This is a genomic window from Shewanella oncorhynchi (genome assembly GCF_030848765.1).
Taxonomy (GTDB): Bacteria; Pseudomonadota; Gammaproteobacteria; order Enterobacterales; family Shewanellaceae; genus Shewanella; species Shewanella oncorhynchi.
The window spans coordinates 57672-115342 of sequence record NZ_CP132914.1 but is presented as its reverse complement, the minus strand read 5'-3'; the positions used below and the strand labels follow the sequence as shown (position 1 = coordinate 115342).

Annotated in this window: 52 protein-coding genes (1 of these 52 only partly in view); 20 read left to right on the top strand and 32 right to left on the bottom strand. The window is 46.9% G+C overall.

Annotated elements, in window-relative coordinates:
- Window positions 1-498: 498 nt before the first annotated feature.
- From hutH to hutC, 3 genes are all read right to left on the bottom strand, one after another.
- Window positions 499-2040: a histidine ammonia-lyase gene (gene hutH / locus RA178_RS00530; protein WP_173242519.1), complete on the bottom strand. Its 1542-nt coding sequence runs from the start codon at window positions 2038-2040 to the stop codon at window positions 499-501.
- 52 nt (window positions 2041-2092) lie between these two features.
- Complete coding sequence (gene hutU, locus RA178_RS00525; RefSeq protein ID WP_306684086.1) at window positions 2093-3760, bottom strand: urocanate hydratase; 1668 nt, start codon at window positions 3758-3760, stop codon at window positions 2093-2095.
- Window positions 3761-3914: 154 nt separating this feature from the next.
- Entirely contained in the window at window positions 3915-4622 is a 708-nt protein-coding gene (hutC, locus tag RA178_RS00520; protein ID WP_306684085.1) for a histidine utilization transcriptional repressor HutC, read from the bottom strand.
- A gap of 233 nt (window positions 4623-4855) precedes the next feature.
- Here hutC and hutI point away from each other — a divergent pair, with 233 nt between their 5' ends.
- The gene (gene hutI / locus RA178_RS00515; protein ID WP_306684084.1) at window positions 4856-6082 is read left to right on the top strand and encodes an imidazolonepropionase; all 1227 of its coding nucleotides are present in this window, start codon (window positions 4856-4858) and stop codon (window positions 6080-6082) included.
- 112 nt (window positions 6083-6194) lie between these two features.
- On the opposite strand, the gene RA178_RS00510 is transcribed toward hutI, so the two are convergent.
- Both RA178_RS00510 and RA178_RS00505 read right to left on the bottom strand, forming a co-directional pair.
- Window positions 6195-6947: a siderophore-interacting protein gene (locus RA178_RS00510; protein ID WP_306684082.1), complete on the bottom strand. Its 753-nt coding sequence runs from the start codon at window positions 6945-6947 to the stop codon at window positions 6195-6197.
- Entirely contained in the window at window positions 6940-7500 is a 561-nt protein-coding gene (locus RA178_RS00505) for a MarR family winged helix-turn-helix transcriptional regulator (RefSeq protein ID WP_105250938.1), read from the bottom strand. The genes RA178_RS00510 and RA178_RS00505 overlap by 8 nt, the downstream gene beginning before the upstream one ends.
- A 262-nt stretch (window positions 7501-7762) precedes the next feature.
- On the opposite strand from RA178_RS00505, the gene RA178_RS00500 reads away from it, so the two are divergent.
- From RA178_RS00500 to RA178_RS00480, 5 genes are all read left to right on the top strand, one after another.
- Window positions 7763-8983 carry a NupC/NupG family nucleoside CNT transporter gene (locus RA178_RS00500; RefSeq protein WP_263169363.1) on the top strand — a complete coding sequence of 407 codons (1221 nt, stop codon included), beginning with the start codon at window positions 7763-7765 and terminating at the stop codon, window positions 8981-8983.
- A 15-nt stretch (window positions 8984-8998) separates the two neighbouring features.
- A complete protein-coding gene (deoD, locus tag RA178_RS00495) occupies window positions 8999-9709 on the top strand; it encodes a purine-nucleoside phosphorylase (RefSeq protein ID WP_263169364.1) in 711 nt (236 codons plus the stop codon).
- A 254-nt stretch (window positions 9710-9963) separates the two neighbouring features.
- Complete coding sequence (locus RA178_RS00490) at window positions 9964-10566, top strand: Crp/Fnr family transcriptional regulator (protein ID WP_306684079.1); 603 nt, start codon at window positions 9964-9966, stop codon at window positions 10564-10566.
- A gap of 130 nt (window positions 10567-10696) precedes the next feature.
- Window positions 10697-11314, top strand: coding sequence for an FMN-binding negative transcriptional regulator (locus RA178_RS00485; protein WP_306684078.1), 618 nt, complete (start codon window positions 10697-10699; stop codon window positions 11312-11314).
- 219 nt (window positions 11315-11533) lie between these two features.
- Window positions 11534-13357, top strand: a complete 1824-nt coding sequence (locus RA178_RS00480) for a glycerophosphodiester phosphodiesterase (protein WP_306684077.1) — start codon at window positions 11534-11536, stop codon at window positions 13355-13357.
- Between the two features lie 7 nt (window positions 13358-13364).
- Here the strand turns inward: RA178_RS00480 and RA178_RS00475 are convergent, their stop codons facing one another.
- Window positions 13365-13796 (bottom strand): hypothetical protein, encoded by a 432-nt coding sequence (locus RA178_RS00475; RefSeq protein ID WP_263173717.1) that lies wholly within the window; start codon window positions 13794-13796, stop codon window positions 13365-13367.
- Window positions 13797-14177: 381 nt separating this feature from the next.
- On the opposite strand from RA178_RS00475, the gene mtnC reads away from it, so the two are divergent.
- Entirely contained in the window at window positions 14178-14858 is a 681-nt protein-coding gene (gene mtnC, locus RA178_RS00470; protein ID WP_105253037.1) for an acireductone synthase, read from the top strand.
- A 105-nt stretch (window positions 14859-14963) separates the two neighbouring features.
- Here the strand turns inward: mtnC and RA178_RS00465 are convergent, their stop codons facing one another.
- The 6 genes from RA178_RS00465 to RA178_RS00440 all read right to left on the bottom strand — a co-directional run bounded on the left by RA178_RS00465 (window position 14964) and on the right by RA178_RS00440 (window position 18707).
- Window positions 14964-16055 carry a hypothetical protein gene (locus RA178_RS00465; protein WP_306684074.1) on the bottom strand — a complete coding sequence of 364 codons (1092 nt, stop codon included), beginning with the start codon at window positions 16053-16055 and terminating at the stop codon, window positions 14964-14966.
- A gap of 269 nt (window positions 16056-16324) precedes the next feature.
- Complete coding sequence (locus RA178_RS00460; protein WP_306684072.1) at window positions 16325-16711, bottom strand: carboxymuconolactone decarboxylase family protein; 387 nt, start codon at window positions 16709-16711, stop codon at window positions 16325-16327.
- 209 nt (window positions 16712-16920) lie between these two features.
- The gene (locus tag RA178_RS00455) at window positions 16921-17277 is read right to left on the bottom strand and encodes a MerR family transcriptional regulator (protein WP_306684071.1); all 357 of its coding nucleotides are present in this window, start codon (window positions 17275-17277) and stop codon (window positions 16921-16923) included.
- A gap of 3 nt (window positions 17278-17280) precedes the next feature.
- Window positions 17281-17676 carry a GFA family protein gene (locus RA178_RS00450; protein WP_105250932.1) on the bottom strand — a complete coding sequence of 132 codons (396 nt, stop codon included), beginning with the start codon at window positions 17674-17676 and terminating at the stop codon, window positions 17281-17283.
- Between the two features lie 25 nt (window positions 17677-17701).
- Entirely contained in the window at window positions 17702-18280 is a 579-nt protein-coding gene (locus RA178_RS00445; protein WP_263202565.1) for an NAD(P)H-dependent oxidoreductase, read from the bottom strand.
- A gap of 67 nt (window positions 18281-18347) precedes the next feature.
- On the bottom strand, window positions 18348-18707 hold the full coding sequence (locus RA178_RS00440; RefSeq protein ID WP_263192160.1) for a MerR family transcriptional regulator: 360 nt from the start codon (window positions 18705-18707) through the stop codon (window positions 18348-18350).
- 194 nt (window positions 18708-18901) lie between these two features.
- Here RA178_RS00440 and RA178_RS00435 point away from each other — a divergent pair, with 194 nt between their 5' ends.
- A complete protein-coding gene (locus tag RA178_RS00435) occupies window positions 18902-19330 on the top strand; it encodes an acyl-CoA thioesterase (RefSeq protein WP_106651727.1) in 429 nt (142 codons plus the stop codon).
- A 61-nt stretch (window positions 19331-19391) separates the two neighbouring features.
- Window positions 19392-19655, top strand: a complete 264-nt coding sequence (locus RA178_RS00430) for a GNAT family N-acetyltransferase (RefSeq protein WP_306684068.1) — start codon at window positions 19392-19394, stop codon at window positions 19653-19655.
- 21 nt (window positions 19656-19676) lie between these two features.
- Here RA178_RS00430 and RA178_RS00425 read toward each other — a convergent pair whose 3' ends face one another.
- The 7 genes from RA178_RS00425 to RA178_RS00395 all read right to left on the bottom strand — a co-directional run bounded on the left by RA178_RS00425 (window position 19677) and on the right by RA178_RS00395 (window position 28075).
- Entirely contained in the window at window positions 19677-20225 is a 549-nt protein-coding gene (locus RA178_RS00425; RefSeq protein ID WP_131524567.1) for an HPP family protein, read from the bottom strand.
- Between the two features lie 123 nt (window positions 20226-20348).
- Window positions 20349-20759 (bottom strand): acyl-CoA thioesterase, encoded by a 411-nt coding sequence (locus RA178_RS00420; RefSeq protein ID WP_263183921.1) that lies wholly within the window; start codon window positions 20757-20759, stop codon window positions 20349-20351.
- Window positions 20760-20884: 125 nt separating this feature from the next.
- On the bottom strand, window positions 20885-23341 hold the full coding sequence (locus RA178_RS00415) for a toxin-antitoxin system YwqK family antitoxin (RefSeq protein ID WP_306684066.1): 2457 nt from the start codon (window positions 23339-23341) through the stop codon (window positions 20885-20887).
- Window positions 23342-23483: 142 nt separating this feature from the next.
- Window positions 23484-25292, bottom strand: coding sequence for an AMP-dependent synthetase/ligase (locus tag RA178_RS00410; protein ID WP_198573882.1), 1809 nt, complete (start codon window positions 25290-25292; stop codon window positions 23484-23486).
- A 192-nt stretch (window positions 25293-25484) separates the two neighbouring features.
- Entirely contained in the window at window positions 25485-26801 is a 1317-nt protein-coding gene (locus tag RA178_RS00405) for an ABC transporter permease (RefSeq protein ID WP_306684063.1), read from the bottom strand.
- Window positions 26798-27661 (bottom strand): ABC transporter ATP-binding protein, encoded by an 864-nt coding sequence (locus tag RA178_RS00400; protein WP_306684062.1) that lies wholly within the window; start codon window positions 27659-27661, stop codon window positions 26798-26800. The genes RA178_RS00405 and RA178_RS00400 overlap by 4 nt, the downstream gene beginning before the upstream one ends.
- Before the next feature lie 42 nt (window positions 27662-27703).
- A complete protein-coding gene (locus tag RA178_RS00395; protein WP_168826852.1) occupies window positions 27704-28075 on the bottom strand; it encodes a GntR family transcriptional regulator in 372 nt (123 codons plus the stop codon).
- A 93-nt stretch (window positions 28076-28168) separates the two neighbouring features.
- Between RA178_RS00395 and RA178_RS00390 the strand changes: the two genes are divergently transcribed.
- The 4 genes from RA178_RS00390 (at window position 28169) to RA178_RS00375 (ending at window position 32147) form a co-directional block, all read left to right on the top strand.
- Window positions 28169-29809, top strand: a complete 1641-nt coding sequence (locus RA178_RS00390; RefSeq protein WP_306684059.1) for an alpha/beta hydrolase — start codon at window positions 28169-28171, stop codon at window positions 29807-29809.
- Window positions 29810-29812: 3 nt separating this feature from the next.
- Entirely contained in the window at window positions 29813-30547 is a 735-nt protein-coding gene (locus tag RA178_RS00385; RefSeq protein WP_063881864.1) for an ABC transporter ATP-binding protein, read from the top strand.
- A 94-nt stretch (window positions 30548-30641) separates the two neighbouring features.
- On the top strand, window positions 30642-31790 hold the full coding sequence (locus tag RA178_RS00380; protein ID WP_306684056.1) for an ABC transporter permease: 1149 nt from the start codon (window positions 30642-30644) through the stop codon (window positions 31788-31790).
- A 108-nt stretch (window positions 31791-31898) separates the two neighbouring features.
- Entirely contained in the window at window positions 31899-32147 is a 249-nt protein-coding gene (locus RA178_RS00375) for a hypothetical protein (protein WP_306684054.1), read from the top strand.
- Window positions 32148-32219: 72 nt separating this feature from the next.
- Here the strand turns inward: RA178_RS00375 and mog are convergent, their stop codons facing one another.
- The 4 genes from mog to RA178_RS00355 all read right to left on the bottom strand — a co-directional run bounded on the left by mog (window position 32220) and on the right by RA178_RS00355 (window position 37964).
- Window positions 32220-32753 (bottom strand): molybdopterin adenylyltransferase, encoded by a 534-nt coding sequence (gene mog, locus RA178_RS00370; RefSeq protein WP_105250920.1) that lies wholly within the window; start codon window positions 32751-32753, stop codon window positions 32220-32222.
- A gap of 252 nt (window positions 32754-33005) precedes the next feature.
- Window positions 33006-33965: a carbohydrate kinase family protein gene (locus tag RA178_RS00365; RefSeq protein WP_306684053.1), complete on the bottom strand. Its 960-nt coding sequence runs from the start codon at window positions 33963-33965 to the stop codon at window positions 33006-33008.
- Between the two features lie 104 nt (window positions 33966-34069).
- Window positions 34070-36466 (bottom strand): TonB-dependent receptor domain-containing protein, encoded by a 2397-nt coding sequence (locus RA178_RS00360; RefSeq protein ID WP_306684051.1) that lies wholly within the window; start codon window positions 36464-36466, stop codon window positions 34070-34072.
- Window positions 36467-36743: 277 nt separating this feature from the next.
- Entirely contained in the window at window positions 36744-37964 is a 1221-nt protein-coding gene (locus tag RA178_RS00355; RefSeq protein WP_212601157.1) for an MFS transporter, read from the bottom strand.
- Between the two features lie 261 nt (window positions 37965-38225).
- Between RA178_RS00355 and gtfA the strand changes: the two genes are divergently transcribed.
- Window positions 38226-39704: a sucrose phosphorylase gene (gtfA, locus tag RA178_RS00350; RefSeq protein WP_212601158.1), complete on the top strand. Its 1479-nt coding sequence runs from the start codon at window positions 38226-38228 to the stop codon at window positions 39702-39704.
- Window positions 39705-39818: 114 nt separating this feature from the next.
- Here gtfA and RA178_RS00345 read toward each other — a convergent pair whose 3' ends face one another.
- From RA178_RS00345 to RA178_RS00315, 7 genes are all read right to left on the bottom strand, one after another.
- Window positions 39819-40850, bottom strand: coding sequence for a LacI family DNA-binding transcriptional regulator (locus RA178_RS00345; RefSeq protein WP_131524537.1), 1032 nt, complete (start codon window positions 40848-40850; stop codon window positions 39819-39821).
- Window positions 40851-40942: 92 nt separating this feature from the next.
- Window positions 40943-42406: an MFS transporter gene (locus RA178_RS00340; protein WP_306684048.1), complete on the bottom strand. Its 1464-nt coding sequence runs from the start codon at window positions 42404-42406 to the stop codon at window positions 40943-40945.
- Window positions 42407-42451: 45 nt separating this feature from the next.
- The gene (locus RA178_RS00335; protein WP_105250911.1) at window positions 42452-42916 is read right to left on the bottom strand and encodes an NlpC/P60 family protein; all 465 of its coding nucleotides are present in this window, start codon (window positions 42914-42916) and stop codon (window positions 42452-42454) included.
- 136 nt (window positions 42917-43052) lie between these two features.
- Complete coding sequence (locus tag RA178_RS00330; RefSeq protein WP_306684045.1) at window positions 43053-43790, bottom strand: sulfite exporter TauE/SafE family protein; 738 nt, start codon at window positions 43788-43790, stop codon at window positions 43053-43055.
- A gap of 235 nt (window positions 43791-44025) precedes the next feature.
- The gene (locus tag RA178_RS00325) at window positions 44026-45270 is read right to left on the bottom strand and encodes an L-lactate MFS transporter (protein ID WP_306684043.1); all 1245 of its coding nucleotides are present in this window, start codon (window positions 45268-45270) and stop codon (window positions 44026-44028) included.
- A gap of 107 nt (window positions 45271-45377) precedes the next feature.
- Window positions 45378-46109, bottom strand: a complete 732-nt coding sequence (locus RA178_RS00320) for a LytR/AlgR family response regulator transcription factor (protein WP_105250908.1) — start codon at window positions 46107-46109, stop codon at window positions 45378-45380.
- Window positions 46103-47776, bottom strand: coding sequence for a sensor histidine kinase (locus RA178_RS00315; RefSeq protein ID WP_287478759.1), 1674 nt, complete (start codon window positions 47774-47776; stop codon window positions 46103-46105). Before RA178_RS00315 ends, RA178_RS00320 begins: the two co-directional genes overlap by 7 nt.
- Window positions 47777-48360: 584 nt before the next feature.
- On the opposite strand from RA178_RS00315, the gene RA178_RS00310 reads away from it, so the two are divergent.
- The 6 genes from RA178_RS00310 to RA178_RS00285 all read left to right on the top strand — a co-directional run bounded on the left by RA178_RS00310 (window position 48361) and on the right by RA178_RS00285 (window position 55988).
- Entirely contained in the window at window positions 48361-49284 is a 924-nt protein-coding gene (locus RA178_RS00310) for a pirin family protein (RefSeq protein ID WP_306684041.1), read from the top strand.
- Window positions 49285-49566: 282 nt separating this feature from the next.
- Window positions 49567-50613 carry a sensor histidine kinase gene (locus RA178_RS00305; RefSeq protein ID WP_306684039.1) on the top strand — a complete coding sequence of 349 codons (1047 nt, stop codon included), beginning with the start codon at window positions 49567-49569 and terminating at the stop codon, window positions 50611-50613.
- Window positions 50614-51297, top strand: coding sequence for a response regulator transcription factor (locus tag RA178_RS00300; RefSeq protein WP_306684037.1), 684 nt, complete (start codon window positions 50614-50616; stop codon window positions 51295-51297). It abuts the gene before it with no gap.
- 32 nt (window positions 51298-51329) lie between these two features.
- The gene (locus RA178_RS00295) at window positions 51330-52031 is read left to right on the top strand and encodes a potassium channel family protein (RefSeq protein ID WP_113941209.1); all 702 of its coding nucleotides are present in this window, start codon (window positions 51330-51332) and stop codon (window positions 52029-52031) included.
- Between the two features lies 1 nt (window position 52032).
- Window positions 52033-53397, top strand: coding sequence for a TrkH family potassium uptake protein (locus RA178_RS00290; RefSeq protein WP_306684034.1), 1365 nt, complete (start codon window positions 52033-52035; stop codon window positions 53395-53397).
- A gap of 620 nt (window positions 53398-54017) precedes the next feature.
- Complete coding sequence (locus tag RA178_RS00285) at window positions 54018-55988, top strand: RNA/DNA-binding domain-containing protein (protein ID WP_263206959.1); 1971 nt, start codon at window positions 54018-54020, stop codon at window positions 55986-55988.
- Window positions 55989-56100: 112 nt separating this feature from the next.
- On the opposite strand, the gene RA178_RS00280 is transcribed toward RA178_RS00285, so the two are convergent.
- Window positions 56101-57285, bottom strand: coding sequence for a BaiN/RdsA family NAD(P)/FAD-dependent oxidoreductase (locus tag RA178_RS00280; RefSeq protein ID WP_306684032.1), 1185 nt, complete (start codon window positions 57283-57285; stop codon window positions 56101-56103).
- Window positions 57286-57479: 194 nt separating this feature from the next.
- On the bottom strand, window positions 57480-57671 hold the 3' end of the coding sequence (gene gpsA, locus RA178_RS00275; RefSeq protein WP_105250843.1) for an NAD(P)H-dependent glycerol-3-phosphate dehydrogenase. 825 nt of this gene lie beyond the right edge of the window; the window shows 192 of its 1017 coding nt (coding positions 826-1017); its start codon lies off the right edge, out of view; its stop codon occupies window positions 57480-57482.

The following is a 57671-nucleotide window of genomic DNA, read 5'->3' as shown; positions in this document are numbered from 1 at the left end:
TCCAAAAAAAATTTCAAATAAAGCACCAAAAACCAATAAATGATAATAAAAGCACAATTTAAGGAATTAAAAACCAATAAACCACAAAAGACAATTTGTCCAACATGACAACCCCATATTATCCCACATCATAGAGTTATGGTTATTAAAAATGATTATATGCATTCAAATATGCATAATGATGGCGGATAAAAACACAAAGGTAACGGTTTCTAGATGGATAGACAGCCACAAAAACTGACAATGTAAAGATTAGGGCAAAAAGTGCAGAGTCTGCGGTGTTAAACACACCAAAATGGCAAAGACAAAGATCGAGGAAAAGCAGATAAAAACCAAAGAAAAAGGCACAAGCAATCTGCCTGCACCTTAAATTTTGCCTTTTAACGCTTATTTTTAGCACATTGAGGCGCAAAATCTGGGCGCGATAACAAAAGCGCCTCAGTGCAGCCTATTCCCGCGGAGTAAACACCTGTTCAGCCATTAAACTAAAACAAACGCCTAAAAGCTGGCTAGCGTTCCTGCTGGCAGATAAGTGTTAAAGCTCGCTGTATACAACAAATCTGTTGCGGCTTCGATATCTGGCGCGAAGTATCTGTCTTTATCGTAATAAGCGACGACTTCACGCAATTCGGCTTTAGCCTTAGCCACTGCAGCACTTGGGGCTAAAGGAGCGCGAAAATCTAAACCCTGAGCCGCCGCTAACAATTCAATTGCCAGTACACCACGGGTATTTTCGCTCATATCGCGCAAGCGGCGGGCAGCAAAAGTCGCCATAGAAACATGGTCTTCTTGGTTAGCCGATGTTGGCAAGCTGTCAACTGATGCCGGATGAGCGTAGGTCTTGTTCTCAGACGCCAATGCCGCCGCCGTCACTTGGGCGATCATAAAGCCCGAGTTCACCCCGCCGTTTTTTACCAAAAATGGCGGCAGTTTAGATAGGCTAGAATCGATCAATAACGCAATACGACGCTCGGCAATGGAGCCCAGTTCAGCAATCGCAATCGCCAGATTATCCGCCGCCATAGCCACGGGTTCGGCGTGGAAGTTACCGCCAGAAATGATATCGCCTGTATCTTGGAACACCAGTGGGTTATCGGTTACGCCATTGGCCTCTGTGCCTAACACATCGGCCGCGTGACGAATTTGGGTCAAGCAAGCCCCCAGCACCTGTGGCTGACAGCGCAGTGAGTAAGGATCTTGCACCTTTTCACAATTAGCGTGACTTAAGCTTATCTCAGACTCTTCACCCAGTAGATGACGGAAGACCATGGCCGAATCGATTTGACCTTTCTGACCACGCGCCGCATGGATGCGAGGATCAAACGGGCTACGGCTGCCCATAGCTGCTTCGACGCTCATGGCACCGATCACTGAACTCGCCGCAAACAAGTCTTCGGCGTGGAATAACCCTTCCAGTGCCAGCGCTGTCGACGCTTGCGTGCCGTTAAGCAAAGCTAACCCTTCTTTGGCCGCCAAATCGATTGGCTTAAGGCCAGCGATTTCTAAACCTTCGGCGGCAGAAATTAACTCGCCTCGATAGCTCATTTCGCCTTCACCCAGCATAGGCAAACACATGTGCGCCAGTGGCGCTAAGTCACCCGAGGCGCCAACAGAGCCTTTTTCTGGCACGCAGGGATAGACTTCGGCGTTCACTAAACTGATTAAGAAGTTAATCACTTCTAAACGAATGCCTGAAAAACCACGACTTAATGAATTGATTTTTAAAACCATCATCAAACGCACTGTGGCATCTTGCATGTATTGACCTGTACCTGCGGCATGTGACAACACGATAGAACGTTGCAGCAATTGCAGATCTTCGGGCGCTATCTTGGTATTGGCCAACAAGCCAAAGCCCGTGTTGATGCCATAAACGGTACGGCCTTCATCCAACACTTTCTGCACGATTTGCGCACTGGTGTTGATATCAGTAATGGCCTCTGGTGCGAGTTCCAGTGTCAACTTATGACGGCTGATTTCGCGCAATTGCGCTAGGCTCAAGCTGCCCGGCGTTAACACTAAGTGATTCACAGATTTCATATTTTTAGCTCCAAGCTTTTAGTTATTATTGTTATTGAGTCGTTAGCATCTGCTAGTCTTGCATAGGTAAATCGAGGCCCTCCTCCTTGGCGCAGTTTTTCGCAATCTCGTAGCCCGCATCAGCATGTCGCATCACGCCTGTCGCTGGGTCATTCCACAGCACACGGCCAACCCGTTTTGCCGCCGCATCTGTGCCGTCACACACAATGACCACTCCCGAATGTTGGCTAAAGCCCATGCCGACGCCGCCGCCGTGGTGCAAAGATACCCAAGTTGCACCGCTAGCGGTGTTGAGTAGTGCGTTCAGTAATGGCCAATCGGATACTGCATCTGAGCCGTCCAGCATAGATTCGGTTTCGCGGTTCGGGCTAGCCACGGAGCCAGAATCTAAGTGGTCGCGACCAATTACCACGGGCGCCGACAACTCGCCATTTTTGACCATTTCGTTGAAAGCTAACGCCAAGCGAGCGCGATCTTTTAAGCCAACCCAGCAAATACGCGCTGGCAGACCTTGGAAGGCGATACGCTCACGCGCCATGTCTAACCAATTGTGCAGGTGTGGGTTATCTGGGATCAGTTCTTTGACTTTAGCGTCGGTTTTGTAGATATCTTCGGGATCGCCAGATAACGCCACCCAGCGGAACGGACCTATGCCTTCACAGAACAGCGGACGAATGTAGGCAGGTACAAAACCTGGGAAATCGAAGGCATTTTCAACGCCCATTTCAAACGCCATTTGGCGAATGTTGTTACCGTAATCGAGGGTGGCTGCGCCGGCGGTTTGCAGGTCGAGCATGGCTTGTACTTGCACCGCCATCGAAGCTTTCGCCGCTTTCACTACGCCCGCTTCGTCGGTTTTACGCATGGCGGCGGCCTCAGCCATAGTCCAGCCCTGCGGCAGATAACCGTTTAATGGATCATGTGCCGAGGTTTGGTCGGTCACCACATCTGGGGTAACGCCGCGTTTAACTAATTCAGCAAACACATCGGCGGCGTTCGCCAGTAAGCCCACGGATACTGGCTTGCCAGCTTGGTTCGCCGCTTCAATCATGGCTAATGCTTCATCGAGCGAAGTGGCTTTTTTGTCAACATAGCGAGTACGCAAACGGAAATCGATGCGGGTCTCGTCGACTTCACAGGCTAACACCGAGAAGCCAGCCATAGTCCCCGCCAGCGTTTGTGCGCCGCCCATACCGCCTAACCCGCCGGTGAGGATCCACTTGCCTTTAGAGATACCCTCAAAGTGCTGTTTCGCGACCGACACAAAGGTCTCGTAGGTGCCTTGGACTATGCCTTGAGTGCCGATATAGATCCAAGAACCGGCAGTCATCTGGCCGTACATGGCCAAACCTAACTTATCTAACTCGTTGAAATGTTCCCAGTTCGCCCAATGTGGCACTAGGTTTGAGTTAGCAATCAGCACGCGCGGTGCATCCGCATGGGTGCGAAATACGCCCACAGGTTTGCCCGATTGCACTAATAAGGTTTCGTCGTCTTCGAGGCGTTGTAAGACTTCGATGATTTTGTCATAACAGTCCCAATCGCGGGCGGCGCGGCCAATACCACCATAGACGACTAAGTCTTCTGGGCGCTCGGCGACATCGGGATGTAAGTTGTTCATTAACATACGCATTGGCGCTTCTGTGAGCCAGCTTTTACAGCTTAATTGTGTGCCATGCGGTGCAATAATGCGGCGGCTTGGGTCGTGGCGCTTATCCATTGAATTTTCCTCTTTCAACCTGTGGTGCTAACTCGTATTCGCTAAGTCGCTAATACGGGTTAGCACTATTGTTTTTATTGTGTTTTTATCTTTTAACTTATAAGGGTACAGCTATCAAAGTTACTGATTTACATTGTTAATAACGCCACTGGCGTTACTTGCTAAAGGTTAAGTGGCCGCCGAGTTTAAAGCGGCTACCTGGGTGAACTAATTTTGCGAAACTCACGACGCCTTGGCGTGACCAAGTGCGGCGTAAAATCTGTAGACAGGGCTCAGTGGCGGGGATTTCGAGCCTTTGCCGTAATTCTTCACTGGCGATAATCGCTTCAATCGTGTGATGCGCCTCGGTCAGCGGTGCCACTTGGGACAAATATTCGTGGGGTGTCTGCTGGGTAAAATCCTGCCATAAATAATCGGGCACCAACTCGGGATTCACATAACGCTCTTCGACTTGCAATGGTAAGCCCTGCTCGCAATGCACTAAGATCGAATGGAAGACTGTCGCACCGTACTCAAGTCCAAGGGAAATTGCGACACTCGTACTCGCCACGACTTGTTCTAACACCCATTGCTGCACGCTATAGCCGTGGCCACGGTCTTTTATCTCATCGGCAATATTGCGGATCGCCAACATAGACGACTGGGATTTACACCCTGCGACAAAGGTGCCTAGCCCTTGAGAACGCTCAAGCACACCGCTATCCGTCAGTTCGGTTAACGCACGTCGCGCCGTCATTCGACTGCAGGTAAACAAGTCGGCCAGCTGATTCTCGGAAGGCACGCGGGCGTTTTCTTCCCACTCGCCAGATTCGATAGAGGAGATAATGTATTGCTTAATTTCTGCAAACTTAGGAATAGCCAAAACACATCCTCTTAAATTCAGCTTCTTGTTCCTGTGCCCTTGCGAAAGTCATGCTTGCTAAAGGGGCACAGACGAAGGCGACAAAGACACGGGTCTGTCATGCCACTTTCAAACGGTGAAAATAGCGGCTACAATCCTAGCTTGTATATACAAGTAAATACAAGCTAGCTCACATAAATTTAATAAACCGTTAATCACTTGGTTAACATCTGCCAGCACAGCGAGGGGAATACATGTCTTGGGATCAGGTTTGGATTGACGTTAACTTAGCCACAATGGACCCTTCCATATCAGCACCTTATGGCGCGATCACCAATGCGGCTATCGCAGTTAAAGATGGCAAAATTGCTTGGCTTGGCCCCCGCAGCGAACTGCCCGCCTTCGATGTGTTGTCCATTCCTGTTTACAGAGGCAAAGGCGGCTGGATCACCCCAGGATTGATTGATGCCCACACCCACTTAATCTTTGCCGGTAATCGCGCCAATGAATTTGAGTTACGCCTACAAGGCGCGAGTTACGAAGAAATTGCCCGCTCAGGTGGCGGCATTATTTCGACCGTTAAAGCCTGCCGCGAAGCAGATGAAGCAGAATTATTTGAACTCGGCCGCCAGCGCTTAAACGCGCTCGCCAAAGAAGGGGTGACTACGGTTGAGATCAAATCAGGTTACGGCTTAGATACTGAAACTGAATTGAAAATCCTGCGTGTCGCCCGCGAGCTCGGCAAGCATCACCACGTAGATGTGAAGACCACATTCCTTGGCGCCCATGCAATTCCGCCAGAATATAAAGACAATAGCGACGGCTACGTCGACTTAATTATCAATAAGATGCTGCCCGCAGTGATCGCCGAAAACCTCGCCGATGCGGTAGATGTGTTCTGCGAGAATATCGCCTTTAACCTTGAGCAAACCGAACGGGTACTCTGCGCAGCCAAAGCGGCGGGCTTAGAGATTAAGCTCCATGCCGAGCAGTTAACTAATATGGGTGGCAGTGCACTGGCAGCACGTCTTGGTGCTAAGTCTGTAGATCATATCGAATATTTAGATGAGACAGGCGTAAAAGCCTTAAGTGAAAGCGGCACCTGCGCCGTACTACTGCCGGGCGCCTTTTACTTTTTGCGGGAAACCCAAAAACCACCTATCGATTTACTGCGCCAATACGGCGTACCTATGGTGCTCGCCAGCGATTTCAACCCAGGTTCATCCCCCATTTGCTCAACCCTGTTGATGCTGAATATGGGCTGCACCTTGTTCCGTTTAACGCCAGAAGAAGCCCTAACAGGACTCACCTTAAATGCCGCCAAAGCACTCGGAATTGAAGACACGGTTGGCAGCTTAGTCGTTGGCAAACAAGCCGATTTTTGTCTGTGGGATATCGCCACACCTGCGCAGTTGGCCTATTCCTACGGCGTCAATCCCTGCAAAGATGTAGTGAAGAATGGCAAGTTAGTTCACCAGTAGCCTAAGTACATCAATAATAGGTGCGTCAATAATAGGTGCGTCAGCAGCAAAAACGGCATAAGCGAAAGGTTAGATAAGGTCGCTAAATCAAACTTGGCGATCTTATCTGGATTTAAGCACTGGCCCCATTTTCTAACTGTTCATCTTCTTGTTTTACCAGCTTATGCTCGCCCTCATTACAACCAATTTTCCAATAGCTCGAGGTATAAAAATGACTTTTAGGCAATGAATGCGCTTGCTTAAAGTGCCTTCTTAACGCGCGCATGCTATTAAATTCACAGGCAATCCATACGGCTGGCTCGCCAGCAAGCCTAGGTAATTGGGCAATTCGCTCGACCAAAGGACGGCCTTCGGGATCGGCTTCAGGATTGATCACCCAATGCAGCTCGACATGTTCAGGATGCACTAAAGGTTGAATATCTGCTTCACTTAGCACTTCTATCACAGCGTAACCCACGGCATTGTTTGGCAATTTTGCCAGATTCACGCTAATGGCGGGTAAGGCTGTCATATCACCTGCGAGTAAAAACCAATCCGCTTCAAAATTGATCAGTTTTTTAAGTCCGGGGCCACCAATTTGAATGAGTTCGCCCACCTGCGCCGTTTTCGCCCAACTCGATGCGGGGCCGTCAGTATCGTGCAGCACAAAATCCACATCGATTTCATCATCGCGTTGCTGACGGATAGTGTAAGTTCGCATTAATGGACGCTCACCCGCTTGTGGGAATAACAACTTGATATAGGCACTCTCTTGATCGGCAGGAAATCCAGCCAATCCCGCACCGCCTAAGGTGATGCGTAACATATGCGGAGTAATATAAGTCGAGCGGATCACTTCTAGCTCACGTGGTGCAGGTTTATTCATTATGATTTTCTCCTATTGCGTTTTCTGCCGTTAAGCGCAACTCAATGGCTCCTTTTACAGCCGTATCTTTTGGCTTACTAGATGGTCTTTTTTGAGTAAGGCAATCAGTTTCACTTTTAGCGGCAGCGGCATCATCCACACTTTTACTGATCCGATTGGCAAGTTTAATAAAAGTATCGACTTCATCTGAACTGAGCGCCTGCGTCATGCGCGCCACGGTTTTACGTTCTGAGGCATTGATCTGAGTCATGATCTTTTCCCCCTCAGCCGTGGGTCGCAGTAACTGGCTGCGGCCATCCTTAGGGTTATCGATTTTAGTGATCAACCCGCTCTGCTGTAGCTCATTAAGAACACGGGTAATTTGTGCTTTATCCCGCTGCATACGCAGGGCGATAGACTGGGCCGTCGATTCAGGATTACGACAAACCCCCTTCAAGGCACGGATATGAGTGACAGGTAAATCAATCTCTTGTGCAGCAATATCACTACGCAATTGCTTTTTGTAGGCATGCACTAATCTGTGCAAAGTTTCACTGAGTGACAATGACGACATAGAAGGCTCACGATATAGTTGACTGTGTCAACAATATCGATTTTGATTGACTATATCAACTATAAAGGGGCATTTAACAAAATAGAGATGATGACATGCCGATTAATATTTAAGGCAAAGCTTGCACACCCCTATGTGATATGCAGCAAATAAGCACATTTTTATGATTAAATCGGAAAAATGTCCGTTTTTTTATAAAAAAAATCCTCAATGATTCATCTACAACAAAAATGATCTTCTACAAAAAATGATGGATTAACCTATGTCTACACTAATGAGCTGTATCGGTGTTGCTGTTCTGATCTTGATTGGTTATTTATTCTCTGAGAATAAACGCCATGTAAAATTTAAAACGGTTGGAGGCGCATTAACACTGCAAATTCTACTGGGTGCATTTGTAATGTTTGTACCGGTAGGTGTCACTATTATTGAAGCCATGAGTAGTGGCGTCAACAGCGTTATCGCTTTCTCCAATGCGGGTTTAAGCTTTGTTTTTGGCGACTTAGCCAATTATAAAGTGGGTTTCGTTTTCGTGATTAACGTCCTATGTGTTGTGATATTCATCTCTGCGTTAATCTCAGTTCTCTACTATTTAAAGGTAATGCAGTTTGTCATCAATATCATTGGTGGCGCGCTTGCCAAAGTATTAGGAACCAGTAAAGCGGAATCACTCTCAGCAACGGCCAATATCTTCGTCGGTCCGATTGAGGCACCTTCGATGGTGCGTCCACTCGTAAAAAACATGACACGTTCAGAATTATTTGCCGTGATGACGGGAGGATTAGCCAGTGTTGCCGGTGGTACTATGGTGGGCTACATCAACCTGGGTATTGATCCTAAATATATTCTCACAGCCTGTTTCATGACCGCGCCAGCGGGTCTGTTATTTGCCAAGTTACTGTGTCCGCAAACAGAACAACATTTAGTCAAAAATGAAATCGAAATTGATGCGGCAGAGCAGCCTAAAGGTTTACTCGAAGCCATTACCGATGGTTCGTTAATGGGGATGAACCAAGTCATCACTGTTACCGCGTTATTAGTGTCGTTTGTAGCGCTTATCGCCTTATTAAACGGACTCATTGGTAGTTTTGGTCATTTGTTCAGTATTGATAATCTTACGCTAGAAATGATCATTGGTTATCTCCTTGCACCACTGGCATTTTTGATGGGGGTTCCTTGGTCAGAGGCAATACAAGCAGGTTCAATCATTGGCCAAAAGATTGCCATTAATGAGTTTGTTGCTTACATCCATTTTTTAGAAATCTCCAGCACCCTGTCAGATAAAACACAGGCAATTGTCGTGTTCAGTCTGTGTGGATTTGCCAATATTGGCTCACTTGCCATGGTCGTCGGTGGCATCGCTGCTATGTGCCCAGATAAAAGAGAAATTATCTCTCAAATTGGTCCAAAAGTTCTTTTGGCAGCCATTTTAGCTAATTTAATGTCCGGCACGATTGCTGGCGGCCTAGTGTCTTTAATATAAATTTTGAGGTGAAACATGTCGACTCCACATATCAATGCAAATCCAGGTGATTTTGCAGAAACCATTATCATGTCAGGCGATCCATTGCGAGCAAAGCTCATTGTGGAAACCTATTTAGAAGACGTTAGAGAAGTCACGAATATTCGCGGAATGTTAGGTTTTACAGGTAAATATAAGTCTAAAGCAATTTCTGTTATGGGTCATGGTATGGGGGCTCCTTCTGCCTCTATCTACTTTCATGAACTCATGACAACCTTTGGCGTGAAAAACTTTATTAGAGTCGGTAGCTGCGGTGCGATATCAGATAATATCCACTTAAAAGATTTGATTGTGGCTATGGGCGCTTCAACTGACTCTAAAACAAATCGAATTCGATTTTTAGATCATGACCTTGCCGCCATCGCAAACTTCGAACTATTACAAGCGTGTTATGAAGTGTTAAAAACAACGACGGTTACATTTAAAGTAGGTAATGTATTTTCATCGGATCTATTTTATCGCCCCAATGAAAACGATTACACTGTAATGGCAAAATATGGTGTGCTAGGTGTCGAGATGGAAGTCAATGCACTTTATACTCTTGCTGCTGAACATCAATGCCGCGCGCTTGCACTATGCACAGTCACAGATCATATTACTCGTCATGAATATTTAACCGCTGATGAACGCAGAACCGATCTGCACGAAATGGTAAAGGTAGCATTGGAAACAGCAATTCAAATATAATAAAAACGGATAAGTGACTAAAGGTTAGTCACTTATCAACTTAAAATTAAAAACTAAATAAAAAATATCAGCAGTCTACAATATTTAGTACTACAACTTAAATATAAAGTGTCTCGTCCTGAAATAAGCTAACTCTTCATATGCCTGCATGCCACATATCCTTGACTTACAAAATACAAGCTAAGATTGCCATTAAATACCGCAAGAGTATAATAAAGAAATATGATTTGCGACTAACTGTATAACAACGACTTATGGAAGATATTGCTGCTATTATTAAAGCTATTGGGATCGCAGAGATTAAGTATGACAAAAACATCTACTTACTTAGGCAATCAAAGCAAGTTTTAGAGCTTATATTTTGCGAGGATGCTAGCTTGACGGTATCTTATTTAAACTCGAGTGGAAATGAGTTTATTCTTAAAGTAGAAAGTAACTACACTGGTTTTTTAGGCGAAATGGAATTCTTCCAAGAGAACAACCATTCTTTATTTAACATTAGGTCAAATAAATCAGGAGTGCTTTACAGGATATCTAAGGCTAACTTTATAAAAATAGTAGATAATAATGCTAGCATGCTTATGTACATTACCTCCCTAATAACTAAAAGGTATAATCGAAATATGCATGAGCTCATTAGTAACTTAACACAATCGACAAAAGTCAGCATTATCAACCAAATATTAGAAGCGAGAAACTTAGCTAACGAAGAGCAGTTTAAAATATCTTCTACTTTAGGCGCAAAGAGACTAGGAATTACAACACGGTCATATCGAAGAATCATTAACGAACTAATTCAAGAAGGTAAAATTATTAAATCAAAACCATTTTACAAGATAATTAAACCTTTAATTTAAAATATACGTTATACATCATCAATAATTCGTCTGTTCATAATTAAATTTTGACGTATTAAAATCCTTTATCGACTCCCAACTTTTTCCTTGTAATATAACGCTTCAGTCATGTTGAAACCCAAGGATGACAATGTATACCCCTAAGAATATGGCGATGACAGATCAGCAGGCCATCACAGCTTTTATCACGCAAAACAGCTTTGGTTTACTGGTTTCGAGTTCACTGAATGCGACCCATATTCCCTTTGTACTCGATGCTACTGTGGGAGAAAAAGGCGTGTTGTACAGCCATGTTTCGCGAGCAAACTCACACTGGCAAGAGCTTGAAAAACAGCGGGTATTAGTGGTTTTCAGTGGTGCACACGCTTACATTTCCCCAACTTGGTATGACGCTAAACCTGCAGTGCCTACATGGAATTATGCGGCGGTGCATTGTTATGGTGTAGCAAGCCTGCTGAGTGATGCTGAAACTCAAGACATGTTGGACAAGCTAGTGGCGAAGTACGAGCCCAAGCTATTACAAGATAAACAAATTATACCGGATGAGTATCAGCAAAAGCTGCGCCAAGCTATAGTCGGTTTTAAGATTGTGATTGATGAGATTCAAGCGAAGGAAAAGCTCGGCCAGCATAGATCCATTAGCGATCAACAGGGTGTGTTCAACGGCTTAAGTGCCAGCTCCAATGCCGATGCGGCACAATTAGCCCACTTTATGAATCAACGAAATATTGGCAAAGGTAATGGCTGAGTCCATGCAGCTAAGCCTGTACTTTAATTAGCCACTCACAATCACGCAGCACTGTTAATCATTGTCGAATGTAATCAAGTACCCATAGGTCTTCTGTAAAATCATTGAGAAGAAGACTTTAACGGCTTGCCCATATCTAAAACATTGCACGAATGACTAACCGTCAACCAGAAACGCTGCTAAATTACAGTCCTAAACTCGCACGATTAAGGAAGCTGCATGCTCAATCCTGAACACAGTTACTGGCATGACACGCTTAAAGCCATTCGTCGCTGCGGTAGAAAACTCATTGAATTTGAACTGTTATTCACCTTAGTGTCGGCGGGTATTATCGTCCCGCCTTTTGGCTGGCTACTGCGCCATCTGATTGCCAAAACGGGCAATGTCACCATCACCAATTACGACTTAATCGCCTTCGCCATGTCTCCCTATGGCTTGCTGTTTATGGTCATTACTCTATTCAGCAGCTTTACTGTGTTTTTTACCCAACGTGCTGGAGTCACGATTCTCGCAGCATCTGGGTTATACGATATTCCCATTGGCCCAGTGCGGGCGCTGATTTTCGCGACAGCGCGCTTACCCGTATTTATTCGCCTTGGTAGCATTTATGCAGCTTGCTTACTGCTGCTCAGCGTACCTTTTATCGGGTTAGGATATCTGATTTTCAGCGTGTTTCTACAGGGACACGATATTAATTACTACTTGTATTTCAAGCCCATAGACTGGTATCTCGCCTTAACGAGTATGGCCTTCTTAGCGATAATCTATGTCCTTGTTGCCTTATATCTGTGGGCCAAAGCGGCCTTTTCACTGACGATTATTGTGAGTGAAACGACCGATGCTTTGACGGCACTCAAACGCAGCTGGCAATTAAGCGTAGGCAATGAACGCCCGATTATGTGGCACGCTGCGGGTTGGTGGTTGAGGATAGGTGCTTTGGCGTATCCCTTAATACTGCTGATCTCCTGGGGAACCGATAGCTTACTCGATAGGGTTACGCTGACACTTTCGACAGAATTAGCCATATTGGCCCTCGTCTCTGCACTGATTTTTATGCTCAGCGCGGCATGGTCCTTACTCGGAATGTTTGGGGAAGCCTTTATCATCTTGCTGTTATACCGCCAACTGGGAGAAAAACCCGCAGGGTTAGAACGCCTTGGGCGACAAACGGTAAAAAGAACGTCTGAACTGTCGATTTATACGATAAGCGGGGTGTTGATCGGCACTTTTTTAATCATGTTGGGGTTAGGGGTATATGCCCTCAATAGTGAACCACAAAGGGATGACATCCTGATTACTGCCCACCGTGCTGGCGCTGCTAGGGCACCAGAAAATACCCTTGCGGCTTTGCGTTTAGCGATTGCAGAAAAGGCGGATTATGCCGAAATCGATGTGCAAACGGCATCCGATGGCACCTTAATGGTATTGCACGATGCTGATTTAATGCGCATAGCGGGCGATTCTAGGCGAGTTGCCAACCTCAGTGCGAGTGAAATACAACAACTTGATGCGGGGAGTTGGCACAGTGCCGCCTTTGCAGGTGAATCCGTACCAACACTACTAGAGATGCTTAATGAGGCACGCAACAAAATCGGTTTGAACATTGAGCTTAAATATAATCAAGCCGATCCCAGCTTGGCACAGGCCGTTGTCGCCTTATTGCAACAAGAGAAAATGACACAACAAGTCGTCATTACATCACTCGAAGCAAGAGCCATTGAAGAAGTGCAACGACTCGACCCTTCCATTCACACTGGCCTTATCGTAACTCAATCCATTGGCGATCCCATTAAGGCGAATACACAATTCTTAGCGGTCAATCAATCGATTACTAACGAAAAATTTATCGCCCGTGCACACAAAGGAGATAAGCAAGTGCATGTATGGACAGTAAATAATCCACGGCAAATGCTGCGCATGTTGGCGCTGGGAGCCGATGTGCTCATTACCGACTATCCGCAGGAAGCCGTGGAAATCCGAGAACAGTGGCTCGCGTTATCCCCTGTTGAACAAACGGCGCTGCGCCTACGCTATGTTCTGTAAATTCTGCTTATTTACTCAACCTCGCCTCGAAGCGCTTAGCTCTGCGTTGGAGCAACCAAAAAAGGCTTAACACCCCAAATGAAGCGGCTAAAGTGGTCAGCGTTAGTGCAAAACCTTTGAATGAAAAAAGGTTTAAAGTAAAACCATCTAATACCAGTACCGCCAAGCCAAGGGGCATTTGGATAAGCACAGCGGTAAACCAATCGAAGGGAAGTTTAGGAAAGGTCCTGTGGTAAGCATAAAGCACTAAACCTGCAAGCAATATCAGCAAACTCGCATCATGAGCCGCCAATAAAAGATACTCCACACTGTTATGCGAGATGTGAGGCACCGCACTCAACATGTCCAACATATAACCTGCGCTGGCGACCAATGAGAAGCTGATAAAACTCAATAAGGCTAATAGGATACCAAAGCCAAGTGCGGGTAAATATTTCATGTAAGGTCTCTCTATTCACAGGTGAAATATGCTGTCTCGTCTCCCGAAAACCACAGCATGCAAGGTATAAAGGAGTAAAGAGACTTTAACTACAATAGCAGCCTAAATTTCCCTTAGCTATTAAGACCATAGTCTTATGTCTACCACAAACTTGTGCGCAATAAACCAGATGAAATCCAGTAACAAGTTAGTGTTTTCTCAGATAATCAGTGGATAAGCTTTTAAAATTACTAGATTAATCAAATTTCAATCTTATCGCTTAGTGATATTACCCACAATTTGCCCATGTGTTTGGGTGAAATAGACTAGCCAATTTCACCAATAACGCTTAGGATCGGAGTTGCATTTTTTAGCCAACATATTGTGGAGTATCAAAACATTATGGGTATCAGAGCCATAGTCGTAGACACAGCAGGCACCACGACAGACCTAAACTTTATCCAAGATGTACTATTCCCCTATTCTGTCAAAGCCTTGCCAGACTTTTTAGAACAGAACCAACACAATGTATTGGTTGAAAACTGTATTTGTGACACTAAAGATATCGCCCTAGAGCCTGAGGCTGACTTAGCGCGTGTAACTGAGATCCTGCAACAGTGGGTCAACGAAGACCGTAAAGCCACGCCACTTAAAACCTTACAAGGGTTAATTTGGAAACAAGGCTATGCCCATGGCGAATTTAAGGGCCATATCTTCCCGGACTTTATTGAAGCGGTGAAACGTTTTAGCGCACAAAACCTGCGTATTTACAGCTTTTCATCCGGCTCAGTCGACGCGCAAAAACTGTTGTTCGGCCACAGTGACGGCGGCGATTTAACTGAAATGTTTAACGGCCATTTCGACACCCGTACGGGCAACAAATTAGATAAGCAGGCTTACTGCAATATCCTCAACACTATCAGCTTAAGCCCCAAACAAGTGCTGTTTGTGTCTGATGTTATTGAAGAATTAAAGGCTGCTGACGCTGCGGGTATGATGACCTGCCAAATGGTTCGCGACAGCAAGCAACGCACTGGCGAGTTCCGCAAAATCAGCAGCTTCGATGAGCTGCTGATTGAATAATGCGATTGATGAATAACGTGATGGTTGAATAGCACGATAGTCAGCTCAGGCTGATTTAGCCTATAAAACGAAAGCGACCTTGTGGTCGCTTTTTTATTAATTGACTCAATTGCCCTTCACCGCCAGCGGAAACGCGGCCGAGATACATTTTTCCACCTCAAAACGATAACCATAATCCGCATTCTTATCGGGTGTGATCAACAAAATCTCGTAATCATTTAATTCAATCACATTCGACTCGGCAGGCTTTTTACAACGCGAGCGGCCATTGGCTTCAAGTGAAAATGCGAACGTAGCTAGCCATTGCCGCACTAAGTACTGATATTGAGTTCGCACTGAGGCGTAGGCCTTTTTGCGATCTTCCTCTTCCAGCTCGCTGTCATCATTACTATTCTCAGCCTTGCTCGATTTATCGCTTTCAGAGTCAAGAGCAGTCTGAGTTAGCTCTACAATCGGTACCGTCAGCACATCGGTCGCATCCGGCAACCGTCCCGATTTAGGCTCGCGAGGCGCATGCTTAGCGGCTTCTTGGGGAGAGGTAATAAAGTTGCCAAACGAGGTTTCAATGCGCGTCTCTAAATCAATTAACAGGCTCAAGTGATACAAAACCACAGTCGCTAGCACGATACGGATCAAAAAAGTCGTTTTACGGAATGAAGTATGCGAGGTAAGCCGTAACGATTTGACACCTAAAGGTTTAAGCAAAAAGATCAATATTAAATAGATAGGAATAATCAACTGTAATGCCAGCAGCACGATAGCGCTTACCATCAAAAACCAAGCGGGCATATAGAGTAAAATCGCTAAGTTATGGGTGTAATTGAGATCGCTTGCTGAGACCCCAACCACTTCGTTGACTATCGCGCCAGACCAGCCCAAAGCAAAGTTGGCAATCATCGCATAAAACAGCAACAACACAGCTTTGCCCGCCAAACTGTGCCAAACCCGCTCGAACACAGGCCAAAACTCGATGGCCATAGCGATGACGGCAATCACAGCGACCAACCCCATTAACTCACTACTAAAAGCCAATATCAAAGCAATAAGATACAGCTTTTGCGCAAAGGATAACTTAGCAACCCCTAGGATAAGACAGCGCCAGAACTTGCCCAAACCTAAACGGATTTCACTCAGTGATGGTAAGCTGAGCTTTCGCAAGTATTGGCGAGCCGAACCAATGTAACCGATTAAATTCATTATTCTTTTACATTCCATTGAAATAGTAAGACGGGCAACATTTGCCACTGTAATGTGCAAAGCACAGTGATGGCAACTGTGCCACTCAATATCGGTACATTGGTCACTTTGGCTATCTCTAGCCAAAGTCGAACGTTCTGTTTAGAGTCGAATGAAAGCCCTGCAACACCCCATCGCCCGTTTAAATCCAACTAAAATGAACTTGAGAGAGGAAATTAAAGCGGCCTTATGGTCACTTTTGCAAATCGATAAACCTGACTCAGGACTAACTAAACGACGCTTAACTCCCGCTCAGAAAATACGGTTTTAGCGGCAAACATGCCATTAAGTGCAGCAGGAAAGCCAGCATAAACCGACATTTGCAATATCACCTCAACAATTTCCTGCGGCGTACAACCCACATTCAATGCGCCATTAATATGTACGTTTAACTGTGGCTGGCAATGCCCTAGCGCCGTGAGTGCGGCAACTGTCACTAGCTCCCGCGTCTTAAGGTCGAGCCCTTCACGCTGATAAATATCCCCAAAAGGATATTCGATAATGTACTTGCCTAAGTCAGGGCAAATATCGGCAAGACTGCGGATGACTTTCTCCCCCGCCTCACCGTCGATTTCAGTCAGTTTAGCGAGGCCCTGCACATATCTTTGATTACTCATTTTTAGCTCCTGTTGGATTAAATCACAGCAAGCAGCCTAAACCTTAGAGTTAACTCTAAGTCAATGGTTCATTGATGGATGACACAGGCAATGCGGATCAGTAAAACTGGCCCTCTGTTTTGCCCGCCGACTAGAGACACAAGCAAGCAAATAGAAAAGTAAATAATATTAGCTTTTTAGCATTTAACCACAAATGTTAGCGACTGAGCTTAGCCACTAAAATGAGTTTGGTAATAGTGAATTTTTTGCTTAAGGGCAGCCAAATGCTCCTGCTCTTGGCGAATACGCTCAGCCAATTGTGTTGCATGTTGCTCGAGCAACTGCTGTCGCTGGCCAGCGGTTGCATCGCCTTGGGCACGCAACTCGGCATAGGTCAATATCTGCTTTAACGGCATGCCCGTTTCTTTTAAGCGATTGATAAACCCAATCCATTCCGCTTCTTTCGCCGCATAATCACGATGCCCGCTGCCATTTCGAACGACAGACTGCAGTAGGCCAATTTTCTCGTAATATCTGAGCGTATGCGCCGACAGTCCTGTGAGTACAGCAAACTGACCTATATTCATAATCTAACGATCCGCAGGATGGTTAACGCCATCATTCGTGGGCACATTTTCGAGATCGAATGGGTTAACCCCTTCGAGGCAACCAATGTTGTAACCATACTCATGGGGATTGGAACGTCGCTGGTGATGGGTGTAAATACCGCAGATAGAGCAGAAGTAGTGTTTGGCAGTTTTGGTATTGAATTCATAGAGTTTCAGCGCATCCTCCCCCTTGAGGATCTTAATCCCCGCCAGCGGCACAGAGCCAACCATTGCGCCCTTACGGCGACAGATAGAGCAATCGCAACGGCGTGGATTTTCGATGCCATTAGGCAATGACAACTCCAATACCACGGCACCACAATGGCAGGACGCTCTGTGTTTTGGCTGAATAAGAGTATTGCCCACTTGTTTAATCACACCCCACTCCTTGTTTCGCTAGATTCTATAAACCTAAATTCCCCAGCCGCTGCACCAACGCTCGCCATTGTTGCAATTGCGGCTCCTTAGCACTCATCACTGGCCCCAACATATTGGATTTAGCCCGCTTAAAACCACTAAATACTAAGGTGGCGGTATCAAGCTGTTTGAGCGCGGGAGCGCCTTGAAACCACTTGTAATACCAAGGCGGCGTGTCCATGGTCATGATAATTCGCGAAGTTTTATGGCGCAGCAACTTAGCGGGTATCAATTTTCCTTTCTCATATTGAAATGCAAATCCAGATAAAAATGTCCTATCGATTAAGCCTTTAAACTTAGCAGGAATACCGCCCCACCAAATCGGGGTGACAATCACCACATGCTCCGCCCACTGGATATTCGCTTGAAACGTCTGCAAATCGGCTTCGAGTGGCTGAGGTTGACGATAACCATAGCTCAGATTCGGGTCAAAATTCAGCTCAGCTAGTTTGACGATTCTCACTGAGTGTTTATCTGCCGCCGCTTGGGCATAGGTTTCAGCCAGATGCTCACAAAAACTCTGCGCCTTAGGATTACCACAGATCACTAAAATCTTTTTTGCCACGATGAAACTCCATAACAGTCACTGTGACAAATAGCATAAACTCTGCCCCTAAGGGGAGAGTCAAGACCTAAGGTAACAGCTGCGATTCACAGGAGGTGAGCCCATCAATACAGGCATCTAACTGAGTGACTTTATGTTCTAACTCACTTATCTGGCGTAAAAAATCCGCTTTAATACCCAACAAAAAAGTCTGCACTGTGGCTAACTGAGCATGCTTATCGCCTTGTTCGAGTAAATCTTTTAGTTGGGCAAGCTTAATGCCGAGGGCTTTGGCCTCTTTGATCAGCAACAACAGCCTAATATCCGCCGCACTATAAATACGATAACGCCCCTGACGTGCGGGAGTGTCGATGAGCCCCCACTCCTCATACAAGCGAATCGCTTTTATCGACAGCCCTGTTTGCTTTGCCGCTTGTCCAATATACATAGCTCAACCTAACCCTTTAAAGACATTACTCATATCGGCATTGCTTGCCATTATCAGCCACAGTATCAGCTTAGGCCAAGACTTGTCGCAGCAATCTTATGCTGCTAGTCTGGCCGCTTAAACGAGCGTTTTAACTTGGGATTTTTATCATGGGATTTAAACAACAGTTGCAAGAAGGTGTACAAGAACAGGCAATGGAAAAGTTTCTCGCACAGCATCCTATAGTCACCGAAATCCCCGTCGCTTGGGGCGAAATGGATGCCCTGCAACACGTGAATAATGTGGTGTATTTCCGCTATTTTGAAACGGCACGTATCGACTTTTTTAATCGCCTCTTCCCACTAGATACTCTGTATAAATCCGGTATTGGCCCCGTAATCAGCGAAAATCAGGCTCGCTATAAACGCCCAGTGACTTTCCCCGATACTTTATTGGTAAGTGTTAGTATTAGCGATATTCACAGCGATAGATTTACCATGCATTATCAGGCTTTTAGTAAACAGCAGCAGGCAGTAACGACGTTAGGTACTTCAGTCGCGGTGATGTTTAACTTTAAAACGGGCAAAAAAGCCGAGTTACCAGCAGAACTGCTGACAATTCTCAAACAACACGAAGTCGCTTAGGCTATTCAAATCAATAACGAATTGCCAGCACACTTTAGGCCATACCTTGAGGGAAGCATGTATGTTAGATAACGAAAATATCGAGATCGCCATTGAACATCAACAGGATAGACAGCGTTTTATTATCCCTGTCGATGGCTATGAAGCCGTGTTGGAATACCGATTATCAGGCAAGGATATCGATTTTAGCCGCACCTTTGTCCCCAACGAACTGCGCGGTAAAGGCCTTGCCGAACGCTTAGTGCGCCACGGCTTAAAGTGGGCTAAAGGCCAAGATTTTACTATCCAAGCCAGCTGCTGGTATGTACAGAAGTTTTTAAAATAGGCAGATTTAAGAACAAGTTCGCTAAATCCAATAAACAGGGTAATGGCGCTTGGGATCGGTGGAGAGGTTATTGACCACCAGCGCGACCAGTAAGAGTAATACTGAGCCGAGGAACACTGGCATTAACGCGTAAAGAAAGCCAAGTTGATGCACGTTTTCACCGCCAATCACGGCAATCAATGCCGTTGCGCCGCCCGGAGGATGAAGAGTGCGAGTCAGGTACATGAATGCGATAGACAGGGATACCGCTAAGGCGCTCGCCAGCACCACATAATCGCCACACACTTGGTACACTGCGACCCCAATTAAGGCCGATAACACACTGCCACCAATCAAGTTACGCGGCTGAGAAAACTCCGCCAGCGGTGCACCGTACACTAGCACTGCCGACGCGCCGAACGAGCCAATGACAAACATAGTGTCGACGAGGTTTTCACTCATATAATTTGCGAGACTCGCGACCAAGTAAATGCCACAGAAAGCCCCAACCCATGACCACACAATCTTTTTAAGTGGCTGTCTTGGTGGACAAATGTCCTTCGATCGCATGCGGGTAAAATAGAATCTCATGGTTAATCCGAACCGATAAAAATTAAGCGATACAGACAAGTGATCTGCATCACAGTTAGCGGGTCGACAAATTAACCCTTCAGCAGCGCAATTGCAATTACGCTGACCGAAAGAGTAAGCAGACTAAGCGCTTTCACCATTCAGATTAGCGAGCATTTCGCGGATTTCTTCAGGAATCGGGCGGCTTTTTTCACTGCTGTAATCGTAATGTACGAGTGTGGTTTTTACTTCGGCGGTCTTGTTGCCCGCTTGCCAACAGGTTTGGGTCAGCTCGAAGCTGCTATTACCGATACGGCTGACATAGGTTTTTACTGTGACACTCTTGCCATAGTAAGTCGGCGCGATAAATGCCACGGTAAACCCCGCTACGATTAAGTTCCACTGATGTAAATCCAGCTCAGGATTAAAAATCTCAAAGATTGGCGTGCGCGCCGCTTCGCACCATACGGGGATAACAGTGTTGTTGATATGACCTAGGCCGTCGGTTTCTGTAAATCTTGGATTGATTTCGAGACTGTATTCTGTGGCTGACATGCAAACTTCCTTTTTATTATTTTATGAATGGAAGAGCGTGGTGATTATCGCAATGAAACCAACCACCAAACTCATTCATTATCCTAAGCCAAACAGGTTCTAGCCACTAGCCCAAACCTAGCATTTTAAAACTGACAACTCGCCGTTTCTGGGGTTTGCTTGCCGTTAGCATCGTACTTTTTAAGGCATTCAGCCTTACCCATATCATACATTTTCTCGTATTCTAACTTGCCATTTTTATAAGACTTATACACCCCATGAGTTTTTGGGTTCTCTAAGTGATAAATCTTACGGCCCTTAGTGATATGTGAGTAATCGGCAAAACCCGGCTCTTCGGAATAGATGACACCGTTAATGTAGCGCTTGTGGATCACATGCTGTTCATCGATACGCAGCATTTCATTCGCTATCTTGCCATTCATGTCGTAACACACTTTATCCACGGCATAATTGCTATCGAGGTCTTCAATACAACTCACGGCACCATTATCAAAGTACTCGCGCTGTATACCGCAGCGCGCAATGGCGTTATCCCAGAAATAAGGTTCACCGTTCCAGGTTTCGCCTTCTTGCTGGCAGTAGTTCCACAGGCTTCTTAATTGGCCATTAGGATAGAAACTGTAATGGGGGCCAGAGACACGGTTATTCACTTGGTGACCATATCGGGAGAGTGAGTAACCACCATCAGTGGAATAACTGATACTTGGGCCGTATTCCTTACCCGCTTTGTACGTTTTTAAATTTAATAAACGGCCATTGGAATCAAACTGATATTCTTTATCTACAGCGCCATTGGTGTAATAAGCCAATTTATACAAGGAGCCGCTGCTATGATATTCGCGCTGCTCACCGTGTTTTATCGATGAAATTTCTTCATTTTTACCATTAATCACCCCTTCACAATCATCTGAGTAGGGATTCTCACGCATAATACATTCATCGTGCGAAGGCTTAAGCGTCACCGCTTCATTGAATTTATAACTCGTTAGTTCAGTCAGCTCACCGTTCTGGGGATTAAAGCGCATTTGCTGACCATCCAACTCTCCTTGGCGGTAATTAGCGATATCCACCACGACATTAGGACTTGAATACCAAATACTCTGACCATTAAGGCGACCCTGCTCATAATGACGGGTATTAAACATCAGATTATTTTTGTCGAATGATTTAGACTCTCCTTGACGTAAGCCATTGACATAGTTCACTTCGGTACGAGTCCCATCTTCGGCTTTAAATACCCAAAGGCCAGTGCGTTTTCCGGCAAGATAGGCGCCTTCACCAACTTGATCACGGAAATGTCCGCTCGTCACTTTATCGACCCAAGGACCTTGTTTGACACCCTTTTGATATTGGCCTTTGCTGCCATCAGCCTCAAGCCACTCGCCATCTTTTACGCCATTAAGATAAATACCTTTTGCCACTAATCGCTTATCGCCTTCTGCACTGGAGTCATAATCGGGCTCATAGACTTCGTAGGGGCCGTCGAGCACATCCTGATTGTAATGGGCAAAACCAAAGTTATCGGCCTCATCGAACATCGACTGTGCAATCCATTTACCTTGCTTTTTACCGTCAAGATATTCGCCTTCCCAATAAATGGCTTGGTTCTCTGTCTCCATCCACTTACCGACTTTTTTGCCCTGTTTGTAGTTACCAGAGTAAACCACGCTACCATTGCGACCATCGTAGGCCGCATACGGGCCATCAAGCACGCCTTGGGCATAATGACTTTCACTGGCAAGCCCTGCCCAAGTACTCGCCATGCTCATACTCATAAAATCGTAGGATGGGCCAGTTTTAGGGATCACGGCACCACCACTTTTAAGCCAATCAAAGTCATCGGCCTCAAAGGCCACGCTCACCAATACAAAACTGCCATCTTCTTCACTATATCCACTGCGATCAAAGGTGGTCACAAGGCTATATTGATGCTCATTACCTTGGGCATCTTTATCTTTACGAGTGAGTGGATAACGTAATTTATATTCGACGGCTGTCTTCACATCGACGGGGGAACCTTCGGAATTACGATAACCCACTAAGGTCGGCTTGAGCTTAGTAGAACCATCGACAATCGCTTTAATGGCGGGATCTTCAATCGCGTCAACATCATAGGTCATACGATATTGTTGCGGCGGAATTTGGCTTAACACTTTGCGAACGCTACCCACGGTAAACGAGGTTAAGGTTGGTGCCACTTCATCGAGCACAACCTGTAGACGGGGGAGTTTTGTGAGATCATCTCCTTCAAAACCATAGCCCCGTAAATGCTGACCATCGGCATCTTTAAGCATGACAACCACTTCTTTGGTGCCACCTTTATCAAAATCGAGGTAAAAAACCGCAACCACTTCAGCAGAACCATAATCATCAAGACGCACGCCGGGCGCATCGCCATAGAGCATTTCGCCCCACACTTTATGATCTTTTTGATAGAAATTGAGCCATTGCCCGTTAGGCAAGTCCACTGGGCCATGGACGATTTTGTCGTAATCCTCAGCGTCAGCTGCAGGAATGACAGTTAAAGAAGATAACAACACCGCACTCGCTGCAGTGAATAAACTACGAATCGAAAGTTCCATTTAACTACACCTTTTATACCGACGCCTCGCGCCTCATGCGCACCAGTAAACGGGGCGAATTTTAAGCGAAGAAAAGCACTTCAGGAAGTAGTAGATAAAAAAAAGGCCGCTTCTGCGGCCTTTAGCAACAACAACTTAACAATTAATTGTTGTACATAGCATTTATTTCATGGGCGTATTTATGGTAAATCATCTTGCGGCGCAGCTTGAGCGTTGGGGTGATTAAACCCGCTTCCATCGAAAATGCTTCAGGCAACAGAGTGAACTTTTTAATCTGTTCAAAACCGGCCAACTCATGCTGTAACTGCTTTAAGCGTTGCTCAAAATGCTCAACCACATGACTATGGCGCAGCAATTCTAAAGGTGACTCATACTTCAGCCCTTTGTCCTTCGCCCACGCTTCCAGTGACTCAAACGCAGGCACAATCAAGGCGGTCACATAATTACGCGCATCGGCAATAATCGCCACTTGCTCGATAAAAGGACAACAGCCCACGGCGCCTTCAACCCTTTGCGGCGCGATATATTTACCGTTGGAGGTCTTCATCAATTCTTTAATACGATCGGTAATAAATAAATTGCCGTTCGCATCGAAACGCCCTGCATCGCCGGTTTTTAACCAACCATCCTCAAACGCAGCGGCGGTATCTTCAGGACGATTGTAATAGCCGCGCATCACAGTCGCGCCGCGGACTAAAATCTCATCGTCCTTACCTAACTTAATTTCGGTTTCCAGCAAAGGTTGTCCATTGGAACCTGGCACTCGATTACCTAAGGTATTGCAGGTCACAGTCGCGTTAGTTTCTGTCATACCGTACCCACAAAGTACCGGAATATTAATCGCATGGAAGAAACTACCGACATTCACATCTAAGGCTGCGCCACCGCAAGGCATAAACTTCAAACGGCCACCGAGCACGGCTTGCAGCTTGCTATACACCAGCTTGTGCGCCAAACGCCATTGCAGCGACAACCACAATCCGCCCTTAGCACGACCTTGGCCTACTTCGAACTGACGTTGGCCAACGCGCATCGCCCAAGCAAACAACTTCTTACGACCGTCGGCTGATTTGGCGACTTTATCTTGTACGGCGCTATACACTTTTTCGAGGAAACGCGGCACCACACACAAGGTATGTGGACGCACGGCGCTAATCGCCTCTTTCACTCTTTGGGTATTTTGCAGATAGACGTTATGGCCGCCACGGCACAAGACGTAGAAACTCCAACTGCGCTCAAATACATGGCTCAATGGCAAAAATGCCAAAGACACATCGCCAGAATGGAAGGCCAATTTTTGATCGTGCTGGCGTATGGTAGACGCCATATTACGGTAATCCAGCATCACGCCTTTAGGATCGCCCGTCGTGCCGGAGGTATAAATTAAGGTCAGTAAATCATCGAGATTTGCAGCTTGTAAACGCTGATTAAGCTCGGCTTCTTGCTCAATGTTTAACTGAGTGTCACCCGCCAGTAGGGTATCTAGATGCCAATGCTGATTGGCCTTATCGGCAGCGAGTGTCACGCTGGCATCGAATACAATCACATGCTCTAGGCTTGGGCATAAGGCTTGCAACTCACACGCCATAGCGTATTGCTTAGCATCGTCAACAAAAATCACTTTAGCAGTGGCGTCGTTAACGATAAAGCTCGCCTGTTCGACGGTACTGGTGGGATAAATTGGCACTACAACGGCGCGAGTTTTGAGAGTGCCGACATCGGCACAAGTCCACTGCGGGCAGTTTTGCGCCAGAATAACGCAACGGTCTTGCACTTGTACGCCAAGTTCGATCAACACTTGTGCAATTTTACTGCTGATTTGGTCGAAGGCTTGCCAACTCACCTGATACCAAGGAGCGGCCATTTCAAAACCTTCCAGCGCTACTGCGTCTTTTAAAGACTCGCTCTGCTGCTGTAGTAGTCGAATAACATGATATTGATCGAGAGACATAAGAGACTCACCTTTTTAGCTTACAAGTGTACCGCTTTTGCAGCATTCTACCTGAAGGCCAAATAAAAACTAAGAGTTTTTGCTCTAATGTTGTGCAAATGTCGCCCAAATCACGCTGTAAATAGGCTTTAGCGGCGTACCACTCTTAGTTTCACTTACTTGCCAGAGCGAACAAAATTTAATCTCGAAACGTCAACATGCCCTCATAACATCACCTTTCCAGAGGGTTTTCTTGCCCCAAATCAGTACCGCTTGCCCAAGCAGTATTAAGAGTAGATCCCATAGCAACCAATTAGTTAAATTGCCGCCATCACGTAAAGATGTAAGGCTGATAGACACCCACAGGGAATGCCCCGCGACGACCATCATAGTGAGCGTGATATGCAAAACTCGGCGACACATACAGCCAAAACCTAACGTCAAAGCGCAGGCCCAGTAAGTGCTGAGCACCAGATGACCCACTAACTGCATATTCAGATCACCATTGAGCCAGCCCAACAGCAGACTACACGCCAGCATAATGCCGACGACCACATTCAGGAGTCTTTGCTGTCCAAGGCAAAATGCCGCTATGAGTCCTTTTCGACCATCAAACCCTGGCATCAACAATAAGGTTTCTGTCGAGCGCGAGCGTTGCACTCGGCTCCAATGCACCAGCGAACAACTAATCACGCTGAACTGCGCCAAAAACAAGAATACTGGGATATTCAAATGAAATTGATGCGACAACAGCCCAAGCACTAAGGCTAATATAGGCAGTAATAACAATAGAATGGTGAGCATAGGGCCAATAAAGAAATTGGTGGGATGCAAATAACGCTCAAAGCGACTCAAGATACGCATCGATTGTAGATTGGGCAGCCAGAACCAGCCCATTTCGAGACCATTGAGATATACCGTCCTCGCCTCAGCGCGCCAAGGTAAAACACGGCATGCACGCGCAATCAGCATACCTAAAATCAGCAGGGCAATAGCACTTAGCCAAAGGGGAATGTGCTCTGCAATCAATGGGATAAATGGCATTAAGACAAAGAGCAAAAACGAAGCATAAAACCACTGAGTGCTGAGTAAACAAAACCAAATAAAAGTTAAACTCATCACCAAAGCCAGCACTAAGCTCGCTAGGCTAGCCGTCAAACCTAAAGCCAAACAGAACAAGACTCCTATGCCAAAAACGCTAGCTAAAACAGTGACACTTTGAATGTAGATATGGCGACGATAATGGGGAATTAACTGTGCGCATTCATTCGCCATCAGACGTATGAGTTGCCATGCAACCGCCGCCGAGCTTGAGATAATCCCCATAGAAAACAACAGTTCAGCACTGTCATTTTTACCATAAACTGCGGCGATACAAGCTAAGATCACCCCCAGTATAGCCGTACCTAAAAAGCTCACACTGCCGATATCAAAACACCAAAAGCGCAGCATGCCCTTGAAAGGATTCATTCGTGGACTCGTTCTTTCGCCCTTCGCGACTTGTCTCTGCTTATGGTGCGCCGCACTCATCTGTGTAGCTCCATAAACAGCTGCTCCAAGTTTAAGGCCTCATTCTTTAACACACCTGATATTGACGCGCTGTGCTCACCTAGATCCACCAGCACTGAATCGCCAACACGGCTCAGCACTGTAATTGACTCGGGCAACACCGTTTCGGGCACGAGTGTTAACAAACGCACTTCTTCACGCAGGGCATCGATTTCCTTAAACAGCACTAACTCACCCTGTTTAATCAATGCCACATGGCTGGCAACTCGCTCTAGATCTGAGGTGATATGGGATGAAAACAGCACGGCAGAGCCAGATTCGAGGGCGAGATCGAACAAATCGACCATAAATTTGCGCCGGACTATAGGGTCGAGGCTGGCAACGGGTTCATCGAGGATTAACAACTCAGGACGATAGGCCATCGCCATAATCAAGGCTAGCGATTGCCTTTGCCCAACCGATAAACGCTGCACCTGTTGGGTCACATCTAACTCGAAACGCACCAACCAATCTTGCTCTAATTGCATGTCCCAATTGGGATAAAAGCTGCGGTGTAAATCGAGGGCGCGTTCAATGGTAAAACCTTCATAACCAAAAGGTTGCTGCGGTACATAACCTAAACGCTCCTTTGCCTTTGAGGTTAAATTTTCGGGCGTTTCGCCTAGGGTAACAATACTGCCAGAATCCGGTGTGATCACACCTAAGGCACAGCGCATTAGGGTCGATTTACCCGCCCCATTTTGCCCCAATAACCCCACCACCATACCCGCCGACAAAGTTAACGATAAATCCTTAAGCGCCCACTTTTCGCCCACGCCTTTACCGCGAAAGACTTTATTCACTCGGTTAAATTCAAGTATTGGCGTGCGCTCTTGGTCCATCGAATTTCATCCTTTTTATGCTATTTATCGGTACATTACTTTCTAATCTTGCCAGCGCTCATTTAGCAATTGCAGCAACTCAGGCAAACTGACACCTAACTGCTTTGCCTGCGACAACAGGGCATCGAGCTGGGGTTCGAGCAGGCTAATACCCGATGCCATAGTCTCAGTTCGCAACGCAACTTTTGTCGCTTGGCCACGGCGGCGTTCGAGCCAACCTTGGTCAACCAGCTGTTGAATGGCGCGGGAAACTGTCATGGGATTCACCGCTAAATGCTCAGCAATCTGGCGCACTGAGGGTAATACGTCTTCCACTTGCAGTTGACCGCCCACAATTAAACGCACGACTTGTTCGTGTAATTGTTTGTAAATGGGTTCACCACTGCTGGGGTTGACATTTAAAAGTTCTAACATTAGCCTTTACACACTGTATTAATACATTGATACACTGATACACTGGTATTTAAATTAACACACTCGTCCTGAAATGCAAAAAGGAAAGCGCGCATGATAGATAGCATGACACACAGGAAGTTAAGCAACACAGTTCAACGCCTTGTGCCAACTCAGCCACGCCATGGTGCGACTAGTGCCACATGGCGCACGCGTACTTTGAGAATGAGCGCCCTCATACTGGCAATGGCAAGTTCGGCGACGTGGGCGAGTGATGTTAAAAGCCAAGAGACACAAGCGATAGCTGATATAGCTAGGAACATGGCGAATGACACCGACACTTGTTATGTGGAAGGCGTATCCGATCGTCTAAACTGCGGTTTTGTGACTGTGCCAGAAAACCCTAACAAACCCGATGGCAAACAGATCCAAGTGCATTACGTTGTTTTGCCCGCGGTGAAAAATGCCAACCATCAAGAAGCCTTACTGGCGATTGCCGGCGGCCCAGGACAATCGGCCATAGAGAACGCGGCGGGTTTCGATGCCATGCTGAGCAAAGTTCGCCAACAGCGGGATATTTTACTGATCGACCAAAGGGGCACAGGCCGTTCGAATGTGCTGGCCTGCGATGAAGGGGCGCAATCTCCGCTGTCCTTCGATGACAATAATGTCGATACCTTAGCCGAAACGCAAAAATGCTTAGCCAAAATCGATGCCGACGTGACTCAATACGGCAGCCTCAATGCGATTAAAGACTTCGAAGCCGTACGTGCGCACTTAGGCTATAAAAAACTGCATATTTACGGCATCTCCTACGGCACTCGCATGGCGCAACTTTACATGCGTTTATATCCAGAGCACTTAGCCACAGTGACCTTAGACGGCATAGTGCCCATGCAGCAAAGCGTATTAGAAATTGGCTCGGCAATTGATCGTGGCTTCGACTTATTGTTTAAGGATTGCCAAGCAACCGCCGCCTGTAACAGTCAATTCCCCGAGTTAAAAGCGGACTTTGAGCGAATCGACGCTAAGCTCGCCACAGGCCCTGTGATGGAAAACGTTTACGATCCCGTCACGGGCGAAAAAACCATGTTAACCATGACGCGCGATAAATTCTCTGGCTCGATCCGTATGGCACTCTATCAAGCCAATGTGCGCGCCCTCTTGCCCCATGCGATTCATCAAGCATCGAAAAACAACTTCCAACCCATACTCGGCCTATATGCCCTCACTATCGACAATGCTGGCATGGCGATGGGCATGCACGCATCTGTGGTCTGTGGCGAAGATATGCACCGCATTACCCCAACCATGCGCGAGCAGGCCAAAAAATCCTTTATGGGCAGAACCATGCTCGAAGGCTTAGAGGCGACTTGTTCAGTATGGAAAGTCCCCGCGGTCGATGACAGTTTTAGCGAACCCATTAACAGCAACATTCCGACCTTGTTGTTATCCGGCGAAATCGACCCCGCCACCCCACCAAGCTGGGGCGAGTTAGCCATGGAAAAACTCACCAATGCCAAGCACTTTGTCGCTCCTTATGCGACCCACGGTGTGGCCTATCAATCCTGCGCCAATAACCTGATTGCCGATCTCGTTCGCTCGGGCTCAGTCAACGATCTCAACGGCAAATGTTTGAACAAAGATGTGCGCCGCAGCTTTTATTTAAATGCCAGCTCGGTAGAACCGCTTAATGCGACCAGCACAAAAACCACGACAACAGATGATCACGCCAGCACTGGAGCTAAGGAATAAGCCATGATTAAAGTATCCCATCTTTCCAAGCGCATCGGTGACGTGCAGGCGCTGAATGACTTAAGTTTCGTCGCACAAAATGGCCAAATCACAGGACTACTCGGCCCGAACGGGGCAGGTAAAACCACCTGTTTACGCACTATCTTTGGCCTGCTGAAACCCGATAACGGCAAGGCTGAAATCGAAGGCATAGATGTCGCCATCGACCCTATTGGCGCTAAGCAGCAACTCGGGCTATTCCCCGACCCTTTTGGTCTGTATGAACGCTTAACACCACGGGAATACATTCGCTATTTTGCCGAGCTAAGCGGCTTATCATCCAAGGAGGCCAAGGAAGCCACCAGCCAAGTGATTGCGAAATTGCGCCTCGAAGACATTAGCGATCGCCGCTGCAAAGGCTTCTCCCAAGGACAAAGAATGAAAACCGCCCTCGCACAGGCAATCGTCCACAGCCCGAGCAATATTATCCTCGACGAGCCGACACGTGGGCTGGATGTAATGAGCACTCGCCTATTGCGTGACATTCTTATCGACCTTAAAAATCAAGGACATTGCGTGCTGTTCTCTAGCCATGTGATGCAGGAAGTCGCCGCGCTGTGTGACCAAGTGATCGTCATGGCCCAAGGCAGAGTCGTCGCCATTGGCAGCCCAACTGAGCTTTGCATTCAAACGGGCAAAGACTCGCTCGAAGAAGCCTTTATTCAACTTATCGGCACGGATGAAGGGATAGCGGCATGATGGCTCAGCAAAGATTACACCCGCTGGTTTTAACCTTTAAGACCTTGATATGTAAAAGCGTGGCATTTAAGAACATGGTTAAAGGAATGACAGCATGAATACAATAATCGCTATGGTTCGTAAAGAACTCATCGATGCCGCCCGCGATAAGCGCTCTGTAATGGCGGGTCTCTACTATGCCATCGGTACGCCGCTGATCATGTGCGGCCTATTTATGGTGTTAATTGGCCAGCTAACCAGTCCTGATGATTTGAAAATCACCATTAAAAATCCCGATAAAGCACCGGATTTAGTAAGGTTTTTATCGAATAAAGGCATCACTCAAGGCGCAGCCGATGGCTCTGACGCCAAAGACCTTAAAGCAATAGAACTGATCATCAGCACCGACTATGCCGCGCAAATGAACCAAGGCAAAAGCGCTGAGATCACTATCGTGGCCGATAACTCTGAGGAGAAACTGCAGAACTCGATTCGCAGACTCGAGAAACAACTGCAGGCCTACAGCGCTGAAATGGGCAGTTTACGTTTAATCGCCCGCGGTATTGACCCGCGCGTGGTGCAACCGCTTAAAGTGAATGTGCAAGACAAAGCCACTACAGACTCTAAGGGTGGGATGATCTTAGGTATCGCCATTTTCACTATGATCTACTCGGTATTTATCTCGGGGATGAACCTAGCGATCGACACCAGTGCCGGTGAGCGCGAACGTAACTCCTTGGCCCTGCTACTGAGCCATCCGCTGACCACTCGCCAATTAGTACTGTCAAAAATTATTGCGGTGAGCCTGTTCGCTTTGCTCGGTTTAGTGCTGATCTTGCTGGTGTCTAAAATCGCCTACGCCTTTGTGCCATGGCAGGAATTAGGCTTTAGCGTCAACATCACCACGGAATTTATGGCACTGATGTTAGTGGTCGGCATCCCCGTCGCGTTAATGGCCGCTTGTCTGCAACTGTTTGTGTCTTTTATGGCGAAAACCTTTAAGGAGGCTCAGTCCTATCTGACTATGGTGCTATTTGTGCCCTTAGCCCTGTCGATGGCCGCCAGTTACAACATAGCGCCAGATATGCTGCAGTGGTTGCCCGTCTCGGGTCAGCAACAGGCATTAATGGACTTTATCAAAGGTAAAGACTTGCCCATGTTGCAGTTACTGGTTTCGACCTTAGGCACACTCGCCATTGCGGTATTGCTCGCCTTTGGCATGGAAAGGTCACTCAAGAGTGAAAAAGTGATCTTCGGTTTATAGGGCGCTTCGATTGATAAACTTGGGGACGATAAACTTAAACCGACAAACTTGAGGGCGATAACTAAGTCGCTCCCAAGTTGAAAAACTCAATAGCTACGGGAGTTTGTTATGGAAAACGAATTTGTCTTAATGGTGATTATGGTCACCTTCATTATTGGCCTCAGCGCCACTGAAATGTTTAAACACTATCTAAAGGCGCGCCAACTTAGAGTGGGCACCGCAGACGATAGGCACCTTGAGGACAAAGTGACTCAACTCAACCTACAAAACCAAGCACTAATCGAGCGAATACAAATACTTGAAAAAATAGTGACAGAGCCAGAGTACGAGCTAAAGCAGCAGATTAATCAGTTATGAACCCTAAGCTCCTCAAACAACAAAGCCACTGGATTTTCAGTGGCTTTATTTTTTTACAGGCTAGATAGAAGCTTACTTAGCCTTAGGCCTGAATGCTTTGATAACCGACTCATTGCACTCTAAATACGGGCCTTCCATCAAGTCGATACAGTAAGGAATGGCGGGGAACACGGCATCTAAACATTCGCGAATCGATTTGGGTTTGCCGGGCAAATTCACAATCAATGAATCGCCACGTAACCCTGCGGTTTGACGAGACAAAATGGCGGTAGGCACAAATTTTAATGACTCAGCGCGCATCAACTCACCAAAGCCCGGCATCATGCGATCGCAGACGGCTTCTGTCGCTTCTGGGGTGACATCGCGTTTCGCTGGACCAGTACCGCCCGTGGTGACAATTAAACAGCAATCCTGCTCGTCGGCCATTTTGATCAGCGTCGCTTCAATCACATCCTGCTCATCGGGGATCACTTGATAAATCGGCTCCCACTCGCTGGTGAGATAGTCGTTGAGCGTGTCGATAATCGCCTTGCCTGAGATATCTTCATAAATTCCCGCGCTGGCGCGATCGCTGACCGTCACAATACCGATTTTTGCTTTGCTCATAGGAAATCCCCAATGATGTTGAAATGAAACATGCCGAAGTGAAAATTGTCGACATCAAGCATGGAAGAAGCCGCTACAGCTTCGACCTTAAGCCGCAGCTAAAATAGCATAAATGCTCAGGAAAGGGGGCGACTAAAACGTGATGGGGTTCGCGCTATGCTATTGAAAGGTGGCGGGCAGAAAATCTACACGAGAAGAATCCAAGGAAACTCAACAGGCTCGCCTTGGATATTATCGTTAATACAGTAAGGATTAGCTGACCTGCGCTAACGTAGGTAAGGAGGGAAATGCGCCTTTTTGCCCGCAGGTAATCGCGCCGCAGCGAGTGGCAAATACCACCGCCGCCTCTAAGTGTTCTTTACTTTCGAGCCTTTGTTTCAAGGTTAAATGGCCTAAATCGTATTGCAGATCTAAACCTAAGGCGAACAGAAAACCTGAGATAAAACTGTCGCCTGCCGCCGTGGTATCGACGGCTGAGATTTTGGGGACGGGTACGCTAAACCTTTGCTGCCCTGTGATGCATTGCACTGGATTGGCGCCATCGGTGACCAAAATCACCTCAACACCTTGGGCGAGGCAAAACTGCAGATAATCTTCAAAACTCTTATCCCGCGCTAACGCTAAATAGTCCGCTTCTTCGCGGCTCATTTTCAGCACTTGGGTGTAACGAAAACACTGCTCAACCCGCTCGGCCAGCAAGGACGTATCCTGCCACAGGGATAAACGCAGGTTCACATCGAAACTCACTAAAGTCGCGAATGCATTGGCACAACGCGCACCATAAAGGCTAGTGTTAAAGATGGCGGTTTCAGTAAAGGTATTCGAGCAAAGATGAAAGATATCAATTACCTGCCATGGAATACTGTCGAAATGCTGATTGCTGTAACGCATATCGGCGGTGCCATTTCGATTGAACTCAAAGGTGCGTTCACCCTGTTCATCTAAATTGACCAGCACAGTCGCGGTAGCAGCGCCCGGCACTTCGGCAAGATAATCGGTCGCCACGCCCTGATCCGCTAAGGCTTGTTTTAACATAACGCCATAATGGTCCGCACTAATGCCACCGGCAAAATAACTCTTACCGCCGAGTTTAGCGTAACCTACGGCCACATTAGCGGGTGCGCCACCGGCAATAGGCTGATGATGTTTGCCTGTGGCATCGGTTGGCAGCAAGTCTACTAACACCTCACCGAAACTGAGTAATACCGTCATTTCCACTCCAACTTTGTATTCTATATTCTGCATTCTATATCAGGCAAAAAGCCCACTTTCATGGGCTGTTTTGGGCTTAGCATTATTTTTGTCGCAACATCCGCTTAGAACTCGTATTTAAGCGTCGCACTCGTGGTGCGGCCATTAATAGTACGGGCACGGATGATATTGTTATCAGGGATTGAGCCTTCTTCCGCTTCAGTAATACCCGTGACATTAAACAAGTTGTTGACGTTTAAAGACACACTCATGGCTTCGGTCAGATTGTAAGTCGCAAAGGCATTTACTTGGTTGTAGCCGTCGAAACTTAAGTCGTTATTATCTTGAGCATAAGAATCCGTGGTACCGATTAAGTTAACGCCCACTGAACCTTGGTCAAAGTTGTAACGGCCCATCAAAGAGTAGATAAAGTCAGCCTGTCTTCTTGGGGTGTTACCCACCACTTCTGGCGTTAATGCATCTTTAGCAATCTCAGCATCGGTCCAGGTCAGGTTGCCTCTAAAGTCGAAGTCACCGATAAAATAGGCCGACTCGATTTCGATACCTTTGGCTTTGTACTTACGGTCGAAGAAACGTTGGCTTGTGGCTTCAAAGTTTTGCTCTTCGGTTTCAGAGTAGAACGCCGTCGCAAACACAGACAAATCATCGTAACGGTACTTAACACCTAACTCGTACTGATCAACGATATCAACCGCATCTTCCTTCGCCACTGAACCATCGGCACGCACTTTACCAAATAACAGACGGTCGGCATTGGCGCGGCCACCGTGACTCAAGCGACCGAAGGCGGCTAAGTCACTGGCAAATTGATAGTTAGCACCTAGTGAGTAAGACGTATAGCTCCAATCGTAATTCACTGGCTGAGGGTTCGCATTATCGATGGAAGACACGCTCTGCTCAGGGATTGAAATCATTCCATCAAGATTCATATCCACTTGCGATTGCACGCTACCTGCGTAGTTACCGCTCGCATCACCGCTGTCATAACGCACACTGGCATCAAGTGACAAGTCACCAAAACTCGAGGCTAACGCGAGGTAAGGCGCTTTAATGCTGTAGTCGGTATCGTAATTACGTTGGCAACAATTTCCCCAGTAAGGTACGCCATAACCATAGAGCCCATTGTCAGAATACGCCGTGCCATCGGCGGCAACCACATCTAATAGTGCGGCATTATCGCCTTTGACTTCCATCAAATAAGAGTTCCACATCCAGGTCATGCTGATGTTTTGCACCGCATTGTAGTAACCTAAGGTCACGCTGGTATCGTCGAAGGTTTTAGTCAATTTCAGGTCATTTACGATTGAGCCAAAGTCATTCATCTGCACATCAAAGGTATTAATACGCATGGCTAAACCGTCCATCTGACTACCAGAATTAGGTCCATTGGTGTAAATCAACTTAGCGCCAGTGCCAGCAATACTGGTCGCGATATCGCTACCGTTTGCCACTTCGGCAGGAAATGGCGCGATAAAGTTACCGCTCACATCGGAGAAACGGAAACGGTTTTCTACCTGCCAATCGTTACCTAAATCGAAGGATGCTTCTAAGCCGACAGAATCAACCACTGGATTCATGCCATCGCGCATATCGCCACGACGACGTTCGCCATCGGCACCTAAGCTCAAAGTTGACTGGAAATACGCGGATTGAATCGCATCGGATTTCGCATCAAAACCTGGGATTGAACTGCCATCCGAGTACATAGGCATAGGTAAGTAACCAATGCTTTTATCATCTAAATGTTTGAAATACAGACGAACATAACCCTTATCGAATTCTTTGGTTAAGTTAGCTTTGATCTGGCCGCCTTTGTTAGCGTTATAGCCAGCATCGCGTGGGCCTTCGCCCGTACGCACAAAACCACCCACATGGAAACGCAGGCTGTCGTTGATGCTAGTGCCGTATTCAAAGTCGGTACGGAAGGTATCGTAATCCAGCCCTAAGGTGGTAGCCACACTGCCCGAATCCGAAGTACCGGTTTTACTGATCACGTTGATAATGCCGCCAGGGGCATTACTGGCCGCAGTCGATGCAGAGCCGCCACGGATAGATTCAATGGTTTGCACTGTTGAATCTAAGCGTAAAAAGATGTCTGCGTTACCAAAGGCGATATCGCCAAACTGTAGGATTGGCAAACCATCTTCTTGAATTTGCAGGAACTTAGCACCACCAGACGCCACAGGTAAACCACGCACAGCTATGTTAGCGTTACCTTCACCGCCAGTAGACTCGACCTTCATCCCCGGAATAATACGGAATGCTTCGGCCGATGAACGCGGCGTACTCACTTCAAGCTCAGCCAGTGACACACTGCTGACTGACACACTCGAATCCATAACACGAGTGCCACGGGCAACCCCAGTCACGGTAATTCTTTCTAAACCTAACGCGTCTTTCTTAGCTTCTTCCTGTTGTGGTGCGTCGGCTGCCCAAAGGTGAGAACTCACCAACACGGCCAATGTACTTAACAAGAATTTCTGTGATGTGCTTTTTATCATTTTTATGTCCCCACCCATATTTGAGATGCAGCCCTATCTCCCCATAGCTACATCTACCGAATTGTGATTAATCGAAGAACCATCTTAGTGATTGTTCAAGGTCATATTGAACTTAACCCAAATCAACTTAATCGATTAAGTTAACAAGTTAGCAACTTAGCAACAAAAAGCAAGTGTGTTTTTTGCACAATTTTGGTTCACACTCTGGGTGAATTAGGTCAAAGTATTGATTAATTGAAGAAATGTGACAGAAAAATATTTTCTGTCACAGCCCAAATTAGTGCGCATCGAAAGTTAACAAATGACGGGCAGGATCTTTCACGAGATTAAATCCGCTCAGAAGGCACAACAAAATGGCAAAACCAGTGGCGAGGTAGAAGCCATATTTAACATGGCCGAAAATATCGCCCACTAACCCCATCAACAAGGGCCCAACGGCGGCGGACACGGCAGTAAAAAACAGAATCACCCCAGCCACAGAGCCATGCTGATCTACGGGGAAACAGCTAATCCCCTTAGAATTAAGCGTGGGATACATCATGGACATAAACAGCCCAGACAAGGGCAACAAGACGACGGCCGCTTCAATGCCGTAGATCATAGACCCAAGATAACAAGCACTTATCGCGAAGCTAAACCAGAACATCACTTGCTGCCATGGGAAGCGATCGAGCACCCAACCACCTAAAAAGCGCCCACCCGCACGCAGGGTAAAAAAGATCGTCAAGGCATAAGCGGCCAGTGTGGTGTAATCGCCTTGATAGCTTTGCAACAAGGTCGGCATCCACACGTAAATTGCCACTTCGGTGGCAACGTATAAACCTATCGCAAGCGAGAACCCTAATGCATAAGGGTTTTTCATCATCTTAAAGGTGCTGGCAAGGTTAATGGCATCCGTCGAGGAACGTTTGATTTGCGGATAATCCGCCCGATAAGCTAACCAACACAGTACTAAACAGAAGCAACCCGCGCCAAAATACAGATACTTCCAAGAGACGCCGCTGATCAGTAAATAACTAACGATGGCCGGCCCTATCATGGCACCGACACCAAAGTAGCCCTCTACCGTATTCATAGTGCTCGAATGCTGTTTTGAGGAAGTCGAGATATCGCCAATAAGCCCCAGCGCGCCGGTTTTAAAGACGCCAATCGCCGTGCCGACAAAGGCGAGTAGGAACAAGAAATAGTAAAACGATTCCCCCAGCGCGAACATGAAGCAGGCGAGCGCGAATAACAATAACCCCAATAGAATGGTTAACTTACGCCCTATCTTATCCGCCAAGAAGCCTAAAAACAGTCCACTCACCGCGATAAAAATCATCGGCATATAATGGAAGGCACTGGCCTGCGACATGGACAAACCAAACTGGGATATCAACTCAGGAATAATGACGCCCACGGCATCAGAGGTCATAGCGAACATGAAAAACATTAAATATGTGAGTACCCGAATACGGGTATGATTGCGGTTATCGCAACCTTTTGAATCACTTACCATACCATTTCACCTTATCGTTATTATACCTACTCGCTCTCAGCAGCTCAGTGACAGCATGCTGAAAAGGTTTCGGCTTTTGTGTACAGCAGTGAGCCAGCCTCCCCCAAAACTTGAGACTAACTCAAAAATCCAACAAACCACTTGAATAATGTTTCATATTGGTTAAATATACAACTTAATCGATTAAGTTTAGTTGTGCAATCAATTAAAGGATTGCCATAAACCTTTACTCTAAAAAGACAACTCAAGCGTGGGCAAAGTATGAAAAACCAAGTGCAACTGATCACCTATGTCGACAGAATTACCAATGCCGGGCTCAAGGAGCTCAAAGCACTACTCGATGACGAGTTGCAAGGTCTATTCGGCGGCGTGCATCTTTTGCCTTTCTATTTTCCCATTGACGGCAGTGATGCGGGCTTCGATCCGATAGACCATGTACAAGTCGATTCACGCTTAGGCAATTGGGATGACGTTAAACGCATTGGTGATGATTACGACATCATGGCAGACCTTATCGTTAATCATATGTCCGCCGAGTCACCCGAATTTAAAGACGTACTCAAGCACGGTAAGCAATCGGCTTACTGGGATTTATTTTTAACCAAAGACAAGGTATTCCCTGATGGATTAAGCGAGCAAGATCAAGCCGCTATCTATCGCCCACGTCCGGGAAGTTGTTTTAGCACTTACACCTTAGCCGATGGCTCGACCGAAGAGTTTTGGACCACCTTTACCCGCAATCAAATCGATATCGACGTTCATTCCACCGCAGGTAAAGATTATTTAAACCGAGTGCTGGCGCGTTTCGACCACAGTAAAGTGAATCTGATCCGCTTAGATGCGGCGGGCTATGCGATTAAAAAGCCCGGCACTAGCTGCTTTATGATTGAAGAGTCCTTCGAGTTTGTGGATAAGTTAGCCCAGCAAGCCAATGCGTTAGGTATGACAACGCTGGCCGAAATTCATTCGCACCACATGACTCAGGTCGAGATCGCCAAGCGGGTCGACATGGTGTACGACTTCGCCCTGCCACCGCTCATCTTGCACACGCTGTTTAGCCAAGATTGCCAAGCCTTGACCCATTGGCTGGAAATGGCGCCACGCAACTGCATTACCGTACTCGACACCCACGACGGTATCGGCATTATCGACGTCGGCCCTATGGATGGCTTGCGCGGATTATTGACCGAAAATCAAATCGATAATTTGGTTGAAACCATACATGGCAATAGCAAGGGCGAGAGTCTACAGGCCACAGGCGCGGCCGCCAGCAACGTCGATTTGTATCAAATCAACTGCACCTATTACGATGCACTCGGCCAGAATGACCTCGATTATTTGATGGCGCGGGCGATTCAGTTTTTCGCACCAGGGATTCCGCAGGTGTATTACGCGGGTCTGCTGGCAATCCCGAACGATATGGCGCTGCTTAACCGGACTCACGTCGGCCGCGATATTAATCGCCCTTATTTGAATCGTGAAAAAGTGCAGCAAGCCATGCACAAACCTGTCGTTAAGGCGCTAACGAAGCTGATTAAACTGCGCAATAGCAGCTCAGCCTTCGATGGCCGCTTTACAATGGCATCGGCAGAACGCACATTAACCTTGTCTTGGACAGCGGCCGATTCGCAGGCGAGCCTCACCCTCGACTTTGCCAATAAAGATGGCCAAATCATCCTTTTAGATAAGCAAGGTAAAGAGACACAAGTGTCGTTATCAAGACTGCTGGCTCAAGCATAAGCTTGCGTTCCTGTTCGGGCTTGAGCTTAGGTTTAAGTTCAAGCTAAGCGACATAGTTTTTAGATAGCAAAAAGGCGCATTGAATGCGCCTTTTTTAGTTAAAAGATGTAGCGATTAGCAGCTCTTACCGAGGCGTAATTCATAGCCCAAAACTTCCGCATGCACCGCATCACTGACAAACATTTGCGCCGCTTTTCGGCCCTTCTGCTCAGAGTATTGATAGACGGTCGTTAACGGCGGATTTGAACGTGTGCCTTCATCTATGCCATCAAAGCCCACGACTCGCACATCTTCGGGAACACTCAGCCCCATGGCCTGCGCCTCACCGAGCACACTCAAGGCGATTAAGTCACTCATACATAAAAATACATTCGGCCGCGGAGTCGAGTTCAGCGCTTCTTTTGCCGCTATCGCCGCATAGTCGGCATTGCTCTCGGGGATATTCCAAATGCGGTCCGGCCCCAGAACAACGCCCACTTCTTCAATCGCTTGCAAGTAACCCTGTAATCTTTGATGGGCAACAGAGGTGTCGATTTCTAACAAATTCAAATCATAAACACGGCAAGTTAAGTGGGTATCGAGCAAACGTAACCCTAAAATGGCGACATTGTCTGCGGGCGATTGCAATGCCAGTTTTGCCACTTCATAGGCGGCTAACTTATTGTCTATGCTCACTGATGCATTGCGGTGGATATCAAAATCGACCGTGACGACCTTTTTCTTTACCTGCTTTAACTGCTCGGCTAACAGGGCATTGCGCGGGCGACCATAACAAATAAAACCATCCACAAAGTCGGCCACCGCATTCACGCTGTCTGAGCTGCCCGAAAACAGCAGCAAATTGAGTTTTTCTTGCTCCAAGACAGAGGCTACGCCCTTCATAAATTTACTGGCGACGGGATCGGACACCATGTATTCCACGCTGTCCGACAGCACCAAGGCAACAGTATCAAACTTGCCCTTACGTAGGGATTGAGCCGCTTTATTTGGTCCGAAATAACCCAACTTAGTGCAAGCCGCTAAAATTTCATTACGACGTTTTTCAGATAATTGATCGGGGCGATTAAACGCGTTAGATACAGTGGCATTAGAGACACCCAACTCATTGGCTATGCTCTTTAGGGTCCAGTGTTTTGTTATTGTCATGCTTATGTCCTGGAATCGAATAAGGCCACAAAAATACGGCTCAGCGCAAATAGTACACGGCTTAAATGGGTCGTGCACCTGCAAATCTAGGCTTACTGCGCAGTTTCGTTATCATGATCTTTTAATGCCGTCGCAGGGGATAAAAAACCAACTATCGCGGCGCACAATGCCACACCCGCAGCGGCCATAAATCCATATTGGAAGGCGTGATGCACCACCTCTGTCGGCAGAGTTTTAATGGTGGCGATGCCAAGCTCTGAACCCTTGAGTGGTAGCAGACTATAAAGCAGCACACTAAATAACGCAGTGCCGATAGCGGCGCCCATAGAACGACACAGCGACACCATGGCCGTGACTTGACTGAGTCGCGCCTTGCCCGACACGCTCTGCACCACGAGCTGCACACTCGGCATCACAGTCCCTAGCCCTATCCCAACCAACACACCTAAGCCGCCGATCACATTGGCATTAGGCGGCACAAAACTAATCAATAACAAGCCGATAAAAGCTAAGCTCATGCCAAAGGTCGGTAACCACTTAGGCGCGACATCTTTGCTTAACAGTCGGCCCGCAATCGTCGAGCCAGTGACGATACCGAAGGTCATAGGCAAGAGCAGCAAACCGGTTTTGGCGGGATTAGTGTGTAAGCCCACCTGCAGATAAATAGGCAGGAAGAAAATCATCGCAAACAAACAGGCCGCAAACAACGCCGCCGTCAACAGTGGCATATACACGGCCTTCTTCGCCAGTAAATCTAACGGCAGAAACGGGCTAGCCAATCGCCGCTCCCACAATAACAAGCCTAAAATGCCGAACACCACAAAAACGGCAAAGCCTAAGCTGGTCACAGAAAGCCAAGCAAACTCTTGCCCCGCCATAGATAACCAATACAACAGCGCGGTGATAATAGCCGGAAACAAGACCACGCCCACTAAATCAAACTTGCCTTGGCGAACGGGTTTAACGCTGCGCTTATGTAAGCCATTGAGCCGCCATACGGCCAGCATAGCCAGTGGAATATTCGCCCAAAACAGCCAATGCCACGAATAGGCATGCACCACAATACCGCCAATCACAGGGCCGCCAACACTCGCTAGGGTAAACATAGCAGCAAAATAGCCTTGGAAACGCGCCCGCTGCCGAATGGGAACTAACTCGCCAATCAAGGATTGAGACAAACTCATCAAGCCGCCACCGCCCATGCCCTGCAAGATACGTCCAGCGATCATGTGGTCCATAGTACCCGCACTCGCCGAAACGATGGAGCCCAGTGCAAAAACCACTAAGGCGATCATCAGGATTTTCGCGCGACCGAAGTTATCCCCTAACCAGCCATAAATCGGTACAGAAGCGGCCATCGCCAGCATATAGCCGATAGTGATCCACGAGGCTTGGCGCAGACCGCCAAGATCTTCAACTATGGCAGGCGTCGCCGTCGCGAGTAAGGTTTGATCAACCGCGGCCAAAAACATGGGCAAGAATACGGCGGAGAAAATGGCGAGAAAAACAGAAGTAGGTAAAGGGTCACTCTGGGATAACGCAGGCTCTAAGGACATATTGTCTCCGCTAACTTATAAGCCCAAGTGCATAAAGAAGATATGTTAAATCCGCCGTGCATTCCAATACTTAGACGCCCAATAACTGTTGTGCAGGCTCGAAATCTTCACCCCTTGGCTAGTGGAAACGTGGAGAAAATTATCGCCTCCTACATAAATGCCGACATGGTGTGTGCTCCAGCCCGTCTTGAAAAATACCAAGTCCCCCTTGCGCAGTTGATTTCTCGGCACGGGTTTACCTAAGGCTTGTTGCTCTTCGACTGTGCGCGGTAAGGTCATACCCAACATCTTCTGATAGGCGACAGACACAAAGGCCGAGCAATCTATGCCACGCTTAGTGCCACCACCAAGGCGATAAGGCACTCCGCGCCATTCAGAATGCAGTTCGGAGATATTGCTATCATTCCAAACCGTAGCGGGTTCAACTTGCTTTACCACAGGCTTAGGTTCTGGCGCGCTAGCACAAGCGCCAAGGCCTAAGGCTAAGATAACTATCAATAATCGTTTCATAGCTTCAAACTCATTGCAGGCAGATTTCACAGTAACGTAATTTTGAGTTTTTATCAGGTAAATTCAGGGCGGCTGGGGAGCAAAACGCCCCAACACCCGCGCACTCTAGCAGACTAATATAACCTAAAGCTTAAAACTATAACGCCGTCCACAATAAACGCACACCCACCAGCACCATTAAAATCAAGATGATGCGTTTAAATAAACTATCGTCAATTTTATCTTGAATGAACAAACCTAACTTTACCCCTAACCATGCAAGCGGCACCAATAACAGAGAAACGATAATATTCTCTTGGTTGATCTGCCCAAGCAAACTGTAAGGAACAAGTTTAACCAGATTCACCACCGCAAAAAACACCACGGCAGTGGCTAAAAACTCTGCCTTGGCTAAGCGCAACGGCAACAAATAAGCGTTGAGTGGCGGCCCGCCCGCATGGGCAACAAAACTCGTAAATCCGGCGGTTAAGCCACACAAGCGCCCAACCAGAGGTGAAGGTGATGCTTGAGTTTTATCCCCAAGGATCAAACCATACAAACCAAAACCTAAGGACACACAGCCTAGAATCACCCGTAAGTAATCTTCGTTTAATCGATCGAACAACAGATAAGCGATAAAAATTCCCACAATCGCCGCGGGTAAGAGGATCCATAAATGACGCGGATTATGTTGCCCCCACCAGGAACGAACACTTAAAAAATCCATATAAATCAGCAGTGGTAACATGACTGCCGCCGCTGTAGCAGGGCTAATGGCCAGCGCCAATAGCGGGACAGTTAAGCCGCCCACGCCACCCGCAAAACCGGATTTAGAAATCCCAGTAATCAATACTGCGGGTATCGCCACCAACCAAAAAAGAGGGTCCGTTAACATCAACACATCCTGAATAACGCTTTAAAGGTTATCAAGTTACCTGTTGTTGGTGTGATAAAAAAGAGGCAGCACAGAGCTAACATCAAAAGTGCAATCACATAGATAAGTCAGCGAGCCTTAAATGAATAACAACCTCGCCCATAAAATACGGGATAAAAAGTAAAAAATCCGCAGTCATTTGGCTGCGGATTTTTTATGTTAGCTTTTGGCTAAAGAGGAAAAGCTTAGCTTGCGCCTATGCAGATTCGGCCGTCATATTCACTAAGCGAGGCGTACTCTTAGTCGCTCTCTTAGCTGACGCAGGAGTTTTGGGCTCTGGCATACGAATGGTTAATGACATGACTAACGCCACCACCAGCAACACTAAAATCACATTAAAGGTTGCAATAAAGCCACCAAATAACGAGGCGACAATCGAACCGATAATGCTGCCGATACCGAAACCTAAGTAGATAACCCCATAGTTTTTAGTCAGGTTATTCAGGCCGAAGAAGTCGCTCACCAATGAAGGATAAACAGTGATAGTACCGCCAAAACTAAAGGCAACGCAGGCAACCGCAACGAAGAACAGGTTAGCATTCAAAGGAATGAACAACAGTAACACCATACCGACTAAGGTGATGATCTGCGCCAGTGAAATAACGCGAATGCGGGGGATTTTGTCCGACAGTATACCCAGCACTAAACGACCACTGAGGTTTGCCATAGCAATCACAGCAACAGCATTGGCGGCGACCAGTACAGGCAAGTCGACCATCTTCTCACCGATATCTTTAGCCACACCAATCACATACAAACCACTCATACAGGCAGACAGGAACATCAGCGCTAGCATCCAGTATTGCGGCTTACGCATGGCTTCTGCGAGGGTGAAGTCGCGGCTTTCGGCTTGCTGACTTGCGGCAGATTGTGCAGGCGCATCTTTCATCAACATACCGCCACACAAGACCAACGCCATGGCGATCAGGCCCCACAGTTGGAAGGTGGTTTCAAGGCCAGTGTTTTCGAGTAACAGCACGTTAATGTATTTAAATCCGAGGCTACCTAGACCATAAGCACCAATCGCTAACGCCGAAATCAGCCCTTTGCGTTCGGGGAACCACTTCACGCAGTTAGACAAGGTCATCAAGTAGCCAGTGCCATCGGCAAAGCCCACTAAAATCCCTGCGCACAGGTAAAGCATCATCAAGTTACTGGCTTGAGCAGTGAGTAAGAATCCAACGCCGAGTAACAGGCCTGCGCCTAAGGTGACATTACGTACGCCAAAGCGTTCCTGTAATTTGCCCGCCATGGAAGATGCCATGGCCAAAGACAAACTCAGCAAACCAAACACAAATGCCACTTGGCTGACGGGTTCGTCGAGCTTAACGGCCAACTGCGCATTGAACAGGCTCCAAGTGTAAACTGAGCCGAGTGCAAACTGGGTGATAATAGTACCAACTAAGGTCAGGTACCGAGTACGGTTCATCTCTTTAGTCATGATGCATCTCGCTTTAGGGGATCAGGAATTGAGTCCACTATAAGAGAGATGCGATTCGCGCCGATCAATTAAGGCATGAAATACAGATCTGCAGGAATGAATGACAATTACAGCCTCATCAGCTGTCGAAAAGCCTTAATATTACTACGGCTAACGGGCACCTCGAACGACAAATCATGCAACCTAATCAGGTAAGTACTATTGAACCAAGGCACGATTTCGCGGATCTTGTTGATATTGACGCAATAGGAACGGTGACAGCGGAAAAAGCCCTCGGCGGGCAAGCGGCTGACAAACTCACTGATGGTCATCTGCATCACATAACGGTCGGTGCGGGTGTACACATAAGTGAGTTTTTCATCGGCCTCGGCATAATAAATTTGCTCGCAGGGCGTGACGATAATCCGCTCACCTTTGACTAAATTCACGGTTCGACTAGTGTTGCTCGCGGCCTCATGTTGCGGCTTTGGTGCTTGCCGCCCCACCTGTTCAATCTTCTGCAATAAGCTGATGATCCGCGGTTCATTGTAGGGCTTGAGAATATAATCGAAGGCTTCGAGCTCAAACGCTTCTACTGCAAATTCTTTATAGGCAGTCACAAACACCACATGGGGAGGATGGGTCGATTTATGCAGATTCTTCGCCAACAAAAGGCCGTCGATGGACGGTATTTGGATATCCAAAAACACCACATCGACCTCGTGATCCTGCAAATATTTAAAGGCCTCTAAGCCATCCTCGAAGCTAGCCACTATGTCTATCTCACTGTGGCTCTTCACTAAATACTCTAGCTCCTCACGGGCAAGATATTCATCTTCAACTATGATGGCTTTTAACATACTTGCGCCTCATTTTCCGGTAAGTAAAAACTGACTTCAGTCCCCGGCTCGAGCCGTTTAAGCTGCAAACCTTCGCCGTACAATAACTTCACTCTCTGGTGCACATTCATCAGCCCGATACTGCTGCTTTCTACACGGCCAGCAGCTACACCATCAATCACCTCTTGGCGGATCCCATAGCCAGTATCGCGCACGGCGACGCGAATGCCTGCATCGAGTTTTTTCACTTCTATCGTCACTCTACCCGGTGCACTACGCGGCTGAATGCCGTGCAAAATCGCGTTTTCCACCAGCGGCTGTAACAAGAGGCAAGGTACACAAAAATGCACATCGTCGACATCGAAGATCACTTCAAGCTTGTCGCCAAAGCGCGCCTGCTCAATCGCCACATAATCACGGACTTGTTTCACTTCTTCTTGGATATCAATCAGCTCATCGCCTTTAGCCAAGTTATAGCGCAGATAATCGGCCAGATTAGCAATCAACTGTCGCGCCTGCTGTGGCCGAATACGGATCAAAGAAGAAATCGCATTGAGGGCATTAAATAAAAAATGTGGATTAATCTTGCTCTGCAACGCCGTAAACTCCGCCTTGCGGGTCATCTCTTGCAGTTGCTCGATACGCGACACTTCCATCTGGGTCGAAATTAGCTGCGACAAGCCCACAGCCATCTCCCGCAACGAGCTAGTGATACGATAGGTATTGCGATAGTAAATCTTCAACGTGCCACTCACAGTGCCGTTTTCGCGCAGCGGGATTATTATGACCGAATGAAAATCCGATAAATGATATTGGCGTAAGTCATTGTTAATAATGTTTTGATCTTGCTCTATCGCCCTTTGAGTCATTTCGCTAATCGCTTGATGACCATCGACCTCGTAGTAATCTTTACCAACGCCCATATAGGCTAATACATCGCGAGTATCGGTAATCGCCACGGCATCGGCATGGATTTCATTACGGATCACAGCGCACACTTGCTCTAAGGCATGGCGGTCAATCTTGCGGAAAAAGGGTAAGGTTTTATTAGCAATATCCAGCGCGAGCTTGGCCTGCTTAGCGGCAATCAACTCTTTCTCATCGTCGAGGTCCTGCACTAACTTAATAATCAGTCCGATACACACAGTGCCCGCAATCATGGGATAGGCAATGTGACTCACTATCTCAACGCCCACCTCGTGTGGCTCTGTCAATAACCAAATCAACAACATGGTCAGCGTTTCGCACAACATGCCCGCCGCAATGCCATAAATCCACAACTTAGATTTGGGACATTTGTAATAAATCCACGTCGCCATAAGGCCGGCAATAATGCTAGCGATTAAACACGGAATAGAAGTATCACCATCCATATCAATAAGATATCGATGCAGCCCCGACAGCACGCCCGCAGGAATACCAACCCAAGGGCCAAATAGAATCCCGCCAGAAATAATTGCGATAATACGCACGTTGACCAACGCGCCTTCAACCTCAATGCCGGTATAAGTACTAAACACTGCAAATAAGCAAAATATCGCCGCCACAGAAACCAACTCTGCGGGGGTATGATTACGCTTTTGGAATAAACGCTGAAACGGTCGAGTGCGAGTTAAAAAGAACAAGGTCATCAGCATCAAGGCCGCCCGTTCAAATACCGCCAGTAACATCATTTGATTTTCGAGCACGCTTTCTCCTTGATCTATCACGCTGAATCACAGCCCAACGTTATATTTACCAATGATATATTTATGAGTGTTAAGCCTGTACGCTGAATGGATTAGGGTGAAGACAGGCTTTGCCGCCAACACAAGCTCCCATAAAAGATAGACTCGATTTTGCAGATCCAACGTAAGACATGGATGATAAAAACCACCGAGCCCCAAACTTGTCAAACACTCGTATTTAGGCTCGAGTAAAACATCAAACGCTAATGCCCACATAAATACAGGCTTGCTAAAGTAAAGGACAGATAAAAGTCCCATTCACGCGGGCTCAGTCACACATTCGTACTTGAATTAGGCTATCAAAGGCTATCGAAGGGCAATTTGAAGATCCTAAAACACGTTAAGTTAACCACTAAAAAGTGCAGTTGCCCTCTATCAGGTCACTGCCACAATTTGCAAAATCGACTGGAATACCCGAAGCTAAAACCTTCGGCTCGAATGCAATATGAGATCACCCCCATGCGAGATTCTAGGTTCACACTTAGCTGCGCTGAACCGAGCCAAACTGAACTGAGCATGCCCTAGTAATGGAATAAGGAGCGAACATGAGTGAACTACAAGCACAGTTTTATGGTGGCCCTAAGGAATGTCCTATTGAAAATGGCCGCATTCAAGCTCAACGGATTGCCCCAAAAATCAGTGATGTCGGCGGCATACCTGTCGCACGGGCTATTCCACAAAAAGAGCGCCGCCTTATCGGCCCTTGGTGCTTTCTCGACCATATTGGCCCAATCACCGACGGCCCGCAGTTAAACGTCGGCCAACATCCACACATTGGATTGCAAACCTTTACTTGGATGCTCGAAGGCGAAATCATGCACAGGGACAGCCTCGGCAGTGCTCAAGTGATCCGCCCAAAACAAGTTAACCTGATGACAGCCGGACACGGCATAGCCCACACCGAAGAGTCGATAGCGGGTCATCACACTATGCACGCAGCCCAACTATGGATAGCCTTACCACTAGAGCACAAAGATACCACTCCGAGATTCGATCACTATCCCGAGCTACCGGCTTGGCACGAGTCAGGCGTCGAATTCACCCTACTGATTGGCAGTTGGCATCATAAACAGGCGCCCACATTACACTTCTCACCTATCGTTGCCATAGATCTGTTTGCCGCCCATGACGCTGAACTCACTCTGAATCTCGACCCTAGTTTCGAATATGCCCTCATGCCACTGGAAGGCCGCTTCCAAATCGAGGATGACAGTTTTGATAATAACCACCTCGCCTACCTTGGCATGCTACGCGAAACCATCACCATAAAACTCGAGGCGGGTTGTCGCATACTGCTAATTGGCGGCGCGCCATTGGCTGATCCTGTCAGCATTTGGTGGAACTTTGTTGGCCATAGCAAAGATGAAATAGTCAAAGCACAGGCCGATTGGGAAGCCGAAGATCCCCGCTTCGCCGCCGTTACTGGCTATAGTGGCAAACGCTTAGTGCCCCCACCAATACCTTGGTGATGCTTAGCTCAATGACGGGCAAGTCAATGATTCAGGGTTAGTGGTGGATAAGCGCTTTGGCAACATACGTAAGGGCCTGCGCCAGGGTTAAGGCTTACAACATAAGTGTATGCGGTAAGCCTTATCATTTACCCAAAGTGTGATGTGAACAAGCTCGATTTGCCTAAGCTAAGTGCAAGCTAAGCCACTCACAAGGTTACAAATTTTACGACATTTTTACGCGCTATCTTAAAATGCCTTTGCTAAAGTACAGGCACTTTCTTTATATGCGTCTTTCTATTCATGACTTCATCCATAGCGGCTCCCATGACACAATACTGGCGTTCGCACCCGACTTTATTTACCTTCATAGTGCTAGTGACGGCCATTTTCAGCAGCGCCTTTATCGATCACTTTTCAAACTCGACTATCGCCGTACTGCTGATTTTACAATTGGCCGTAGTGGCCGTAGCCCTACAATGCAACGCCAACTTGGCCTATTTTGCGGCAGTGTTTGAGGCGACCAGCTTTAATTTTCTATTTACCACACCACGTTATTCACTCCAGATGTTTAATCTTGAGGACATTCTCAATCTCAGTGTGTTTCTGCTTGTCGCCCTCACCACCAGCAAATTAGCCGAACACTATCGACGTCAGCAAGATGCTCTCGAACAAGCTCAGTTACGCAACAGTATTTTGCTGTCGGTTTCCCACGATTTACGCACCCCACTCGCCACTATCATAGGCACGCTCACCACCTTAAAGGAATACATGCCTAAGCTCAGCCCAGACCAAAAGGATGAGCTGATTGATAGCGCGGCGGCCGAAAGCCATCGCCTGCACCAATATATCGAAAACCTGCTGCAAGCCACTAAGTTACAACACGGCGCACTCAAGTTTAGCTTGAGTGAAGACGCAATAATGAATGTATTGCACCAAGCTATTGCCCGTTTTCCAGCCACGCAGCCGCGCATTATCATCAAGAGTGACGCCGATCTACCGTCACTGATGATATGCAGCTCATTGATTGAACAAGCTATTTTCAATGTATTGGATAATGCGCTGCGCTATTCGCCTTCTGATAAGCAAGTCATAGTAAAAGCGTATCAGCAGGGCGATGCGTTACTGTTAGATATCCAAGATGAGGGTCTTGGCATAGAACCCGCTCAAGCGCAGGCAATTTTTGAACTCTTTTATCGCCAGCATCCCTCAACCGATAGCGGCTCGGGCCTTGGGCTTGCTGTTGCTAAGGGCATAATTACCGCCCATGGTGGCCAGATCAGCGCCGAACCTGTCTCTCATGGCAGCCTTATTCGTATCGCATTGCCAATAAAAAAGGGAGAGGAATAAATGGCTTATAAGGTGCTAGTTGTCGATGACGAAGCGCAAATCCACACTTTTATGCGGATATCGTTAGAAGCGGAAGGATTCGAATATCATGGCGCCGCCTCGATTGCGTCAGCCCTAGCGCAATATCATGCGCAGCAGCCACATGTGTTAGTGCTCGATCTTGGCCTACCCGATGGTGATGGCATCAGCTTGCTGCAAACCTTACGTCAGAGTGACAAAGTGCCGGTGCTTATCTTAACCGCCCGCGATCAAGAGGAAGAAAAAATTCGTCTTTTGGAAGCTGGCGCCAATGACTATCTCAGCAAGCCATTTGGGATCAGAGAGTTAATCGCTCGCATCAAGGTTTTAGTCCGCGACTTAGTTGATGAACCGCCACTAAGTGATTTACTGCAGTTTGGCGCACTTAAGTTGCAAAAAAGTACCCACCAGCTTTGGCTCGATCAGCAAGAAATCGCCTTAACCAAAAAGGAGTTTGCCCTGATGGAGACCTTAATATCTCACCCTGGTCAGCTCGTTAAACAAACTGAATTACTGCGGGATATTTGGGGTAAAACCCATCAAGAAGACAGTCATTATCTGCGGATCTTAGTCAGTCAGTTACGTAAAAAACTCAATGACAGCAGCGAGCAGCAGCTCATTAAGACAGAAGCGGGCCTAGGTTATCGCTTAACAAACAATAGATAAGCATTTGTTATAAAATAGAAAAGGATATTTTAATGGCACATTTTACCGTTATTGGCTTAGGGCGATTTGGTGTCGCCGCTAGCCTAGAATTGATCCACTTAGGCCACACGGTCACTGGCGTGGATAGTGACCCTAAAATGGTGGAAAAATACGTAGAAGACTTAACCGAAGCGGTTATTTGTGATTGTTCCGACGAAGCCGCACTTCGTGAGCTAGACCTCGCAAACAGTGAAGCCGTTCTGGTCGCAATTGGCGAAGATATGCAATCAAGTTTGCTGTGCACCTTGGCGCTCAAGAATCTAGGCGTAGAAGTCATTTGGGTCAAGGCCAGCACTAAAGCCCATCACACTATCGTCTCTAAACTCGGCGTCGCCCGCATCATACATCCAGAGGAAGAAATGGGCATACGTGTCGCCCAGTCACTCAACTATCCTATGGTGAACAATTTCCTGCCGATTGGTGATGGTCTCTATGTGGTCGAAATCCATATCAAGCCTCACCTTGATCAAACCACTGTCAGCCAACTCCTCGGCGCTGCACAGGATGATGTTAAAGATGATGTAAAAAGCAATGTGATACGCAATCCTAAAGGCAAAGTCGCCGCCATTATGGTTAAGCGAGATCTGACGGTTTTCAGCAAAATTGATAGTCAATTTATCCTGCAAACGAATGACGCCTTACTGCTCTGCGGTAGCCGTACTGAGCTCAAATACCTAGCGCCAAGGTTGGTGTAACTTGGTTCAATGGCATCCCTCCATCATGGCGATTGAGCATAAACCCAAATCGAGTAAAAAGTTGTTAGGCGCACCGCCCTTTATCCTAAGCGTGAGCTTTGCATTGTTGATCATCTTAGGCACTTGCTTACTCAAACTGCCCATAGCAACCGAATCGTCTATTACCTGGCTACAAAGTCTGTTCACGGCCACCTCGGCGGTAACAGTAACAGGGCTGGTTGTTGTCGATACTGGCACAGTCTTTACGCCCTTTGGGCAAATCGTCATAGCGCTGTTAATTCAATGCGGTGGACTTGGGCTGATGACCTTCGCCATTGTCACCTTGATCGCCATTGGCGGTAGAATTGGTTTTTTACACCAAACAGTCGCGAAAGAGGCTTTTAATCAAACAGATACATCGACTCTAGTCTCAACGGCAAAATCAGTGTTAGTGTTTTCCTTATTGGTTGAAGCCGTAGGCATGGCCATTCTTTCAGTGTACTGGAGTCAGGAACTCGGTTGGCAAACCAGCTTATTCCACGGTTTTTTCTACACCATCAGCGCCTTTAACAACGCAGGTTTTGCCCTCAGTGCCGACAGCCTAATGCCCTATGTTGCCGATCCTGTCATTAATCTCACCATCACGGGCCTGCTCATCATAGGTGGCCTCGGATTTTCGGTGTGGATAGATCTTCGTAGGAACAAGCGTTGGTCAAAACTCAGCGTTTACAGCCGCATGATGATCACAGGCACTATGATTATCAACGCCGTCGCCGTGATTGCGATTTACTTTATTGAGTACAACAACCCCAATACCTTGGCGCCCTTAAGCGAACTCGGCAAATGGTTAGCCTCATGGTTTCAAGCCGTAACCCCGCGCACCGCAGGCTTTAATACCCTAGCAATTGACCAACTCGAAGACGCCAGTACCTTGCTCATACTTGTGCTGATGTTTATCGGCGGTGGGTCCCTCAGTACCGCCAGCGGCATTAAAGTCGTCACCTTTATGGTGCTGATTTTGGCCACTTATGGTTATTTACGCCGCGACGAAGCCATTTATGTGTTTAAACGGGAAATCCCCAAAGACACTGTCAGCAAAGCCTTGGCGCTAACCATGATCTCCATTGGCGTCACTTGGCTAGCCATCTTCGCACTGGTATTAAGTGAAAACGCACCGTTAATTGATATCGTCTTTGAGGCAGTGTCGGCACTGGGCACAGTCGGTTTGTCCCGAGGTCTGACAGGCAACTTAACGATTCTAGGCCAAGTCATCATCATTTTTATAATGTTCATGGGTCGCCTAGGCCCACTCGTACTCGCCTACTTCCTCGCCAGCCCAAGGACCAAGAAACTGCGCTACGCAGAAACCAAACTGGCGATTGGGTAAATTAATTAGTTGGACGGCAGGCACTGCAAGTCAGTGCCGCCCTTCGAGTCTGTTCACCGCTATAACACCCGTCCGTTTCTTTTAAAAGAACTATTCCGATAGGCTATTCGATGGCTTCATGCCATCGAAAACCATATCAGTGGCACTCTATCTCAGAATTCCCCCAACTGAGTCATTCTTTCTAAGCCACCCATTGTGATCACCTTGAAAAACGACGAAAGCACTCCCGCCATATATCTAAATATCTGATGGCATAAGCTATCCATTGATTACCCACTTCAACCTTTATCCGCTATAGTGGATGTTGCATAATATTCCATTGACCAAACTCCAGCTAACTCATTGCCAATGAATAAAAAACTCACCTTCGCTCTATCAAAGTTCGACTTTTAGACCTTAGCAGAAATACGCTTGGTGATAGCACGAAAGATACTGTAGGTTATATTCCATACTATCAGTGGCTTTGTTTTTATTTGTAGCAGTTAAACCCATTAGTAGAATAAGAAAAGCTAAGGTTTGAATGAAGACTGTTGCTAATTAAGCAAGAACTTTGAGTTGATCAATAACTGAAGCTAATAAGTATGTTTATTAACTAAAAAGTCGGGTGGTAAGCGATAGATATGTTTCAAATACAGGATTTAGTCGACCTTCAAGCCTTATCAGAGTCAGCGGAGTTGGAATTTAAATTGGCTCAAGGACAAGATGGTAAAGGTAAATTACCTGATGATTTTTGGCCAACTTACAGCGCAATGGCCAATTCTCGTGGTGGCTATGTTGTTCTCGGTGTGCGTGAGAAAAAAGGACAACTGACATTAGCTGGGATTGAAGATATAGAGATTGTTCACAAACAATTGTTTGATATCGCAGGGAATAATGCCAAAGTAAACATAAACTTACTGACAAATGATAGTGTTCAAACGGTGAACATTGAAGGAAAATCACTACTAGTTATAGAAATTCCAACAGCTCGTCGTGACCAAAAGCCTATTTATCTGAAAAATCAGCCTATGAAGGAGACTTACACTCGTCTACACGAAGGTGATCACCGCTGTAGTGAAGAACAGGTTAAGCGTATGATGGCAGAGCAGGTAGAAGATAGCCGAGATGATAAAATTCTCACTGGTTTTGACTTCTCTGATATCGACATGGACAGCCTCAAAGCATACAAGAACTTATTTTCAGTTGCTAAACCGCAACATCCTTGGCTGGAATTAGACCTTTTTGAACTGTTTAAAAAGCTGGGTGGATGGAGAAAAGATCGTCAGACGAACGTTGAAGGTATAACGTTAGCTGGAGTATTGATGTTTGGTACTTGGGATGCCATTCAAGACGCTGTTCCGAATTATTTTGTTGACTATCGCGAACGAGATGAAGCCAGTGTTGAGCGTTGGGTGGACCGCCTGTACCCCGATGGATCTTGGTCTGGAAACGTGTTTGATTTCTATCGTCGTACATACCGGAAATTGGTCACGGACTTAAAAGTACCATTTGAACTTCAAAATGGTATTCGCTTGGATGATTCAAAAGCCCACGAAGCTATTCGTGAAGCATTAGTGAATACGCTTGTTCATGCAGATTACACAGGACGAAGCTCCATCCTTATCGTAAAGCGACCTGATTTATTTGGTTTTCGCAACCCAGGGTTGATGCGTGTCCCCCCAGAAATAGCAGTAAAAGGTGGTGAAAGCGATTGTAGAAACCGCAGGATGCATCAAATGTTTCTGATGATTGGTGCGGGAGAGCGTGCTGGTTCAGGAATTCCCAAAATATATAGTGGATGGGAATGGGCAAAGTGGCGAACCCCGAAGTTGTACGAAAAATATGAACCGTCAGAGCAAACTCTCTTAGAGTTATCGACCGCAAGCCTTATTCCAGAAGAAGTAACTCAGTTGTTAGCGGTTAAGTTTGGCAACACCACCTTTTATTCACTCAACGAACTTGAGCAGATGATTGTTGTAACCGCAGCAATTGAAGGCTGGGTAAACCACGAACGAGCTTGTCAGCTAACCAGCAAGCATTCTCGTGATGTTACGCTGGCTTTACCTAGACTAGTCGATAAGGGCTTTCTTGTCGCAAGTGGAAAGAAAAGAGATAAGTCATACAGCTTACCAGGAATGGAGTTGCCATCCCCAGAGGAAGTTTTCTCTAATGCGTTAACTCCTATAAATAACTTAACGCATAACGCCAGAAGCTTAACGCATAGCATTGGTAACTTAACGCATAACAACAGTAATGCTATTGATTCGAACGAAACTAGAGATGATAAAGGCAGGTTTATCAGTTCTTTAATTGACAAACCATTTGTCGATAGCCTTGATGTGCTAAGCAAATCATTTCGACAAGAACTTAACGCTTTAGCTGCTCCTGCAAGAGAACAGCGTCGATTAGATACAGTTACGATGAAGTCACTGATTTCTGGCCTCTGCCAAGAACATTACATCTCTGTTTCTGTTTTGGAAATGATATTAGATCGTAAGCCTCAGAGCTTACGACAAAATTACTTGAAGCCTATGATTTCAGAAGGGTTGCTAAAAATGGCGTTTCCTCATAAGCCTAATTCACCAAAGCAGGGGTATACCACGGCGGACTAATTTTACGTTAGGAATCGACTTTTAGTATAAGTAGGTTTATATCTCTAACATCAATAGGCGGAATTACAACTAAGTAAATCTACTTTGTCTTCGTTCTAATTCCCTACTTAAACTATACAGCTTGCCCTGCGGCGACGCCGGATGCCCAGGCCCATTGAAAATTAAACCCGCCTAACCAACCACTTACGTCCATGACTTCACCGATAAAGTAGAGTCCTGCGACTTTGCTGGCTTCCATGGTTTTAGATGACAATTCATTACTATCAATACCACCTAAGGTCACTTCGGCGGTGCGGTAACCTTCAGTACCGTTCATCAATATTGTCCAGCGGTGTATATCATCCACAAGTTTTGCGCGCTCGGCGTGAACTAGCTGATTTAACGCTTTGTTCAACAGGGCTTCATCGAATAGCACTTCAACCAAGCGTTTCGGTAACCATTGACTTAAGGTATTACGCAGACTCTGTTTAGGATGCGCCGCTAGCTGTTGCTCTAGCAATTGCGCCAAATCCATATTCGGCAAGAGATCGATTTCTATGGTTTCGCCCGCTTTCCAGTAGTTGGATATCTGCAAAATGGCGGGGCCAGATAAGCCGCGGTGAGTGAATAGCAGCGCTTCGCTAAATGCAGTGCCATCTTTGGCGGTAATGCGGCTCGGAACAGCTATACCCGACAAGGGTTCGAAACGAATTTTATCTTCACTATGCCAGGTAAAAGGCACCAGACCCGCGTGAGTTGGCAATACTTTGAGGCCAAACTGCTCGGCCAGTTGATAACCGTAAGGCGTGGCGCCGAGTTTAGGCATGGATAAGCCGCCCGTGGCGATAACCAGTGAGTCGCAGCTCAGTTCGCCGTTAGAGGTATTGAGCTCAAAGCGCCCAGCCTCAGTCTTTTTAACTGCCAGAATATCGGTGCGCAGCTTAATCGTCACGCCCGCCCATTCACACTCGGTCAATAGCATAGTGACTATCTCTTTGGCCGAGTCATTGCAAAACAGTTGGCCGTGATCGCGTTCATGGTATTCAATGCCGTGACGCTCGACCATTTCAATAAACTGCTGCGACGGATAACGCGCGAGTGCCGATTTAACAAAGTGAGGATTGCCACAGAGGAAGTTAGCGGGCTCGACTTTAAGGTTGGTAAAGTTACAACGCCCGCCGCCGCTGATGAGGATTTTACGCCCGGCTTGCTTGGCATTGTCGAGTACGAGTACATCACGGCCTCGGTAACCCGCGGTCGCTGCACACATCAATCCCGCAGCGCCGGCTCCGATAATAATGACATCATGACGTTTCACGCTCTTACTCCACACAGATAAATTGATTGGTATTGGCTGCCAACGGGCAATTTGATAACTCGCGAACCTTTAGCAAGCAAGTCATGCAACAGCTAAACGGAGCAAAGATAAGCTCAAACGCTAGGCATAAAAAAGGGCGCTATTTTAGCACCCTTTCCTTTATTCGGCATTACAGCATCATCACGGCTCGCGGTTTATTGCGTAGGCGTTTCTGATTTCTTCTCTCTGCTGAGCAGCTCTTTAGCAGCATCGACCGGCGCTTTGCCTTGATACAAGACTTGGTAAATCTGCTCAGTGATTGGCATTTCAACCCCGAGGCGTTTCGCAAGCGTAAACACTTCTTTGGTATTGCGATAACCTTCAACCACTTGGCCGATTTCAGCCTG

Excerpts from the sequence above, each read along its gene's own strand:
- RA178_RS00365 (WP_306684053.1), bottom strand. The coding sequence starts at position 33,965 with ATGACGGTATTACTCAGTTTCGGTGAGGTGTTAGTAGACTTGCTGCCA.
- hutI (WP_306684084.1), top strand. The coding sequence starts at position 4,856 with ATGTCTTGGGATCAGGTTTGGATTGACGTTAACTTAGCCACAATGGAC.
- deoD (WP_263169364.1), top strand. The coding sequence starts at position 8,999 with ATGTCGACTCCACATATCAATGCAAATCCAGGTGATTTTGCAGAAACC.
- RA178_RS00300 (WP_306684037.1), top strand. The coding sequence starts at position 50,614 with ATGGCTTATAAGGTGCTAGTTGTCGATGACGAAGCGCAAATCCACACT.
- RA178_RS00345 (WP_131524537.1), bottom strand. The coding sequence starts at position 40,850 with ATGACAATAACAAAACACTGGACCCTAAAGAGCATAGCCAATGAGTTG.
- RA178_RS00510 (WP_306684082.1), bottom strand. The coding sequence starts at position 6,947 with ATGAATAAACCTGCACCACGTGAGCTAGAAGTGATCCGCTCGACTTAT.
- RA178_RS00500 (WP_263169363.1), top strand. The coding sequence starts at position 7,763 with ATGTCTACACTAATGAGCTGTATCGGTGTTGCTGTTCTGATCTTGATT.
- RA178_RS00395 (WP_168826852.1), bottom strand. The coding sequence starts at position 28,075 with ATGTTAGAACTTTTAAATGTCAACCCCAGCAGTGGTGAACCCATTTAC.
- RA178_RS00400 (WP_306684062.1), bottom strand. The coding sequence starts at position 27,661 with ATGGACCAAGAGCGCACGCCAATACTTGAATTTAACCGAGTGAATAAA.
- RA178_RS00375 (WP_306684054.1), top strand. The coding sequence starts at position 31,899 with ATGGAAAACGAATTTGTCTTAATGGTGATTATGGTCACCTTCATTATT.
- RA178_RS00285 (WP_263206959.1), top strand. The coding sequence starts at position 54,018 with ATGTTTCAAATACAGGATTTAGTCGACCTTCAAGCCTTATCAGAGTCA.
- RA178_RS00340 (WP_306684048.1), bottom strand. The coding sequence starts at position 42,406 with ATGTCCTTAGAGCCTGCGTTATCCCAGAGTGACCCTTTACCTACTTCT.
- RA178_RS00505 (WP_105250938.1), bottom strand. The coding sequence starts at position 7,500 with ATGTCGTCATTGTCACTCAGTGAAACTTTGCACAGATTAGTGCATGCC.
- RA178_RS00480 (WP_306684077.1), top strand. The coding sequence starts at position 11,534 with ATGCTCAATCCTGAACACAGTTACTGGCATGACACGCTTAAAGCCATT.
- RA178_RS00310 (WP_306684041.1), top strand. The coding sequence starts at position 48,361 with ATGAGTGAACTACAAGCACAGTTTTATGGTGGCCCTAAGGAATGTCCT.
- mtnC (WP_105253037.1), top strand. The coding sequence starts at position 14,178 with ATGGGTATCAGAGCCATAGTCGTAGACACAGCAGGCACCACGACAGAC.
- RA178_RS00385 (WP_063881864.1), top strand. The coding sequence starts at position 29,813 with ATGATTAAAGTATCCCATCTTTCCAAGCGCATCGGTGACGTGCAGGCG.
- RA178_RS00380 (WP_306684056.1), top strand. The coding sequence starts at position 30,642 with ATGAATACAATAATCGCTATGGTTCGTAAAGAACTCATCGATGCCGCC.
- RA178_RS00410 (WP_198573882.1), bottom strand. The coding sequence starts at position 25,292 with ATGTCTCTCGATCAATATCATGTTATTCGACTACTACAGCAGCAGAGC.
- mog (WP_105250920.1), bottom strand. The coding sequence starts at position 32,753 with ATGAGCAAAGCAAAAATCGGTATTGTGACGGTCAGCGATCGCGCCAGC.
- RA178_RS00485 (WP_306684078.1), top strand. The coding sequence starts at position 10,697 with ATGTATACCCCTAAGAATATGGCGATGACAGATCAGCAGGCCATCACA.
- RA178_RS00475 (WP_263173717.1), bottom strand. The coding sequence starts at position 13,796 with ATGAAATATTTACCCGCACTTGGCTTTGGTATCCTATTAGCCTTATTG.
- RA178_RS00435 (WP_106651727.1), top strand. The coding sequence starts at position 18,902 with ATGGAAAAGTTTCTCGCACAGCATCCTATAGTCACCGAAATCCCCGTC.
- RA178_RS00455 (WP_306684071.1), bottom strand. The coding sequence starts at position 17,277 with ATGAATATAGGTCAGTTTGCTGTACTCACAGGACTGTCGGCGCATACG.
- RA178_RS00325 (WP_306684043.1), bottom strand. The coding sequence starts at position 45,270 with ATGACTAAAGAGATGAACCGTACTCGGTACCTGACCTTAGTTGGTACT.
- RA178_RS00320 (WP_105250908.1), bottom strand. The coding sequence starts at position 46,109 with ATGTTAAAAGCCATCATAGTTGAAGATGAATATCTTGCCCGTGAGGAG.
- RA178_RS00440 (WP_263192160.1), bottom strand. The coding sequence starts at position 18,707 with ATGTATATTGGACAAGCGGCAAAGCAAACAGGGCTGTCGATAAAAGCG.
- RA178_RS00420 (WP_263183921.1), bottom strand. The coding sequence starts at position 20,759 with ATGTCAGCCACAGAATACAGTCTCGAAATCAATCCAAGATTTACAGAA.
- RA178_RS00360 (WP_306684051.1), bottom strand. The coding sequence starts at position 36,466 with ATGATAAAAAGCACATCACAGAAATTCTTGTTAAGTACATTGGCCGTG.
- RA178_RS00490 (WP_306684079.1), top strand. The coding sequence starts at position 9,964 with ATGGAAGATATTGCTGCTATTATTAAAGCTATTGGGATCGCAGAGATT.
- RA178_RS00430 (WP_306684068.1), top strand. The coding sequence starts at position 19,392 with ATGTTAGATAACGAAAATATCGAGATCGCCATTGAACATCAACAGGAT.
- hutU (WP_306684086.1), bottom strand. The coding sequence starts at position 3,760 with ATGGATAAGCGCCACGACCCAAGCCGCCGCATTATTGCACCGCATGGC.
- gtfA (WP_212601158.1), top strand. The coding sequence starts at position 38,226 with ATGAAAAACCAAGTGCAACTGATCACCTATGTCGACAGAATTACCAAT.
- RA178_RS00465 (WP_306684074.1), bottom strand. The coding sequence starts at position 16,055 with ATGAATTTAATCGGTTACATTGGTTCGGCTCGCCAATACTTGCGAAAG.
- RA178_RS00415 (WP_306684066.1), bottom strand. The coding sequence starts at position 23,341 with ATGGAACTTTCGATTCGTAGTTTATTCACTGCAGCGAGTGCGGTGTTG.
- RA178_RS00405 (WP_306684063.1), bottom strand. The coding sequence starts at position 26,801 with ATGAGTGCGGCGCACCATAAGCAGAGACAAGTCGCGAAGGGCGAAAGA.
- RA178_RS00355 (WP_212601157.1), bottom strand. The coding sequence starts at position 37,964 with ATGGTAAGTGATTCAAAAGGTTGCGATAACCGCAATCATACCCGTATT.
- RA178_RS00295 (WP_113941209.1), top strand. The coding sequence starts at position 51,330 with ATGGCACATTTTACCGTTATTGGCTTAGGGCGATTTGGTGTCGCCGCT.
- RA178_RS00390 (WP_306684059.1), top strand. The coding sequence starts at position 28,169 with ATGATAGATAGCATGACACACAGGAAGTTAAGCAACACAGTTCAACGC.
- RA178_RS00335 (WP_105250911.1), bottom strand. The coding sequence starts at position 42,916 with ATGAAACGATTATTGATAGTTATCTTAGCCTTAGGCCTTGGCGCTTGT.
- RA178_RS00330 (WP_306684045.1), bottom strand. The coding sequence starts at position 43,790 with ATGTTAACGGACCCTCTTTTTTGGTTGGTGGCGATACCCGCAGTATTG.
- hutH (WP_173242519.1), bottom strand. The coding sequence starts at position 2,040 with ATGAAATCTGTGAATCACTTAGTGTTAACGCCGGGCAGCTTGAGCCTA.
- RA178_RS00460 (WP_306684072.1), bottom strand. The coding sequence starts at position 16,711 with ATGAGTAATCAAAGATATGTGCAGGGCCTCGCTAAACTGACTGAAATC.
- RA178_RS00305 (WP_306684039.1), top strand. The coding sequence starts at position 49,567 with ATGACTTCATCCATAGCGGCTCCCATGACACAATACTGGCGTTCGCAC.
- RA178_RS00425 (WP_131524567.1), bottom strand. The coding sequence starts at position 20,225 with ATGAGATTCTATTTTACCCGCATGCGATCGAAGGACATTTGTCCACCA.